This window comes from Micromonospora sp. LZ37 (assembly GCF_059359015.1).
This window is the reverse complement of the sequence record NZ_JCADBL010000007.1, coordinates 1-56863: the sequence shown is the minus strand read 5'-3', so window position 1 is coordinate 56863 and position 56863 is coordinate 1. Positions and strand designations below refer to the sequence as shown.

The following is a 56863-nucleotide window of genomic DNA, read 5'->3' as shown; positions in this document are numbered from 1 at the left end:
AGGTCGAGCACCGCGTCGAGGTCCACGGTGGACTCGACCAGGTCGGCCAGGGCGGCGACGACGGCGAGCGACTCCGGTGCCCGTTCGGCGACCGGCACCAGCCCCAGGTGGCGGGCGGGCGCGGCCACCTCGACGGCCCGGGTGACCGCCCCGAGCACCGGCACGCCCACCTCGGCGAGCGCGTCGCGGAGCAGGGTCTCGTGCCGGGGCGAGCCGACCCGGTTGAGCACCACCCCGCCGATCCGCACGCCCGGGTCGAAGGCGCGCATGCCGAGCACCAGCGCGGCGGCCGAGCGGCCCTGGGCGGTGGTGTCGAGGACCAGCAGCACGGGCGCGTCGATCAGCCGGGCGACGTGCGCCGTGGAGGCGTACGCCCCCCGTCCGACCGCGCCGTCGTGCAACCCCATCACCCCCTCGACGATCGCCACGTCGGCGGGGGTGGGGACGCACGCCCCGTGCCGCAGCAGCGGGGCGATCCGCTCCTCGCCGACCAGCCAGGGGTCGAGGTTGCGGCCGGGTCGGCCGGCGGCGAGGGCGTGGTAGCCGGGGTCGATGTAGTCGGGGCCGACCTTGTGCGGGCTGACGGTCAGGCCGCGTCGGCGCAGCGCGGCGAGCAGGCCGGTGGCCACGGTGGTCTTGCCGTGCCCGCTGGCCGGGGCGGCGACCACCAGCCGGGGCAGCGCCACCGGTTCGTCGGGGCTCACCACTCGATGCCCTTCTGGCCCTTCTGGCCGGCGTCCATCGGGTGCTTGACCTTGGTCAGCTCGGCGACCAGGTCGGCGGCCTCGACGAGCCGGGGGTCGGCGTCCCGGCCGGTGATCACCACGTGCTGGAAGCCGGGGCGGTCGGTGAGGGTCGCGACGACCTCGTCGACGTCCACCCAGCCCCACTTCATGGGGTAGGTGAACTCGTCGAGCACGTACAGGCCGTAGCGTTCGGCGGCCAGGTCGCGCTGGACCTGCCGCCACCCCTCCAGGGCGTCGGCGGCGTGGTCGGCGTCGCCGCCGCGCTGGATCCAGGACCAGCCCTCGCCCATCTTGTGCCAGGCCACCAGGGCGCCCTGCCCGGTGCGCTCGTGCACCTCGCCGAGGGCGCGGAAGGCGTTCTCCTCCCCCACCCGCCACTTGGCGCTCTTGACGAACTGGAACACCCCGATCGGCAGCCCGGCGGTCCAGGCCCGCAGCGCCAGCCCGAACGCGGCGGTGGACTTCCCCTTCATCTGCCCGGTGTGCACGATGGTCAGCGGCCGGTGGCGCCGCTGCCGCGTCGTCAACCCGTCGGCCGGTACGACGGAAGGCTTCCCCTGCGGCATCAGGCAACGCTCCTGTTCGGTCGAACCCCCGCGATCGCACGGATCGGGTCCGCTGCACCCGTGGTGCCGGGGCGGGATCCGCGCGATCGCTGAGGGCTGGTGAGGGTGGTGAGGGTGTCCAGGGGGTGCAGCGGGGCGGCGAGCTGGGTGGCCAGGCGGCCGGCGAGGTGGAGGCGGACGGGGCCGGATTCGCAGTCGACGACGACGCAGGGGGCGCCGGTGGCGCGGAGCACGGCCGCCGCGCGGGCCGCCCGGTCCAGCGGACGCTGCCCGGCGGTGGCGCGGCCGTCGGTGACGACCAGGACCAGGGGCCGTCGGCGCGGGTCGCGCAGCCGCTCCACCCGCAGCAGCTCGGCCGCCGCCAGCAGGCCCTCGGCCAGCGGGGTACGCCCCCCGGTGGGCAGCTCGGCCAGGCGGGTCGAGGCGGCCAGCACCGAGGAGGTCGCCGGCAGCACCGTCCGCGCGCCGGTGCCCCGGAAGGCGATCACGGCGATCTTGTCCCGGCGCTGGTAGGCGTCGGTGAGCAGGGCGAGCACCGCCCCCTTGACCGCGGACATCCGCTGCCGGGCCCCCATCGAGCCGCTGGCGTCGACGACGAAGAGCACCAGGTTGCCCTCGCGCCCCTCCCGCACCGCCTCGCGCAGGTCGTCGCCGCGCAGCCGCAGCGGGCCGTCGGCCCGACCCCGGTCGGCCTGGTGCGGGGCGGCGGCCCGCACCGTCGCCGGCAGGTGCAGCGCGCCCGGGCGGCCGGTCGGCACCCGGGCGCCGGTGGTGCGGCCCCGCCCGGTCCGGGCGCGGGACCGGCGGCCGGGCACGCCCTCGCCGACCCCTGGCGCGGTGAGCAGCCGGGCCTTCAGCCCACCCCGGGGTACGGCCACCGCCTGCGCCCCGGTCCCCGACCGCCCGTCGGTGGGGCCGTTCCCGGCGACGCCCCGGAGGCGGCCGCCTCGATCGTCCGGCGCGGTGTCGTCCGACCCCGTCGGGGGGCCGTCGCCGGCCGACCGGCTGTCGCCGCCGTCCGGCCAGGTGTCGCGGCCGCCGGCCGGCCAGTGGTCCGCCGGGTCGCCGGGCCGCTGCTCGGCGGCGCTCGGCGGTCGGTCCGCCGCGCCGGCGCGCTGGTCGGCGGCGTCCCGGTCGGCGGCGTCGCTCCCGGCGCCGGTGTCGTCGCGACGGTTGTGCTCGCCCCCGCCGTCGCCCGGACCGCCGCCACCGGGTCCACCGGCCGGCCCGTCGGGACCGCCGCCCGGTCCGCCGGGCGGGTCGTCGTCGGGGTCGTCGTCGCCGACCCGGTCCAACGCCTCGTCCAGACGTTTCTCGTCCAGGCCCGGGGTGTCGAACGGGTCGCGGCGCCGCCGGTGTGGCAGGGCGAGCCGGGCGGCGACCCGGACGTCCTCCGCGGTGACCCGGTCCCGGCCCTGCCAGGCGGCGTGCGCGGCGGCGGTCCGGGCGGTGACGATGTCGGCGCGCATCCCGTCCACGTCGAACGCCGCGCACACCTCGGCGATCCGGCGCAGCGCGCTGTCGGGCAGCAGCACCGTCCCGACCCGCCGCCGGGCCTCGGCGACCCGGTGGGCGACCCGCGCGTCCGCCTCGGCCCAGCAGGCGGCGAACCCGGCCGGGTCGGCGTCGGCGGCGAGCCGCCGGCGGACCACCTCCACCCGGACGGCGGGGTCGCGGCTGGCGGCCACCTCGACGGTGAGCCCGAACCGGTCGAGCAGCTGCGGGCGCAGCTCCCCCTCCTCCGGGTTCATCGTGCCGACCAGGAGGAACCGGGCGGCGTGGCTGACCGAGACGCCCTCCCGCTCGACGTGGCAGCGGCCCATCGCGGCGGCGTCCAGCAGCAGGTCGACCAGGTGGTCGTGGAGCAGGTTGACCTCGTCGACGTAGAGCACGCCGCGGTGGGCGGCGGCGAGCAGCCCGGGTTCGTAGGCGCGTACCCCCTCGCCGAGGGCCTTCTCCAGGTCCAGCGAGCCGACCACCCGGTCCTCGGCGGCGCCGACCGGCAGCTCCACCAGGCGGGCGGGGCGCCGCTCGGCGACCGCCCCGGCCGGGTGCGGCCCGTCCGGGCAGGCCGGATCGGGGGCGGTCGGGTCGCAGCCGAACCGGCAGTCGGCGACCCGGTCGACGTCGGGCAGCAGCGCGGCGAGGGCCCGGACGGCGGTGGACTTGGCGGTGCCCTTCTCGCCCCGCACCAGCACCCCGCCGATGGCCGGGCTGACCGCGTTGAGCAGCAGCGCCAGCCGCATGTCGTCCATGCCGAGCACCGCGCTGAACGGATAGCTGCTCACTGCGCCGCCTCCGTACGCGACTGCGGGGCTCGCAAACCCGGCTCACTCCTCGCGCTCACCGAGCCGCCTCCGTACGCGACTGCGGGGCTCGCAAACCCGGCTCACTCCTCGCGCTCACTGCTGGTCCTCCAGGTCACCCTCGGTGGTCAGGTACGTCTCGCGGAGCCGGTCGAGGGTGTCCGGCCGCGGCTCGGCCCACAGCCCCCGGTCGGCGGCTTCGAGCAGTCGTTCGGTGATGCCGCGCAGCGCCCAGGGGTTGGACTCCTCCAGAAAGGCCCGGGTCTCCGGCTCGAAGACGTACGCGGCGGCGAGGTGCTCGTACATCCAGTCGTCGACGACGTTGGCGGTGGCGTCGTAGCCGAAGAGGTAGTCCACGGTGGCGGCGAGCTCGAACGCGCCCTTGTAGCCGTGCCGGCGCATCGCGGCGATCCAGCGCGGGTTGACCACCCGGGCCCGGAACACCCGCCGGGTCTCCTCGCCCAACGTCCGGGTCCGCACGTCGTGCGGCATGGCCGAGTCCCCCACGTACGCGGCCGGGGCGGCGCCGGTGAGGTGGCGGACCATCGCCACCATCCCGCCGTGGTACTGGAAGTAGTCGTCGGAGTCGACGATGTCGTGCTCGCGGGTGTCCTGGTTCTTCACCGCGACGGCGATCCGGGCGAAGGAGCTCTCCATGTCGGCGCGTGCCTCCCGCCCGTCCAGGCCCCGGCCGTAGGCGTAGCCGCCCCAGACGGCGTACACCTCGGCGAGGTCGGCGTCGGTACGCCAGTTCCGGGCGTCGATCAGCGGCAGCAGGCCCGCTCCGTACGCCCCCGGTTTCGAGCCGAAGATGCGGGCGGTGGCTCGGCGCTCGTCGCCGTGCCGCGCCACGTCGGCGGTGACGTGGGCGCGGACGAAGTTCCGCTCATCCGGCTCGTCCAGCGCCGCGACCTGCCGGACCGCGTCGTCGAGGAGGGCGACCACGTGCGGGAAGGCGTCCCGGAAGAAGCCGGAGATGCGGACCGTGACGTCGACCCGGGGTCGGCCCAGCTCGGCGGGGGGCACCACCTCGACGCCGGTGACCCGGCGGGACCGGTCGTCCCAGACCGGGCGGCAGCCGAGCAGCGCCAGGACCTCGGCGATGTCGTCGCCCTGGGTCCGCATGGCGCTGGTGCCCCAGACGGTCAGCCCGACCGAGCGGGGGTACTCGCCGGTGTCGGCGAGGTGCCGGGCCAGTAGCGAGTCCGCCAGCGCCACCCCGACGTCCCAGGCGTTGCGGCTGGGGATGGCCTTCGGGTCCACGGAGTAGAAGTTGCGGCCGGTGGGAAGCACGTTGACCAGGCCCCGGGTGGGTGAGCCGGACGGCCCGGGCGGCACGAACCGTCCGTCGAGCGCGCCCACCACCCGGTCGATCTCGTCGGTGGTCCGGTCCAGCCGGGGCACCACCTCCTCGGCGGCGAAGCGCAGCACCGCCGCCGCGTCGGGGATGTCCCGGCCGGCGACCTCCTCGATGACGGCTCCGGCCTTGTCGGCGTCCCAGCCGAGGGTCTCCATGCCGACCACCGCCCGGCGGGCCAGCGCCTCGATCAGGTCGACGGCGTCGGCGGCGGTCGCGGCCGGCCCGTCCACCGCCTCGGTCAGCGCCGCCGGCACCGCGATCCGCTCGCCCGGCGAGCCGAGGAGCGCCTGCTCGTCCAGCCCGTACGCGGCGGCGATCGCCTGGCGCAGGCCGGGCAGGATACGGGCGCCGCCCCAGACCTGCGGGGCGCGCAGCACGGCGAGCACCAGGTTGACCCGGGCCGGCCCGCTGGGCGCCTCGGCGAGGATGTGCAGCCCGTCGCGGATCTGGACGTCCTTGACCTCGCAGAGGTAGCCATCGAGGTGGAGCACGAAGTCGTCGAACTCGTCGGCGGCGGGCATGTCCTCGGTGTGCAGGTCGTGGTGCAGCTCGGCGGCGCGGACCAGCGCCCAGATCTGCGCCTGCACGGTCGGCACCTTGGCCGGGTCGAGCGCCTGCACGGTGGCGTACTCGTCGAGCAGTTGCTCCAGCCGGGCCAGGTCGCCGTAGGTCTCGGCGCGGGCCATCGGCGGCACGAGGTGGTCGACGACGACGGCGTGGGCGCGGCGCTTGGCCTGGGTACCCTCGCCGGGGTCGTTGACGATGAACGGGTAGACCAGCGGGAGGTCACCGAGGACCGCGTCGGGGGCGCAGTCGGCGGCCAGCCCGAGGCCCTTGCCGGGCAGCCATTCCAGGGTGCCGTGCTTGCCCAGGTGCACCACGGCGTCCGCGCCGAAGCCGCCGTCGGCCACCGGCTCGGCGAGCCACCGGTACGCGGCGAGGTAGTGGTGGCTGGGCGGCAGGTCGGGGTCGTGGTAGATCGCGATCGGGTTCTCCCCGAAACCGCGCGGCGGCTGGATCAGCAGCACCACGTTGCCGAAGCGCAGCCCGGCGAGGACGACGTCCCCGCCGTCGGTGTAGAGCTGGCCGGGCGGCTCCCCCCAGTGCGCCAGCATCCGGTCCCGCAGCGGCGTCGGCACCCGGGCGAACCAGCGTCGGTAGGTCCGGCCGGGCAGGCGCGCCTCGGCGGCGGCGAGCTGTTCGGGGGTGAGCCACTCGACGTCGTGCCCGCCGGCGGCGATCAGCGCGTGGATCAGCGCGTCGCCGTCGGTGGGCACCGGGTCGTCGCCCAGGTCCCATCCGGCGTCGGCGAGGGCGGCGAGCAGGCGCACCGCCGAGGCGGGGGTGTCCAGGCCGACCGCGTTGCCGACCCGGGAGTGCTTCGTCGGGTAGGAGCTGAGCACCACCGCGAGCCGCTTCTCGGCGTTCGGCACGTGCCGCAGCCGGGCCTGCCGGACGGCGATGCCGGCCACCCGGGCGGCCCGCTCCGGGTCGGCGACGTAGCCGGAGAGCCCGTCGGCGTCGATCCGCTTGAACGAGAACGGCACGGTGACGATCCGGCCGTCGAACTCGGGGATGGCCACCTGCATCGCGGCGTCCAACGGGGAGAGGCCGGCGTCGCTGCCCGCCCACTGCTCCCGGGTGCTGGTCAGGCAGAGCGCCTGGATGACGGGCACGTCCAGGGCGGCCAGCGCGCCGACGTCCCAGGCGTCGGCGTCGCCCCCGCCGGAGGCGACGGCGGCGACGGCGCCACCGGCGGCGAGGACGGTCACCACCAGGGCGTCGCAGCGGGCGAAGAGGTCGAGCGGCCCGTCACCGGGGGCGAGCCCGCGCAGCGAGCCGCAGAAGATGGGCAGCGGGTCGCCGCCGGCGGCGGTCACCGCCTCGGCGAGGGTGTCGACGAAGCCGGTGTTCCCGGCCAGCGCGTGCGCCCGGTAGAAGACGATCCCGACGGTGGGGCGGCCGGTCCGCGTCGGGTGGTCGCCGTGGATCCCGTACGCCGGGGTGGGGGCGGGCGGCGCGAAGCCCTCGCCGGTGAGCAGCACCGTGTCGGAGAGGAACCGGGCCAGCTCGGCGAGGTTCTCCGGGCCCCCCTCGACCAGGTAGCGCAGCGCCTCGGTGACCACCCCGGAGGCCACCGTGGAGGCCGCCATCAGCTCCGCGTCGGGCACCGCCTCGCCGCCCAGCACGACCGTGGGCACGCCGGAGGCGAGCACCGCGGCGAGGCCGTCGGGCCACGCCTGGCGGCCTCCGAGCAGGCGTACGACGGCGAGGTCGACGCCGTCGAGCAGCGCCGGCACGGCGTCCACGCCGACCCGGGCGGGGTTGGCCAGCCGGTAGTCGGCGGCGCTGGCGCGGGCGGCGAGGAGGTCGGTGTCGGCGGTGGAGAGCAACAGGATGCGCACGAAAGGCTCCGGAGAGTGACACCCGGGTCGCCGCGAGGGCGGCCGGGCGATGCGGGGTGGGCGCGGTTCAGCGGGTACGACGAGTCGCCGACCGGGTCACCGGCGGGCTGCCGGCGGGCGCGGGCGGCGCGGCGCGGGACTCAGCGGTGAACGGCGAGGCGGGCAGCGCGGCGGCCGGAGGAGGCGGCGCGGCGGCCGGCTCCGGGCGCGGCGGCGCTACCGGGCACCGGCACGGCGGTGCGGCCGGTGGTCGGTGCGGCGGGGTGACCGACCATGGGCGCGCTGCCCTGCTCGGTGGGGATGCGACGGATCTCGTCGACGGTGGAGACGCTGCGCGTCATCGGGTCCTCCTCGGGTGTCCACGCCCTGGGGTAGCTCCGACGGCCGAAGTATCCTGGCTCCCAGATCGACGCTCACCCCCGGCCTTCCAACCGCAGACACACGGCCGTGACTCACGAGGGGGGATCGCTCCCCGGTGACAGTGGCGGGACCGCGCCGGAATCGCACCGGCTTCCTTCACTGCCGTCAGGCCGCGAATGCTGCCACACCCCTCGGCGCGCGGTCAACGCCGGCCCCGGCCCCGCCCAGGGCCGGCATCGATCGGGCGCCACCGATCGCTGACGGCCGTTCGACCAGTTCGGACAATGTCCGTACTCGATGCGCACCCCCCTTTGCTCTGCTGCCGCCGAGGCGACACCGGGAGCGCTCCACCGTTGCCTCCGGGGCGGCAGAGCAAAGGGGCCGACGGAGGCGTCCGGGGGCCGACGCCGCAGGTGGGGCAGCCGTTGGGCGGGTCGAGCGCCTACGATCGGCCGACGAGGAGCCAACGTCGACCGACGATCGGTAGGAATCGGGGGCACCACCGAGATGACCTTCCACCAGCTCGCCGGCCGGGTCTGGATCTTCCCGGGTGACCCGGAGCCCGACAACGTGCAGCCGGCCGTGGCGTTGATCACCGACGAGCGGGGCAGCGTGCTGGTCGACGCGGGCCACAGCCCGGGGCACGCCCGGGAGATCCGGGCCGCCCTCACGATGTCCGGGCTGCCCGAACCGCGCTGGCTGGTCTACACCCACCACCACTGGGACCACGTCTGGGGCGCCTGCGCCTGGCCGGGAGTGGAGATCGTCGGGCACGTCGCCGGGGAGCGGCTGCTGCGGGACGAGGCGGCCCGCCCGTGGAGCCACCGCTACCTGCGCGAGCAGGTCCGCGCGAACCCGCGGCTCGGACCCAGCTTCCGGGCCCGCGCTCTGGCGATGGACTCCTGGGACGACTTCACAGTGCTGCCGCCGACCCGGACCTTCACCGACGAACTGACGCTGCCCACCGGTGTCCGACTGCGGCACGTGGGCGGCGGGCACGCCCCCGACTCCACCGTGGTGCTGGTGCCAGACTCGGCGGTGATGCTGCTCGGCGACTGCTTCTACCCGCCACCGGCGCACCTGCGCGGGCCCGGCGACGGCCCCGACCTGGCGCTGGTCCGCCGGCTGCTCGACCCCGACCACCACTGGTACGTCGCGAGCCACACCGACCCGATGACCCTCGACGAGGCCCGCGCCGCAGTCGAAGCCTGAGCCCAGGTCGGGGTCGGGCCAGTCAGCGCAGCCGGCGTTCCGGGTGGGCCCGGTTCCACTCCCGCATCCGCTGCGGATAGCCGGTCTTCATGGCCTCGTAGAGCGGCACCGCGTGCCGGCGCGCCAGCTTCCCGGCCACCTGCGGCGAGCCGGTCCGGCGGCGGATCCACTCCCCGTCGTGGGCGATCGCCACCACGGTGGTGTCGGTGGCGGTGGTCTCCGGTTCGAGATAGAACTCGACGCCCTGCCTGCTGGTCACGAAGTGCTCCAGCGCGGCCAGGTCGTCGCGGGTCGCCTCCCGGTCGAGTTTGGTCGGGGTCGGGTCGGCGGTCCGGGACCGCCGGCTGAGCCAGCCCATCTGCGCACTCCCTCTCCTCCACGTGACCTCCAGTGCACCACCGGTTCCTGGCAACGGACTGCGAGGAGGGTGAGCGCCACCTGACCGGGTCAGCCGAGCGCGGCCAACTCCCCGGCGGTGAGCCGCAGCCCGCCGGCCGCCACGTTCTGGGCCACGTGCTCCGGGTCGCCGGTGCCGGGGATGGCCAGCACGTGCGGCCCCTGGTGCAGCGTCCAGGCGAGGCGTACCTGGTGCGGGGTGGCGCCGTGCGCGCGGGCGACGGCGTGCACGGCCGCCGGGTGGTCCGTCGCCGCGCCCGCCTCCCGCCGCGCGCCGGCGAGGGCGAAGAAGGGCACGTACGCGATGCCGCGCGCCCCGCACTCGCGCAGCAGGGCGTCCTGGTCGCCCCGGTTGTCCAGGGCGTAGCTGTTCTGCACGCAGACGACCGGGGCGATCGCCTGCGCCTCGTCGAGGTGGTCGAGGCGGACGTTGGAGAGGCCGAGGTGCCGGATCAGCCCGGCCTCTCGCAGCGCGGCGAGGGCGGCGAAGCCCTCCGCCACCGAGTCCCGGCCGGGCCGCTTGACGATCCGCAGGTTAACCAGGTCGAGGTGGTCCCGGCCGAGCCGGCGCAGGTTCTCCTCCACCTGGGCGCGCAGCCCCGCCGGGGTCATCTCCTCGCGCAGGCCGGTGGCCGGGTCGTACGCGAAACCGACCTTGGTGGCGATGAGCAGGTCGTCGGGGTACGGCGCGAGCGCGGCGCGGATCAGCCCCGGCGCGTACCGGGCGGGGCCGCTGCCCACCTTCAGCGTGCCGCCCGGTGAGACGTAGAAGGCGGCGGTGTCGAGGTGGTCCACCCCCAGTTCCACGGCTCGGCGCAGGACGCGGATCGCGCGGTCGGCGTCGGGGTCTGCGGTGATCCGCATGGTGCCGAAGCCCATCCGGCGCACGGTCCGGCCGCCGAGGGTCCAGGTGCCCGCGGCGACCGCGGTGATCTCGTGAGTAGGCATCCGGCGACCCTAGCCACGGCGGTGGGCCGGCGCGGTCGGTCGCGCGCCCGATACCGCGGCCGGCCCGTCGCTGTTAACTTCTATGTGCGGGAGGGGTTCGCCGGTGGGCGGGTGGCCGGCACCAGCGCCAGGGTCGCCAGCAGCAGCACGGGCACCACCAGCAGCGCCTGCAGGGTTCCCACCCGGTCACCGAGCAGGCCGAGCAGCGGCGGTCCGGCCAGGAACGACGTGTAGGCGATCGCCGCCACCACGCTGACCCGGGCCGGGGCCCGGTCCTCCTCGTCGGCGGCGGCGCTCATCCCGACCGGGAAGCCCAGCGAGGTGCCGAAGCCCCAGAGCAGCACCCCGGCGATGGCGACCGGCCCGGAACCGGAGAGCACCGCCACGGTCGCGCCGACCACGGCGAGCAGGATCGTGACGAGCAGGACGGGCACGCGTCCCCACCGGTCGATGGCGACGGTGCCGGCGGTGCGCCCGATGGTCATGCCGGTGACGAAGACACCGAAGACCGCCGCGCCGGCGGCCTCGCTGACGCCGTACCCGTCGACGAAGGCGACCGCGAGCCAGTCGTTGGCGCTGCCCTCGGCGAACGCCATGATCAGCACCAGCACGCCGATGAGCAGGGTGCGCGGCTCGCGCCAGGCGGCGAGCAGGCCGCCGCGCCGGGCGGCCGGGGTGTCGCCGGCGTGCGCGGCGGGCCGCACGGGCAGGAAGGCCCGGGCGCCGAGCAGGGTGCCGCCGAGTACCACCACGGCCACCACCACCAGGTGGGCGTCGACCGACAGGCCGACCCGGGCGGCGCCGGCGCCGAGCGCCGCGCCGGCGACCGAGCCGAGACTCCAGGCCGCGTGGAACCGGGGCATGACGGTACGCCCCAACCGCTTCTCCACGGCGGCGCCCTCGACGTTCATCGCCACGTCACAGGTGCCGGAGCCGTAGCCGAGGGCGAACAGGCACACCGCCACGCCGACCAGCGAGCCGGCCAGTCCGGCGGCCACCCCCGCCCCGGCCAGCCCGCCCGCGACCAGCACCGTGGCCAGCACCACCGTGCGGGCGGCGCCGAGGCGCTGGGCGGCGAGCCCGGCGGTGGTCAGCGCGAGCACCGCGCCGGCGGACATGGCGAGCAGCAGCAGGCCGAGCCGGCCGGCGCTGAGCCCGAGCGCCTCGCGGACCGCGGGGACCCGGCCGAACCAGGAGGCCACGGCGAGGCCGTTGAGGGCGAAGACCACCGCGACGCCGTTGCGGGCGGCGAGCACCGCCCGGGGTACGGCGGCGGCGCTCTGGTCGATGACAGCGGGGCTCACAGTGGCACGGTCCTTCCCGGGGTACGACGTCCTCGGCGACGATCACACACGTCCGTCACGACCACAAGCCGGTGCCAATCCTTACCCCGGTCGCCGCGGTGAGCACCGCCTTCCGCCGGGTCCGCGGGGTCAGTCCGCGCGAGCACCGCGCGCGGGTCCTCGTCGGCTGACCGACCGCCGCCTCGCGGGGCCCTCAGCTGCCGGTAAAGGCGCGCAGCAGGGCGCGGACGGCGGTCCGCAGGTCCTCCCGGCTCTCCGGGGTGCCCGGGGTCGGCGCGCTCAACGCCCCGGCGCCGACCAGGCGGTCGAAGAGCAGCCCGTCGACGAACGCGACGAACTGGTCGCCCTGCCGGCGCGGGTCCGCGGCCCCGGCGCCGGCCAGCAGCGCGCGGGCCTGCTCGCGCAGCACGGTGCCGTGGGCGAGGATCCGCCGCAGCTCGGGGCGGTGCACGGCCTCCAGCAGGCAGGCGTAGCGGGCGAGGCTGCGGTCCCGGCCGGTGGTGAGCCAGCGGTCCAGCACCTCGGCGGTCCCGGCGGCGAGCCGGTCGAGGTCCGGCGCGGTGAGCCGGGGCGGCGGCCCCGGCGGCGGCGCGCCGGTGGGCAGCTCGCGCTCGGTCAGGTCGACCTGGTCCAGGTCGACCAGCCGCCGCACCACCGCCTCGATCAGCGCCTGCCGGGTGCGCAGGTACGCCGAGGTGGTGCCGAGCGGCACGCCAGCGCGGGCGTCCACGGCCCGGTGGGTCAGCGCCCGCATCCCGCCCTCGGCGAGCAGTGCGATCGCCGCGTCGGACAGCGCGGCCACCCGGGCGGCCCGACCACTCATCGACGCCCCCTCGGTTCACCCTCTACGGATGTAGTATGAACTTCTACAGATGTAGAAGGGCGGTCGGGATGGACGGACACGCGGTCGTGGTCGGCGGCGGGATCGGTGGCCTCACCGCGGCGCTGGCCCTGCACCGGGCGGGTTGGCGCACCACCGTGCTGGAACAGGCCGCCGAGCCGCGCGAGCTGGGCACCGGCCTGACCCTGATGGCCAACGCGCTGCGCGGCCTCGACGCGCTCGGCGTCGGGGACGCCGTCCGGTCCCGCTCCGGGGCCGGGACCGCCGGCGGGCTCCGCGACCGCGGTGGACGCTGGCTGTCCCGGATCGACGCCGCCGAGCTGACCCGACAGCTCGGCACCGCCGCCTTCGGCGTGCACCGGGCAACCCTGCACGGCATCCTCCGCGACGCCCTGCCGCCGGCCGCGCTGCGCACCGACGCCCGGGTGGTCGACGTGACGTCCGGCCCGGACGGCACCCGGGTCCACCACCGCTGGCGCGGCGAGCCGGGCGAGCTCACCGCCGACCTGGTGGTCGGCGCCGACGGCCTGCGCTCGGTGCTGCGCTCCCGGCTCTGGCCCGAGGTGCCGCCACCGGTCTACGCCGGGGCGACCGCCTGGCGGGCGGCCATCCGCTGGCCGGACCCGCTGCCGGCCGCGGTGAGCTGGGGACCCGGCGCCGAGTTCGGCGTCGTCCCGCTCGACGAGGAGCGGCTCTACTGGTACGCCGCGGTGAACGCCCCGCCCGGCTGGCACGTCCCCGACGAGCTGGCGGCCGTCCGGGCCCGCTTCGGCGACTGGCACGACCCGATCCCGGCGCTGCTCGCCGCCACCCGACCCGAGGAGCTGCTCCGCCACGACCTCCACCACCTGGGCACACCCCTGCCGTCGTACGTGAGGGGAAGGGTGGCGCTGCTCGGCGACGCGGCGCACGCGATGACCCCGTACCTCGGCCAGGGAGCCGGTCAGGCGATCGAGGACGCGGTGACGCTCGGGGTGGCCTGCGCCGGCGGTCCTGCCCACCTCGACGCCGCGCTCGCCCGGTACGACCGGGAGCGCCGGCCCCGCAGTCAGCAGGTGGCCCGGGCGTCCGACCGCGTCGGCCGGTACGGCCAGCGGCTGCGCAACCCGGTCGCCGTCGCGCTCCGCGACACCCTGGTCCGCCTCACCCCGAGCCGCGCCGCGCTGCGCCAGGCCGCCCGGTACGCCGACTGGCACCCACCCCGCCGCTGAGGCCGGGCGCCGGTCGGCGGCCGGCTACCACCCCCCGATGATCGAGGAGTTGATCAGGAGGGCGGCCGCCGAGGACGACGACGCGATCGAGGAGTTGTCCGTGATCGCGGACAACGACCCGCGGAGGCTGACCCCGCACCTGGACCTCCTGCTCGACCTCGATGTGCTGTGGCCGGCGAAGTTGTACCGGGCGGCGGACGCCGGCGAGGGCGCCTACTACCTGCACCTGCACCAGCCGTGCGGATTCGCCGCGGTGAACTACCAGCAGAGCTGACCCCCGGAAGCGCATGTTGGCCACCCGGGTCGGCAGGCGGTTGACCGAGGCAGGCGACTGAGGCGGCCTCGGCTGTCTCTCCCTGGCCCTTTAGAGCTGATGACGAAAACGAGTCGCCACCGCCGCCACCGCCAGCGGGCCCGGCAGCGGGCCGGGACGGGAACGAAGGCGTGATTCGTTTGTGCTATCAGCTCTAAAGGACCGCATCAGCAGGTGCGCTACCCGGCAGCGGTCAGCGGGCTCCGCCGTAGTCAGGTGGGTGGCGAGCGGGATGGCGCAGCCCACGTCCAGCCGCACCAGCAGGGTGGGGTGCGGCGCTGTCCGTGGCACGCTCTGGGGGACGGCCTATCGCACGACCTCGCCCGGCCGAGGATCAGGTCCGCCCCGCCGTGCCGTACGCCCGGGCGCCCACGTCGGCCAACCACCGCCGGGTCGCCGCGTCGCAGAGCGCCCCGGCCAGCCCGGCCGCGTACGCCGTCGCCGGGTCGACGCCGAGCCGGGACGCCAGCGCGTACTCGTCGGCCAGGGTGATGCCGAAGATGGCCGGGTCGTCGGTGGAGACGGAGCAGCGCACCCCGGCCTGGGCGAGGACGGTCAGCGGGTGCGGCCGGTCCGGCGCGGCGACCCCGAGGCGCAGGTTGGAGGTGGGGGTCACGTCAAGCACGGCGCCCCGCCCGGCCAGCTCGGCGACCAGGCCGGGGTCCTCTACCGCGCGTACCCCGTGCCGGATTCGGACCGCACCCATCGCGAGGACCTCGTGGACGGCCTCCGGCCCGGCCGCCTCCCCGGCGTGCGGCACGAAGGGCAGGCCCCCGTCGGCGGCGATCCGGATCGCCCGGGCGTGCGGCGCGGTCGGGAACCGCCCCTCGGCGCCGGAGAGACCGAAGCCGACCGCGCCCCGACCGGCGAAACGGGTCGCCACCCGGGCCGCCTCCTCGGCGAAGGCGACGTCCTGGCCCCGGAAGATCTGCGGGGTCAGTCCGATCGCGACGCCGTACCGGTCGCGGGCCTCGGCGGCGGCGTCACAGCAGGCGGCGAGGACGTCGGCCCAGCCGGCCGGCCCGCCGAGCCGTTCCTCGGCGTCCACGACGGGCTCCAGGTAGACCGCGCCGTGCCCGGCGGCCTCGGCCGCGTACGCCAGCAGGATCCGCCGGTAGTCCCCGGGCGTGCGCAGGCAGGCGGTGAGCGCGTTCCAGGTGGCGATGAAGTCGTACAGGTCGGTGAAGACGTACGGCTCGTCGGGGGCGACCGGGGCCGGGACACCGTTGTCGCGGGCGATCGCGGCGAGCAGCCCGGGAGAGACGGTGCCCTCCAGGTGCACGTGCAGCTCGATCTTGGGGCTCTGCCTCTGGGCGGGGGTCATCGGGCTCCTCGCGACGACGGCGTGACCGGCACCGTCATCCTGCCGCGACCGGCGCCGCCCGTCCGCCCCGGGACGGCGGAACCGCCCCGCCGATCGCCCCGGGACGGCGGAACCGCCCCGCCGATCGCCCCGCGGGCCAATCCTCCAGAATATCGACCGCCTCCATTTCCGGCGTCAGCCGAACGGAACGACGGCCGGTAAGATCGGTGACAGCGTTGTGACTGATCGCTGACTGCTGATGGTGAAGGCGATCACACACACTGTGCGCATGAATACGAGACTCAACCGCGGCAGGGCATTCCGCGTCGCGGTGTGTCTCGCCCTGGTGGCCATGCTCACCGGCTGCATGCAGCTCAACTTCGGACTGACCGTCAACGCCGACGACACCGTCGACGGGCAACTGCTGCTCACCGCCCAGAAATCCCTGCTCACCTCCCGCAACCAGAACGTGGCGGTGGCCTTCGCCGAGCTCCGGCAGAACATCCCCACCCTGCCGCCGGGCGAGGAGACCGTCTATCAGGACGACCGCTTCTACGGCGCCCAGATCAGTTATCGGCGTACCCCGCTGAAGGATTTCACCAGCGAAAGTCTCAATCTGGTCCGCGACGGCGACCTCTACCGGTTCAGCCTGCCGCTCGACCCGTCGAAATACGGCGGAAAAGTGGCCGAGCAGAATCCGCGGAACCGGGAAGAGTTCATGCGGTTGATGTCGTTCGAGATTTCCGTGACCTTTCCCGGCCGGGTGATCGACAGCAACGGCACGGTCAACGGTCGCTCGGTCAGCTGGCAGGTCGCCGCCAACCGCACCAAGCCCGCCGAGCTGCGGGCGGTCGCCGAGGCGCCGGTGCGGCCCTCGCCCTCCGCGACCGCGGCGACGCCGGACGAGGACGACTCCTTCCCCTGGCTGGTGGTCGGCGCCGTCGTGGGCGTGCTGCTGCTCGCCGGCGTCGTACTCCTGGTCCTGTTGCGACGCCGGCGGGGACGGGCCACCGCCGCCGCGGCCCCGACGGGCCCCCCGACGGTCGCGCCACCGGCGGACCGCGCGGAGCCGGTCTGACCCGCCGGGTCGGGCCACGTCACCACCTCACCCCGGGCGTCCGGGCCGGCGGGAACATCCCCGCCCCGGACGTCGTACCTCACCACCACATCCTCTCCCGCACCACCCGAAGGGGGATCGCCGTGAACGATCTCTTCACCTGGGCCGCCCTCGGCAGCCTGACCGGGGCCAGCGCCGCCACGCTGCTCACCGCCAACGTGATCGGCGGGCTGATCGGCCCCGGCGGCGACAAGGCCCGCAAGTGGATCGCCCTGGGCATCGCCCTCGTGCTGTCCTACCTCACCGCGGCGTTCGCCACCGACGCCGGCGCCGAGAAGTGGGTCATCGCCTTCTTCAACGGGCTGGTCATCTTCTCCGCCGCGTTCGGCATCAACCAGCTGCCGCCCGGCAACCGGCAGGCGACCCAGGCGTCGCCGACCCAGCTCGCGCAGCAGCGCGAGCCCCGCTACATCCGCTCCTGGGTCTGAGAGGTGACCCCATGGTCCTCGCCATCATCAGCACGGTCGTCCACATCGCCTTCGGCGCCCTGCTCGGCGGCTTCCTGGGCGGCACCATCGGCCTGCTCGTCGGTGCCGTCGTCGGGCTGCTCGTCGGTGGGCCCTTCGGCTGGGCGATCGCCTCGGCCCGGGTGTACGGCCCGGACGCCCGCGGCATCCTGCTCTTCGTCGTCGACCACACGTGGAGCCTGCTGAACACGGTCGCCGGCGCGATCTACCTCACCGTGCACCTGGTCTTCGGGCACCACCTCGACCGGCCCACCTCACAGCAGAGCTGCCGGGTCAACGTGGTCGAGGGCGTCTCCCCCCGGTACGCCACCACCATCGGCACGGTCTGCGCCGGCTCCAACAGCGGCATCCAGCGGCACGAGGACGTGCACATCTTCCAGGCCCGGCTCCTCGGCCCGCTCTACATCCCGCTGGTGGCGTTGAACTACGTGCTCTTCACCATCGCCCCGGTCTGGCTGCTCTGGCACGACCACACCAACGCGCCGATCAACCGCTTCACCCGGTACTTCGAGATCGGCGTCTACCCGCACGTCTGGAACGAGGCCATCGCGTACCGGATCCAGGGGACGCCGCCGCGATGACCGGCGACGGGCGAGGAGCGATCGAGGCGGCCACCGCCGAGCTGACGGCGTGGCTGGCCGCGGCGGCGGGCGAGGACGTCCCGGTCGGCCCGCCCGTCGACCCGGAGGCGACCGGGCTGACCCTGTGGCCGCTGGAGCTGCGGCCGGCCCGGCAGACCCGGGGCACCGGCGCCCGCGAGCCGTACCGGTTCACGGTCCGCTACCTGCTCTGTGCCGCCGGTCCGGCCGGGCTGCCCCGGCTGGACCGGGTGCTCGCCACGGCCGCCGCCGAGGGCGAGCCGGAGATGGTGCTGGAGGCCGGCGACCCGGGTCTGTGGCGGGCGTTCGGCGTGGCGCCCCGCCCGGCGCTGCTGATCGACGTGCCGGCCCAGGTGGCCCGCCCGGTGCCGGCGGCGCCGCCGGTGCTGCGCCCGCTGCGGCTGCGCCAACTGGCGATGCTCACCCTGGACGGCCGGGTGGTCGGCCCGGAGGAGCAGCCCCTCGCGGCGATGCGGGTCGAGCTGGTCGGCACGCCGTACGCGACGCACACCGACCCGGCCGGCCGGTTCCGGCTCACCGGCGTCCCGCACGACCCGGAGCAGCCCGGCCGGCAGGTCCGGCTGCGCCTGGTCGGCCGGGGACGCACGCTCACCGCCGACGTCGATCCCGCCGACGCCGACATCGTCATCGTCTGCGAAGCCCCGGCCCGCTGACCCGGACCGGCCCGCGCACCAGGAGGACCGATGCCCAACTACTTCTCCCCCGGCATCTACGTCGAGGAGGTGCCCAGCGGCGCCCGCCCGATCGGGCCGGTCGGCATGAGCACCGCCGGCTTCGTCGGGGTCGCCCCGGACCGCGACGCGCACGTGGACCGGGCCGTACCGGTGAACAGCTGGTCGGAGTTCCTGCGGCTCTACGCCTCGGGCGAGCGCCCGGAGAGCACTCCGCTGGCCCGGGCGGTCTTCGGCTTCCTGGACAACGGTGGCACCCGGTGCTGGGTGGTCAACGTCGGCGAGGGTGGCCAGGTGACGGGGGGCGGTCAGCGCCGCGCCGGCCTGCAACTGCTGGAGGCGGTGGACGAGGTCTCCATCCTCGCCGCGCCCGGCTTCCACGACCCGGTCTCGCACGAGGCGCTGCTCAGCATGGCGGAGCGGATGCGCACCATGGTCGCCATCTGCGACCCGGCACCGGGCATCGAGGACGTGTCGGCGTTGACCCGGGTCGCCACGCCGGCCTCCGCCCGGACGTCCCGCACGAGCGACGGCAAGCCCCCCGAGGGTACGTCGAGACCAGCCGACGCCGACGCCGACACCGGGTCCGGCTCGACGGCGGCGTACCGGCCCCGGCAGTCGGAGTTCGGCACCTGCTACTTCCCCTGGCTGCGGGTGCGGGACCCGCTCAGCGGTGAGCTGGTGCTCACCCCGCCGAGTGGGCACATCGCCGGCATCTGGGCCCGCACCGACGCTCTGCGCGGGGTGCACAAGGCCCCCGCCAACGAGCCGGTACGCGGCGCCGTCGACCTGGAGTACCTGGTCACCCGCCCCGAGCACGACGTGCTGAATCCCAAGGGCGTCAACGTGATCCGGTACTTCGCCGGGGAGGGCATCCGGGTCTGGGGCGCCCGCACGCTCGCCGCGGAGGCCAGCGAGTGGCGTTACCTGAACGTGCGGCGGCTCTCCATCTCCATCGAGCAGGCGATCGCCAACGGCACGCGGTGGATGGTCTTCGAGCCGAACGACTTCTCGCTGTGGCGGTCGATCCGCCGGGACATCGGCGCCTTCCTCACCCGGGTGTGGCGGGACGGGGCGTTGCTGGGGCGGACGCCCGAGGAGGCGTTCTTCGTCAAGTGCGACGAGGAGACCAACCCGGCCGACGTGCGTGACGCCGGGATGGTGGTCGCGCACATCGGCATCGCGGTGGTCAAGCCCGCCGAGTTCGTGGTGTTCAAGCTGAGCCAGTGGGCCGGCGGCACCGAGACCGAGACGATTGGAGGCTGACATGCCGACCACGGCCACGCCGCAGCCGGGCGCCCCGGTCGACCCGTACCGGGCGTACAACTTCAAGCTGCTCATCAACGGCATCACCAACGGCCACTTCACGGAGGTCAGCGGTCTGGAGATGAACATCGCCCGGCTGGCGTACCGGGAGGCGGGCAACGACCGGATCCGGGCCGTGCCGGGCCAGGTCGAGTACGAGCCGGTGACCCTCCACTTCGGCCTGACCCCGTCCCGGGAGATCTGGGACTGGGTGCACGCCATCGCGAAGGGGACGATGAGCCGGCGCAACGTCTCGGTGGTGCTGCTCGACGCCGCCGGCACCACCGAGGTGCTGCGCTGGAACCTGATCAACGCGTGGCCGATGCGGTGGCGGGGCGCGCACCTGCACACCCTGGCGCAGGAGATCGCGATCGTCGCGGTGACCCTCGCGTACGAGGGTCTGGAGCTGGAGTGGGGCAGTGCCGCCGCGCCCACGACCGCGTAGCTGGCTGGCCCGGCGGTTGCGGGCCGTCGCCGACGCGGTCGACGGGCGGATGGTCGGCGGCGCTCCCCCACCGCCGGCCGACCCGGTGGCGGACCGGCCACGCCGTCCGGGCGAGCCACCGGAGCACTGGCTGCGGCTGGTGGCCGCGCACGCCCCCGGCCTGCTGCACGACCTGGACCTCCCGGCCGAGGCGGCGGATCCGGGCGGGCTCCGGCTGGCCGGGGCGGCGGACCCCGGGCACTACCACGGCTGGACGGCCCGCGACGGGTCTCCGGCGGTGCCGCGGCCCGGCGCGAGAACGGGTGGCCGGTTCTTCCCGTTCCGGCGCGGGACCCGGCGGGCGGTCGGTGGTACCGGTGTCGGACGCTTTGGAGCTGATGACGTAAACGACTCACGCGGGGGCGGGGGCGCGGTGGGCCCGTCCCGAAAGGGAAGCCCCGGCCACGGCGTGCCCGACCGCGCCGGGGACGGCATCACCGGCTGGCCGGCGGACGGCGCGAACCAATGGCCGGCCGACGGGTCGGACCGGTGGCCGGCGATGGGCGCCACCGGGGAGCCGGCTGCCCACGCGGGCGACTGGCCTGCGCGCGGCCCCGCCGGAGCACCGACGGGCGACGCGGCCGGCTGGCCGGCGACCGGTGCCACCTGGGCGCCCACGGGCGACGCGGCCGGGTGGGCAGCGACCGGTCACACCGGTACATCCACGGGCCACGCGGCCGGCGGGCCGGCGAACGGCGCCACCGGGGCATCCGCGGGTCACGCGGCCGACTGGGCGGCCGGTGGGTCGGAAGAGGCGAGGCTCGACGAGGCGGGGCGGCCGGTCGCCGGCGGCCCGGCGCCGGGACGGCCGACGAGCGGCGCGGCCGGGATTCCGCCCGGGCAGCCGTTCGCCGGTGCGGTGGGCGCGCCCGGTGACCGGACGCCGGGGCGGTCGACGGCCGGCGCGACGGACCGGCGGTACGACGGGACCGTCGGTTCGGCGGGCGACACGACGGACGGGCCAGCGGGCACGGTGACCGAGCGACGGACGGTCGGCGGAGCCGAGGTTCGCGGAGCCGGGTGGCCGGGAGCGGACGTGCCGGGCGCCCGCGCGGGCCGGGCGGCCGGACCATCGACGACCCACCCGCCCGGTGCGCCGATCGCCGGCGCGGACGAGTGGTCGACGGCGGGCGCGACCAGGCGACCGCCGACCGAGGGGCCGACGACCGGCGCGGCCGGCTGGCCGACGACCGGTACGACCCGGCAGCCCACGGCGACCGGCTGGCCGGCGAGCGACACGACCCGGCCGCCGAGAGCCGGCGCGGCGGGGCGGCCACCGGCCGGTGCGCCCGCAACGCCGCTGACCGGCGCGGCCCGGCAGCCGACGGCGACCGCGACCGGAGCCGGAACGGACCACACGGCCGCAACGGCGGCCCACCCGCCTCCCGGGGTCGGGGACCGGAAGGTCGGACGGCCGGCCACCGGTGCCACCGACGGGCAGCGGAACCACGCCGCCGGGTGGTCGGCCGCCGGTGGGCATCCGGACCTGGCCGCGGAGTGGTCGGCCGCCGGTGGGCATCCAGACCTGGCCGACGGGCGGTCGACGCCCGGTGGGCATCCCGCCCTCGACTCCGGGCGGTCGACGAACCTGCCGGGGTGGGGCGGTCCGACGGGCGGCGGCCCGGCCGGCCGCCGCGTCGTCGGTGACGGGGCCGGCGGGCGTCCAGGCGGCATCGACGGCGCGTCCGCCGCCGCCCGCACCGGCGACACCGCGACGAGCCCGACCATCGGCCCACCCTGGTTCGCCGCCGGCCGCATGCCCGGCACCGCGACCGCGGGCCGCCTGAGCGGCCTGGTGGCCGGGGCTCCCGGCGTACCCCGGACCGGGGCCGACCTCCGCGACCGGCCGGACCCCGGGGCGACACCGCCGGTGGATCCGTGGCCGGCGCTGCCGGTCGAGCCGGGCGGCGCGGGCGGCGTACCTCCGGCGGTGGGGACCACGCGGCCGGCGGCCGGGCGGTGGGCCGCCGATCCCTGGCCGGCGCTGCCCGACGACCCGGTGTGGCGACACCCCGCCGGGGCGGGCGGCGACGACCACCGGCACCGCCTGGACGCCGAACAGCGGGGGGTGTGATGGAACGCGTCGCCTTCCTCGTCGACGAGACCGGCGTCCGGGTCGACTGCCTGCTCAACCCGGAGACCGTGCAGGTCACCCGGCTGGCCGGGGTACGCCCGCGCGGCCTCGCCGACGGGCAGCTCACCGGCGCCGGTCTCGCCGACGACCCGCTCGCCTTCACCGGCGGGGGCCGGACCGAACTGGTGCTGGACCTGCTCTTCGACACCGACCTGGTGGAGGCGCAGACCCGTCCCGGGGACGTGCGTGCGCTGACCCGTCCGCTGTGGATGCTGGCGGAGAACTCGGCCGTCGAGCACGGCTGGCTCCGACCGCCGCTGGTCCGGCTGGTCTGGGGCAAGACCTGGAACGTGCCCGGCGTGGTCGTCGCCATCGCCGAACGGTTCGACGCGTTCACCGGCACCGGCTCGCCCCGGCGGTCCTGGCTGCGGTTGAAGCTGGTGCGGGTGGCGGAGTCCGCCGACCAGGCGCAGGAGGGCTTCGCCGACGAGCTGGCCGCCGCCACCACCCCCAGCGCGGCGCCCGGTACGGCCGTGGTGGCCGCCGGCGACGGCTCGGCCGTGCCCGGGTATTCGGGGGTCCGCTTCGACCTGCTCGCCCACGACGCGCTCGGCTCGCCGCTGCGTTGGCGGCTGCTCGCCGAGCACAACCGGATCGCCGACCCGCTGACCGTGCCGGCCGGCACCGCCCTGGCCGTGCCGCCGGTCACCGCCGCCGCGAGCACCCCGGTGGGCGGTGGCACGCCGTGACCGCCTGGCCGACCGTGCTGCTCGACGGCGCACCGCTGGACGGGGCGACGGCCCGCCGGCTGCGGTCCGTGCGGGTCGCCGCCCGGCTGGACCAGCCGACCCAGTGCGAGGTGGTCCACGCCACCGGCGCCGGCCCGGCCGCGCTGGAGCTCGGCCCCGGCCCGGCGGTGCCGACCGGCGCCACGCTGGACGTCCGGCTCGGCGACGAGCCGCTCTTCACCGGCGAGGTCACCTGCGTCGAGGTGGAGTACGCCGCCGACGGCACCGCCCTGCTCCGGCTGCGCGGGTACGACCTGCTGCACCGGCTGCGCAAGCGGCAACAGCTGCGGGTCTTCGAGGCGGTCACCGTCGCCGACCTGGCCCGGGACCTCTGCGCCGAGGTGGGCCTCGACGTCGACGCCGAAACCGACGGCCCGCGCCTGGACCGGCTGCTCCAGCACCGGCACAGCGACCTGGAGCTGCTGGTGGAGGTGGCCGGCCGGGCCGGGCTGCACCTGACCGCCGACGGCGACCGGGTGCGGCTGCTCACCCTCGACGGGCACGGCGAGCCGGTCCCGCTGACCCTCGGCCGGACGCTGCACCGGCTGCGCCTCGCCGCCAACCTCGACCGGGCCGCCGGGGAGAGCGCGGCGCTGGGCTGGCACCCGCAGCGGGCCGAGCCGATCAGCCAGCGGGCCGACTCGCCGCGCACCGGCCGGCGGATCGCGCTCACCCCCGACCCGGCCACGGTCGGCGCGGACGGCACCCGGACCGCGGTCGACCAGCCGGGCCGCAGCGCCGACGAGCTGGCCGCCATCGCCCAGGCCGGCCTGGACGCCCGGACGGCGGCGCTGGTCACCGCCGAGGGCGTCGCCGCCGGGAACCCGGGCCTGCGCCCCGGCGGCCGGATCGACCTCGCCGGCGTCGCCGACGAACTGGCCGGGGTGTACGTGCTCACCGAGGTGACGCACACCATCGACGGCGACGGGCACCTCACCCGGTTCTCCACCGTCCCGCCGTCCGCCTCGCCGCCCCCGCCGGTGGCCGCGGCGGTGGTCACCCTCGGCACGGTCACCGACGTGGACGACCCCGACCGGCTCGGCCGGGTCCGCCTCACCCTGCCCGCGTACGGAGACCTGGACGCCGGCTGGCTCGCCCTGCTCTGCCCCGGCGCCGGGCCGGGCAAGGGGATCGTCGCGCTGCCCGACCCGGACGACACCGTGCTGGTGGCGCTGCCCGGGGGTGAGCCGACCGCCGGGATCGTGCTCGGTTCGCTCTTCGGCGCCGTCGAGCCGTACGACGCGGGCATCGCCGACGGGCGGACCGGGCGCTGGTCGCTGCGGACCGGCAGCGGCCAGACCATCGTGGTGGACGACACCGGTCGCAGCCTGCGACTGGCCACCGACGCCGGCAGCCACCTGGAGATGACCCCCGGGCTGACCACCCTGCACGCCGCCGGCGACCTGGTGCTCTCCGCACCGGGGCGGGCGATGGTGGTGCGGGCCCGCAGCGTCGACTTCCTGCACGCCGACGCGACCGAGGACGCGACGACCGCCCGGGACCGGGCCGGGACGCTCGCCCGCGAACGTTCAGGAGGCGGCTGATGCGCTGGATCCACCTGCAGTCCGTGGTCACCTGCGACCACGACGGCCGGGTCACCAACCGGGCGTCGCAGACCTGGGTGACCCTCACCGGCGTACCGGTGCTGGTCGACGACGACCCGGAGGGGCGCGAGATCGTGGCCTGCCCCAACTACGGGCCGACCATCAAACCGTGCGCGAGGACGCTGCCGGTGCGGGTCGGCTACAGCGACTGGCTGCGGGTCGACGGCCACCGGATCGTGCTGTCCCACCTGGACGGCCTCACCGACGGCACGCCGCCCGGACTCGTCCACCACCGGGTCCGCGACCCGCGGCAGCGGCTGGTGGAGGCGGACCGATGAGGGCGTTCCGCTTCGTCGGCGCCGGCTTCGACGCCGGCCGCACCGGCGGCCTGGGGTTGACCGCGGCCGGCGGGCTCGCCATGACCGACGGCGACGAGACGGTACGCCAGGCGCTGTACCTGCTGCTCTCCACCACGCCGGGCGAGCGGCTGATGCGCCCCGGGTACGGCTCCCGGCTGCACCGGCTGGTCTTCGCACCCAACGACGACACCACCGCCGGCCTGGCCATCCACTACGTGCGGCAGGCGATCCGGCGCTGGGAGCCGCGCGTCGAGGTGATCGACGTGGACGCCGGGCCCGACCCGGACGACCCGTGGCGGCTGGTGATCCGGCTCGACTACCGGGTCCGGGCCAGCCTGTCCCCCGGCCAACTGGTCTTCTCCGTGGACCTGCTGCCGGACGACGAACCGGACGCCGGCGAGGCCGACGGCGGGCCGGCGGAACGCGACCACGCCGAGGGGGACCCGTCATGACGCTGCCCGTGCCGCACCTCGACGACCGCGGCTTCCTCGACCTCGTCACCGAGGCCCGGGAGCGGATCGCGCAGTCCTGCCCGGCCTGGACCGACCTGTCCGCGCACGACCCCGGCATCGCCCTGGTCGAGGCGTTCGCCCACCTCACCGAGGTGATGATCTACCGGCTGAACCAGTTGCCGGAGAAGGCGTACGTGCAGTTCCTGAACCTGCTCGGGGTGAGCCGGCACGCGCCCTCGGCGGCCTGGACGGACGTGCGGTTCATTCGGACCGGCGGGGACCGGCAGCCGGTGCGGATCCCCGCCGGCACCCGGGTGGCCGCCGCCCGGGGCGCCGACCCGAAGCCGGTCGTCTTCGTCACCACCGAACCGGCGCTGCTACCGGCCGGGGAGGACGCGGTGACCGTCCGGATGCACCACTGCGAGCCGGTGGAGGCGGAGCTGCTGGGCACCGGCACCGGTCAGCCCGGGCAGGTGCTGCGCGCCGCGCGGGCCCCGCTGGCGCGTACCGCCGAGCCGCTGGACCTGCTGCTCGGGGTGGAGGTGCCGCCCGGCTCGGTGGAGCTGGGCGCCGCGGCCCGGGAGCACGAGGGACGCACCTACGAGATCTGGCGGCCGGTGGACAGCTTCGCCGGCCTGGGCCCGCAGGCCAAGGTCTTCCTGGTCGACCGCTGCTCCGGCGTGGTCACCTTCGCCCCCGCGCTGGACCTGCGCGGACCCGGCGGTGGGCCGGACGCCGACGGCGGGCCGGTGACGGTGGCGGCGGTGCCGTCGGCGGGCGCCCGGATCCGGCTCTGGTACCGGGCCGGCGGCGGGCGCACCGGCAACGTCGCCGCCGGCACGCTGACCGCCCTGCGCGACCCGCTACCGGGGGTACGCGCCGACAACCCGGAGCCGGCGACCGGCGGGCGGGACATGGAGACGCTGGACTCGGCGCTGGTCCGCGGGCCGTACGAGTTCTTCGCCCAGCAGCGGGCGGTCACCGCGCGGGACTTCGAGATCCTGGCGGCCGGTTCGGGGGCGGTGGCCCGGGCCCGGGCCTTCACCCGGTCCGCGGTCTACAGCTTCGCCCGGCCCGGCGAGGTCGAGGTGGTGCTGGTGCCGTACGTGCCGGAGGAGGCCCGGCCCGGCGGGCGGTTGCCGGTGACGGTGCTGCGCGAGCACGAGGTGGCGGAGGCCCGCCGCCGGGTGGAGGTGGACCTGGCGCAGCGGCGGGTGCTCGGCACCGGTTGCCGGGCCGGCTGGGCCCGGTACAAGGCGGTCTCCATCCGGGCCCGGGTGGTGGTACGCCGGGAGGAGGACGCCGAGGCGGTCCGGCGGCGCATCCACGACCGGTTGCACCAGACGCTCAGCCCGCTGCCGACCCCGCTGAACCCGGCCGGGTGGGCGTTCGGCGAGCCGCTGCGCGCCTCCAACGTCTACCGGATGCTGGAGCACGCCGAGCCGGGTGTGCGCTACGTCGAGTCGGTCCGGTTCGTCGTCGACGAGGCCCCCGACGCGGAGGTGCGCACCCTCGCCGTCGACCAGTACCAGGCCCGCACCTGGTACGCCGGCCGCGGCCCGGTGCTGTTCCGCTCCACGAACGCGGGGGCGGGCTGGGAGCCGGCCGGCCGGTTCGACGCCGAGACCGTCGTCCGGGTGGCCCCCGCCCCCGCCCCGGTACGCCCCGGGGTGGTCGCCCGCCCCGGCTCGGTGGCGGTGGTGACCACCCGGGCCGCCGGTGGATCCCGGGTGCACCTGAGCACCGACCTCGGCGAGACCTGGGCCCTGCTCACCGACCTGGACTCGCGGATCTCCGACGTCGCCTGGATCGACCGGGACGGCGCGGGCGCGCTGCTGCTGGCCACCGACGCCGGCCTGTACGAGGTGTCCCTGCTGCCCGGCTCGGTGCCGTTGCAGATCCTGGTCGACCCGGCCGACGCCGACCGGGGATTCTACGCGGTGCGGGCGTTCGTCTCCGAGCGGGGCGCGCCGGGCGTGGCGGTGGCCGCGCAAGCCGGGTTCGGGGTCTACCTCTCCACCGCCGCGGGCCGGCCGGGCAGCTTCGCCCACGTCGGGCTGGCCAATGTCGACAACCGGGTGCTGGCCGTGCAGTACGACGGGCCGGCCACCCTGCTCTGGGCCGGCGCCGGCGAGCCGGACCCGAAGAAGCCGGGGCAGGGCTGCCACCGGACCCGGCTGTTCGAGTCGGACGTGAAGTGGCAGCAGGTGCAGGCCGGCTGGGTCGGTGGCACCTGCCGCGACCTGGCCTTCGTCGGCACCCTCGCGGTGGCCGCCACGCAGAGCGGCGGGGTGGTGCGGCTGGACACCCTGGCCGCCCAGCCGCAGTGGCAGCCGGTGATGGTGAACTGCGGGCTGCCGCTGCGCGACCGGTCCCGGTTCGTGCCGGTCGACGCGATCGCCGCGGCCGGCGGGGCGGACCGGCTGATCCTCGCCGCCGGCGACCGCGGCGTGTACCGCAGCGGCGACGCCGTCGACTGGACGGCCAGCGCCAACCAGGCCACCGCCGACGTGGTGACCGTCCCCGACACCTGGCTGCTCTGCTCCGGCGAGCACGACATCGAGGTGGTGCGGCAGGATGCGCCGAGCGGCGATTGAGCGGCTGCTGCCCGCCGCCTACCAACGGGCCAGCGTCCCCGGCAGCGTGCTGTTCGCACTGCTGGAGGTGATGGAGGCGCTGCACGCGCCGGACGAGGCGGTGCTCGCCGACGTCGACGCGCTGTTCGCCCCGTACCGGACGCCGGACGGGCTGGTGGCGTACCTGACCCGGTGGGTGGCGATGGACCACGTGCTCGCCCCGCCCCGGCCGGACGCCCCGCTGCCGCTGCCGGTGGGCCGGCTGCGGGACCTGGTCGCGCACGGCGCGGAGCTGGCCCGGTGGCGGGGCACCCCGTACGGCATGCGGACCGCGCTGGAGCTGGCCACCGGGGTCACCGGGTTCGTGCTGAACGAGCCGGCCGACCGCCCGTTCCACCTGGTGGTCCGGGTCCCGCCGGCCGCCGCCGACCGGCTCGCCGTGATCATCCGGATCGTCGAGGCGGAGAAGCCGGCGGCGGTGACCGCCGAGGTGGTCGTCGCCGACGCGCCCGACGCCGATCCCCCGCCGCCGCACCACCCCGGGCCGGCGATCGGCCGGGCCAGCGTCCCGACCTCACGAACCCCTCCCGCACCCGCACCGTCCGCAGAGGAGCCGTCATGACCACCGAATGGGCCGTCGTCGCCGCCGCCGAGCAGTTCACCCTGGACGCCGGTAACCGCGGGGAGCTCACCTTCACCGTCTCCAATCCGGGTCTGGCGCCGGACACCGTGGTCTTCGACGTCGCGCCCGGGGAGGGCAGCCAGCGCTCCTGGTTCACCGTCGCCGAGCCGCAGCGGGTGGTGCCCGGCCAGGGTTCGGTCTCGTTCCTGGTGCGCCTCGCCGTGCCGCCCGGCACCGCGCCCCGCCGCTACGACATGACGGGCTTCGCGTACTCGGCGAACACCGCGCCGGAGGAGAGTTCCCGCGCGAGCGGCCGGGTGACCTACGAGGTCCGCGCCCTCGCCCCGGCGAAGCGCACCCCGTGGCCCTGGATCGCGGCCGCGCTGGCGCTGGTGGTGCTGGTCGGCGCGGTGGTGGGGTGGCTGGTCACCCGGCCGGAGGAGGTGGCCGCGCCCGGCGAGGCGCGGGTGCTGACCATCGAGGCGGAGAGCCTGGTGGCCGGCGCGACGGTGCAGTCGCCGGCCGGCAGCAAGGCCAGCGTGGTGGTGCAGGAGAACTGCTGCGGGGTGACCTGGTCGCAGGACCGGCAGCTCTTCTTCCAGGGCCTGGCGATCGGCGACCAGGTGACCATGACCGTGCAGATCCCGGCCGAGGCCACCTGGCGGTTCTCCGCCGCGCGCACCACCTCGTTCGACTACGCCAACACCATCTTCGCCATCGACGGCGTGCAGGTCGGTGGGACCTTCCTCGGCTTCACCCCGAAGGTGGTGCGCACCGACTTCACCGACGTCGGCACGGTGAAGCTGGGGCCGGGCCCGCACAAGCTGACCCTGGTCGCGGTGAGCAAGACGCAGGGCTTCGACCGGTACTTCGCCGGCATCGACCAGATCCGGTTCACCGAGGTGCGCGAGGCGGCGGCCCGGCGATGACCGGTCGGCAGAAGCTGCTGCTGGGCGCGGTGGGCGTACTCCTGGTGGTGCTCTTCGTGGTCGCGGTCGGCGCGGGCCGCGACGACCGGGGCCGGCCGGGCGACGCCGACGCCGTCGGCTGGCTGGGCCGGCTGGCCGGCGGCGCCACCGTGGACCCGACGACGGTACGGGCGGAGTGCGACCGCACCGGGGACGTGCTCACCGTGGTCGGCGACTGCGTGCTGCGGGTCGCCGATCCGGGCGGGCTGAAGACGCTGGTGCTGCGCGGACCGGGCGCCTTCACGGTCACCGCCCCGGCGCCCGGGGACGCCGACCTCACCGTCCGCGACGACGTCGAACCCGCCGACGACGGCACCGGGGCGGTCGCGAAGATCGCCGTCGACCGGGCCGCCGCGGTCCTGCTGAGCTGTCCGGGAGGTGCCGGGTGCACGGTCGCCATCACCACGTCCTGACCCGCCGATGCCCCGCGGCGCCGACGCGGGTACCCGGACCGACCGCGCCGCCGACCCGCGAGGAGGCCCGTCATGGGTGAGCTGCGCAAACCGTTCCTGCTGCTGGCGCTGCTGGCGATCGGGCTGGTGGTCTGCGTGGAGCTGGGCGCGTCGCTGCTCGTCGGCGGCGGCGACGCGGGCGGGGCGCTGGCCACCAGCGCCCGCGACCTCGACGTGGACCTCGGCGAGGTCGGCCGGGTCAGCGAACCCTCCGGGCGCGGCACCGGCCAGCTCGCCCTGATCGACGTGGTGGCGCTCTGGACCACCGGCCTGTTCTGCCTGAGCCTGGTCGTCCCGGACCGGATCCAGGGTCGGGTGCAGGGCGTGGCGACGCTGGTCTTCGCGATCCTGCTGATCCTGGCGTCGCTGGTGCTGCTGGTGATCACCTTCGTCGAGCTGACCGTGATGGTGTCGCTCTTCCTGGCGGTGCCCTTCGGCACGCTGGCGTACCTGGCGCTGTGGGGGTTCTTCCCGGTCGGCGAGGCGAGCCTGCTGCTCGGCCTGGTGCTGCTGCTCAAGCTGGTCTGGGCGGGGCTGCTGCTGCTCGCCCAGCCCCGGTTCCTGCAGAACAAGGGCCTGGTGCTGCTGGCGCTCACCACGCTGCTCTGCACGGTGCTGCTGGAGTTCCTGCACCGGCTGGCGCCGGTGGTCGTGGTCAGCATCCTCGACGACGTCGGCGCGTTGATCTTCGCGGTGGTCGCCGTCGTCTGGGGCCTGGTCCTGCTGATCGGCTCCATCCCCGCCATCGTCAAGGCCGTCCGGGTCACCGCCGCCCTCCCCACCCGCTGACCCCACCCCACCCCCACCCCACGCCGCAGCAAGCGTCGATCATGAAGTTGGCGGCACAGATGGAGGTCAATCTCGCCGCCAACTTCATGATCGACGGGGCAGGGCGGGGTGGGGTGGGGTCAGAGGACGTGGGTGCGGTAGCCGGTGACGGCGGCGGCGAGGATGTCGGGGCCGGGGCGGGACCAGAGGTCGGCCTGGAAGACCTCCACCTCGATCGGGCCGGGGTAGCCGGCGGCGTCGACCGCCTCCCGCAGCCGGCGCAGCTCGACGCAGCCCTCGCCGGGCAGGGCCCGGCCGAGCAGCACGCCCTCGGGCAACGGGGTGACCCAGTCGGCGACCTGGAACGCGGCGATCCGCTGCCCGGCCCGGGCGATCTGCGCGTACACCGTGTCGTCCCACCACACGTGGTACGTGTCGACCACCACCCCGACCACGGCCGGGTCGAACCGCTCGGCGATGTCCAGGGCCTGCCCGAGGGTGGCGATCACGCAACGGTCGGCGCAGAACATCGGGTGCAACGGTTCGATGGCGAGCCGCACCCCGGCGGCGGCGGCGTCCGGGGCGAGTTCGCCGATCGCGTCGGCGACCCGCTGCCGGGCGCCGTCGACGTCCCGGCTGCCCGCCGGGAGCCCGCCGGAGACCAGCACCAGCTCCGCCGCGCCGAGGGCGGCGGCCTCCTCGACGGCCCGCCGGTTCTCGCCCCGCCAGTCGCCGTCGGTGAAGAAGCCGCCCCGGCAGAGCGAGGTGACGGCCAGTCCGGCGTCGCGGACCAGCCGGGCGGCCCGGGCCAGCCCGTACTCCTGGACCGGCTCCCGCCACAGCCCGATCCCGGGCACGCCGGCCGCCGCGCACCCGGCCACCACCTCGTCGAGGGGCCAGTGCTTGGCGGTGGCCTGGTTGAACGAGAACCGGGCCAGCCCGGCAGCCGGCACCACCCGCTGCGGTGCGGCGGCGCCGGACGTCGGGGCGGTCACTGCGCCACCCCCGCCACCGTGAAGTACGCCCGCGCCCGCGCGGCGGCCAGCTCCGCGTCGGGCAGGAGGCCGGCGGTGTCGGCCAGCACGAGCAGCCGGGCCAGGTGCGCCGGTGACCGGCCGGACTGCTGGCCGGCCAGCATGGTGAAGTGCTCCTGGTGCCCGGCGAGCCAGGCCAGGAAGACGATGCCGGTCTTGTAGAACCAGGTCGGCGTGGCGAAGAGGTGCCGGGCCAGCGGCAGGGTCGGGGCGAGGATCGCGTCGTAGGCGTCGAGGTCGGCGCGGTCGAGGGCGGCCAGCGCGGCGGCGGCGGCCGGGGCGATGGCGGCGAAGACGCCGAGCAGCGCGTCGGAGTGCCCCTGGTCGTCGCCGCGGATCAGCTCCGGGTAGTGGAAGTCGTCGCCGGTGTAGAGGCGCACCCCGGCCGGCAACCGCCGGCGCAGCGCCACCTCGCGGTCGGCGTCGAGCAGCGACACCTTGATGCCGTCGATGCGGTGCTGGTGGTCCTTGACCAGGTGCAGCACGGTGTCGGTGGCCTCGTCGAGGTCGGTCGAGCCCCAGTAGCCGGCCAGGGCGGGGTCGAACATGTCGCCGAGCCAGTGCAGCACCACCGGCTGGTCGACGGCGCCGAGCAGCCGGTCGTACACCCGCTGGTAGTCCTCGGCGCCGGTGGCGGCGGCGGCCAGGTGGCGGCTGCACATCAGCACCGGGCGGGCGCCGGCGGCGATCACGTCGGCGAGCTGCGCGGCGTAGGCGTCGGCGACCTCGGCGAGGGTGGCCGGCCCGGGGGGCAGCTGGTCGGTGGCGACCCCGGCGACGATCCGCCCGCCGACCGCGCGCGCCTCGGCGGCGCTGCGCCGGATGAGTTCCCGGGTGGCGGCGTGGTCGAGCCCCGCGCCGCGCTGGGCGGTGTCCATCGCCTCGGCCACCCCCAGCCCGTACGACCAGAGGTGGCGCCGGAAGGCGAGGGTGCGGTCCCAGTCCACGGCGGAGGGTGCGCCCGGCACGTTCTCCGCCGTCGGGTCGGCGACCACGTGCGCCGCCGCGTACGCCACCCGGCTGGCGGCGGGGCCGGTGGGCCGGTCGAAGCCGGCGCCCCCGCGCAGCCGGTACCTACGCCCGTCGGGCAGCGCGACGGGCGCGGTCACCGGGTCAGCTCCGGCACCTCGACCCGGCACCCCTCGCGGGACGAGCGCAGCCCCAGCTCGGCGAGCTGCACACCGCGCGCCCCGGCCAGGAAGTCCCAGGCGAACGGCTCCCCCGCGACCACGTGCCGCAGGAACGCCTCCCACTGCACCTTGAAGCCGTTGTCGAACTCCTCGTTGTCGGGCACCTCGGTCCACTGGGCCCGGAAGTCCTCGGTGGCGGGCAGGTCCGGGTTCCAGACCGGTTTCGGGGTGACCGCGCGGTGCTGGACCCGGCAGCGGCGCAGGCCGGCGACGGCGCTGCCCGCGGTGCCGTCGACGTGGAACTCGACCAGTTCGTCGCGGTGCACCCGGGTGCACCAGGAGGAGTTGAGCGCGGCGACGATCCCGCCGTCGAGCTCGAAGATCCCGTACGCGGCGTCGTCGGCGGTGGCCGGGTAGCTTCGGCCGCCCTCGTCGACCCGCTGCGGGATGTGCGTGCTGGCGACGCAGGTGACGGCCCGGACCGGGGCGAAGAGCTCCTCCAGCACGTACTGCCAGTGCGGGAACATGTCCATCACGATGCCGCCGCCGTCCTCGGCCCGGTAGTTCCAGGAGGGGCGCTGGGCGGGCTGCCAGTCGCCCTCGAAGACCCAGTAGCCGAACTCGCCGCGGACGGAGAGGATGCGGCCGAAGAAGCCGCCGTCGATCAGCCGCTTGAGCTTGCGCAGGCCGGGCAGGAAGAGCTTGTCCTGTACGACGCCGGTACGGATCCCGGCGGCGTCGGCGGCGCGGACCAGCTCGAGGGCGGCGGCGCTGGACTCGGCGAGCGGCTTCTCCGTGTAGATGTGCTTGCCGGCGTCGATGGCCTGCCGGATCGCCTTCTCCCGCTGCTGGGTCACCTGGGCGTCGAAGTAGATCTCGGCGTCGTCGCGGGCCAGCGCGGCGGCGAGGTCGGTGGTCCAGTCGGTGAGGCCGTGCCGCTCGGCCACCGCGCGCAGCCGGCCCTCGTCGCGGCCGACCAGGATGGGTTCGGGCCAGATCCGGGTGCCGTCGGGCAGCGCCAGGCCGCCCTGCTCCCGGAGGGCCAGCAGGGACCGGACGAGGTGTTGGCGATACCCCATCCGACCGGTGACGCCGTTGACGATGATGCCGATCGACCTTCGGGACATGGTCGTCCTTCCGTCCAGACAGCCCAGGCAAGCGCTTTCCTGAGGAGCGTAGGGTGCGCGCCGACCTCCGGGCAAGGGCTTTCCCGGCACCGTTGCGGTAACCTGTCGGCGACCACGGCCCGACGCCCGGGCCCGACACACACCGGGGGTGGCATTGGCGACGCTGGCCGACGTCGCCCGGCGCGCCGGAGTCTCCCCCGCCACCGCGTCCCGGGTCATCAACGGCAGCAGCAAGCCCGTCGCCGACGAACTGCGCGAACGGGTGCTCCGCGCCGTCGCCGACCTGCGGTACGTGCCCAACGCGCACGCCCAGCTGCTGGCCCGGCCGCAGCGCAGCGTGGTCGGTGTGGTGGTGCACGACGTCTCCGACCCGTACTTCGCCGAGGTGACCCGGGGGCTGCAACGGGTCGCGACCGACCGGGGCCGGCTGGTCATCATCTGCAACAGCTACCGCAACCCGGAACGCGAGCTGGAGTACGTGGAGATGCTCCGCGGCCAGCAGGTCGCCGCGATCGTGCTGGCCGGCTCCGGCTACCACGACGCCGACTTCACCGCGCTGCTCGCCGAGAAGCTCGCCGCGTACGAGGCGACCGGCGGCCGGGTGGCGGTGATCGGCCGGCACGAGCACCCCGGCGACGCGGTGATGCCGGCCAACGAGCCCGGTGGTCGGCTGCTCGGCGCGGAGCTGTGCCGGCTGGGCCATCGGCGGATCGGGGTGATCGCCGGGCCACGCGTGCTGACCACCATCACCGACCGCCTCGGCGGGCTGCGCGCCGCGCTGGCCGACGGTGGCGTCCCCCTGCCCGACGAGCGGATCCGCTACGCCGACTTCGACCGCGACGGCGGCGCCCGGGCCGCCGCCGAGCTGCTCGACGCCGTGCCGGGGCTGACCGCGCTGGTGGCGCTCAACGACTCGATGGCCGTCGGCGCGCTGACGCTGCTGCGTTCGCGCGGCATCCGGGTCCCCGAGGAGATCTCGGTGGCCGGTTTCGACGACATGCCGGTGGCCGCCGACGTCACCCCGGCGCTGACCACCGTCCGGCTGCCCCTGGTCGAGCTGGGCGCGCGGGCGATGACCCTCGCGCTCGACCCGGCCACCGACCGGCGCCGGGTCGAGGTGCTCCCCGCCGCACTGGTCCGCCGGGCGAGCCTCGGCCCCGCTGCCGGCTGACCGCCCGCCCGAGCCCACGGCGGCGCCGGATGCACGTCTACAACAACCACCGCCCGGGCCGGCGCCGGCCACCTCCAACCGTGAGCCGGGGGGCCCGGCGCGACCACGCGCCGGGGCCCCGCACGCCCGTCCGCCCGACGGACCGCGCCACCCGGCCGTGCTCATGCACCCGGACGGCCCGTCCCAGCTGCTGGACGGGGCCGGTTCGGTGCCGTTGGCGAGCGTCGCGGTGCACGTCCGGCCGGAGGCGGGGGCGCAGCTGCGGGACGGGTCGACGCTGCTGCTCTACACCGACGGGCTGGTGGAGCGGCGACGGGAGCTGATCGACGCGGGCATCGCCCGGGCGGTGGACAGCCTCGCCGACGGTCGGGAGCTGCCGGAGGGCGAGCTGGTCGACAACCTGGTCCGGGACCTGGTGCCCGGGGTCCGCGCCGACGACGTCGCGGTGCTCGTCTACCGGCACCGGGAGCCGGTGGTGTTCCACGCGGAGCTGGCGCAGCTCTCCCCCGCCCGGGAGGCGCTGCGGACCTGGCTGATCGGGCTCGGGGCCGGCGAGGCGGACGTCGAGACGGTGCTGATCGCCGCCGGCGAGGCGTGCGCCAACGCCATCGAGCACGGCTGCCAATTCGCCCCGGGAACGACCGCCGCGGTCCGCGGCCGGTTGCGCGCCGACCGGCTGGAGATCGAGGTGACGGACGCCGGCGGCTGGCGGGAGGACGGCTCGGAGGGGCTGGAGCGGGGCCGAGGGCGGTTGATCATGGCCCGGCTGATGGACGAGGCGACGATCGACGGCACCCCGCAGGGGACCACCGTCCGGTTGGTCAAGCGACTCTCGGGCACCGCGTGACGCGTCGGGTGCCCGACGGCCGGGGCTCGTGGGTAGTGAAGATCGGCTATAAGTGACCCATGGACTTCCCGTCGTACCTGGCCACCATGCCGATGCACGCGATCACCGAGATCCACGGCGAACCCGGCCTGCTGGAACGGTTCCGGCTGGAGATCGCGGCCTTCGACGAGGCCGCGCGGGACCGGCTCACCGCCGCCCTCGACCTCGCGGCCGAGCTGCACGGCGACGACCGGCGGGTCCGCGAGCCGTACCTCAACCACCTGCTCCGGGTGGCGATCCGGATGATGCACCACTACCAGGTGCGCGACGTGGACGTCATCGTCGCCGGCCTGCTGCACGACGCGGTGGAGGACCACCCCGACGAGCTGGCCGGCGTCGGGGCCGCCGACCCGACGGCGGCGGCGCTGACCACCCTCGCCGTCCGGTTCGGCCCGCGGGTGGCCCGCCTGGTCAGCGCGGTCACCAACCCGGAGTACGACCCGGCGCGCGACCGCAACGCCCAGTACCGCGAGCACGTGGCGGCCAGCCTGGACCGGGAGCCGTGGGCGCGGGTCATCAAGGTCTCCGACTTCACCGACAACGGGGTCGGCGTCGTCTACACCATCGGGCCGAAGGTGGCCCGGTCGGCGGCGAAGTACCGGCCGCTGGTGCCGGTGTTCCGCGACCTGATCGCCCGGCCGGACACGCCGCTCTCGGCGCCGGTGAAGCGGCACATCTTCGCCCAGCTCGACCTGGCTGAGGAGCGGTTCAGCGCGATCCTCGACCGGCCCAACTGACTACCGAGCCGGCGTCTTCGCCACGGCTGGTCACGCCGTCGGCGTGCGGCGGCTGCCCGCCACGGTCCGCCGCCGCTCCGAGTAGCGGACACCGGGTGACCGGGGCGCTCCAGCCCGGATGGCACGATGTCCACCATGGATTGGATGCCGCTGCTGAGCACCGGGGCCGGCGCGCTCATCGCGCTGTCGGGCACTTTCCTGGTCGACCTGCGGCGGGAGCGGGACACCCGCTCCCGTGACCGGGAGCTCGAGCGGTGGCGCACCTGCGTGGACTTCACGCTCGCCCTGGCCACCGCGCACGGCATGCTGCGGTCCGCCGATGACCGGGAGGCGTCCGCCCGCGCCATGACGGAATCCGACGCCTACCAGGCCCGCGAGCGGCTGCTCATGTCCGGCACGCCGGAGCTGGTGACGGCGGGCGAGGACGTCTTCCACCGGCTCGTCCGGATGCGGCGGCTCGTCCGCGACGGCGAGGACCTGCGCTCCGCCGAGGGACACGAGGCGTACCACGAGTTCGCCGAAGGGATGTGGACCTTCCGGATGGCGGTGCGCCGGCAGTTCGGCCACCTGGCGATCGACCCGGCGACGCTGGACCGGGTGGACTGGTCCGAGCGGAACGAGTGCGCGTACTGCGCCGCCGGGTCCTAGCCGGTAGGCCCGGCGGTTCCCACCTGCCCGTACGTGAGCCGCTGTCCGATTGCCGTCATTGACGTCGGCCCGGATCGTGCTGAGACTTCCGGTACCCCGAGAAGCTCCCACCGGCGCTGCCGGCTGCGGGTTCTCGGCCGACGGGAGGTCCGCCGTGCTGCGGATAATGCTCTGTGGCGCGCACGACACCGAGCGCTACCGCGAGGACTTCGTCGAGGTCGCGTCGGGCTTCGACGCGGAGGTGTGGCACTACCTGTCGGGCGACATCCTGCACATCAACCACGCGCAGGCGAGCTGGGTGACCAACTCCCGGGACACCGTACGCAACGCCCATGTCTGCGTCTTCGTGATCGTGGAATCGTTCGGGTCGATCACGTGGCAGACGGAGCTGCGCGAGGCCCTCGCCGCCGGGAAGCCGATCCTGGTGTTCTGCCTAGACAAGACGTACCAGGCGTACAAGACGCTGACGCGGGACGTGGCACTCACCGCGGTGACCGACCCCGACCGGCGGAAGCTGATCGAGATCATCCACGAGGTGGAGTCGGAACGGCAGCTGACTATCGTCCCGTTCTCCTACGGAAAGTTCACCGAGAAGCTCAAGAGCCAGCTGTCCCGACTGTTCGAGCAGGCGCTGGGTCAGATGGAGGTCCGCAACAGGCGGGCGGCGATGGCGCGGATCTTCGGTGAGTCGTCCCGGCTGAGTCGCTCCGAGCTCCTGCTCAGCGCGGAGATCGCGGCCGACGAGTTCGAGAACAAGATCTCCCGCAAGCAGGCCATCCGCGCGCTCGCGGCGCACCGCGCCGCCGACGAGGAGACCATCCTGACCCTGCTCTCCAGCATGGAGCAGGGCGTGCAACGGCTCACCGTCGAACTGCTCCCCCAGTTGTACGCCGAGCGCCCGGCCGATCCGGAGTTCTTCGCGCACTGCATCGCCGTGGCCAACCGGTCGGCCGACGTCGGTGTGGCGCGCCGCCTCATCCCGGCCCTGCTCGACATCGACCTGCCCACCGCCGTCCGAGCGATGGCCACGTTGCAGCTCGTGGAGTCCGGCGCCCGCCGGCGGCTGGCCGAGACGCTGGAGACGTACGAGCCGCACCTCGTCGACCCCGAGGTGGTGCAGTGGGTGTGCGCCCTGCTCGACCGCTGTCTGACCAGCGAGTCCGAGGCGGACTGGAAGGCGCGCTGCCGGGCGTTCCACGAGCGGCTGACCGGGGACCAGCGGCGGGACGGCGCCGAGCCGATGTAGGTCGTCCGTCCGGGGCTACGGCTCGCGCATCCAGGTCTTCGGTTCGGTGATCAGCTTTGCCGTCGCCGCGGTTGAGATGCCGGCGCCGGCCCCGATGATCAGCAGTTCGCGCGAGCGATTTCTAATCGCGTATACACATTTGTTGGCAGGCACCGCGAGCAGCCGGCGTCATCAACACCCACGGCATACATCGGCCCGCCCAGGCAGGGCTCATTGAGCGGATCCCAGCCCTGCCTGAGGCATCGCGCCCCAACTGCGACCGGCCCCGACGCGGTCTCCGAACTGGGCCGGAAAGGGCCCAGTTCGGAGCACCTGTCGTAACGTCGAGCGAAGTCAGCGGCTGGTGTAGCCCGCATCCACGGGGATGGTCACGCCGGTGACATAAGAGGACGCGTCGGAGGCCAGCCACAGGCTCGCCTGTGCGATTTCGCGGCCGTGCCCCAGCCGGTTGAAGACGCTCATCGTGGGAGCGAACTCCTCGATCGTCATACCCCTTGCTTCGAGGGACGACCGGAGCATCGCGGTGTCGATGGCGCCCGGCGCAACCGCGTTGACCCGGATCCCGTGCTGCCCGTTCTCGACCGCCGCGACCTTCGTCATGCCCACGACGGCGGCCTTGGCCGACACGTAGGCAACGTCACCGCCCTGCGGCCGGAATGCGCTGACCGACGCGATGTTGACGATCGACCCGCCCCCACCCTGCTTGACCATCTGCTGCAGTTCATACTTGAGGGTGAGCGCCGTGCCCTTCAGGTCGATCGACATGAGCCGGTCCCAGTAGTTCTCGTCGAAATCTTCAACCGGCGCGTTGTCCGGGGAGATCGCGGCGTTGTTGACCGCCACGTCCAGGCGACCATAATGCGCGACGGTCTGGTCGATCAGCGCCTGCACCTGCCGTGAGTCCGAGATATCGACCTTGATGTAGATGGCCTCGCCCCCGGACTGCTCGATCGCGGCGGCCACAGCACGGCCCTTCTCCTCATTGAAGTCGGCAACCACGACCCGAGCGCTGGCTTCGGCGAAGAGCTTGGCGGTCTCCTCCCCCATCCCCATGGCCGCGCCCGTCACGATAGCGACCTTGTCGGCCAGTACCGGAAATGTCATCGCTTGCTCCTTGGATGCTTGACCGTCGCCATGGACGGAGTTGTTCGGCACGCCGGTCGCAGGCGGCGTCGGTCTGCGACCGGCTCGCAAATCGATCATTACTTGCTTGACAAAGCAACCGATTTGCGGGCGCCCGTCGTCATAGGCCATCGCGGAGTGCGCGGCGGTTTCTGTTCGCAAGCCGCGACGTGCGGACCTTGGTTACTGCGTAGCGTCGGGAAACTGGTGCGGCGTCGAACCGGATGGCCCGGACATCACCGTCCAGCGATCACGTGGCGCCCTGGTCGGGACGTCGTGAGCTCAGCGACAGGTGGTCCACCCCGCGTCGACCACGACCGCCTGCCCGTTGATGTAGCGACCCGCGTCTGAACCCGATGATGTCGGCACGCCCTTCGGCGAACCGCACCGCATCCGACCTGCCGTGACCCCGGGCGATGCCGGAGATGAGTGCCACGTTGTTTTCAAGCCGACCCATTGCCAGCTCCTCCCTTGCCGCCCCTCAGCGCACCTGCCGTACGCGCTGACGCGACAGCCGATCCTCCGCAAAGCTACCACCCACTTGCTTTGTCAAGCAAGTACTTGCCTCCGAAGTCGGATGGCGGCAACCGCGCCTCGGGTGGGAGCGGACGCAAGGAACCTCGCCGGGCCCGCTCGGCGACTCCCTGGTCGCGGCCGTACGGCAACACCTGTGCGGACCGTCGGCGTCTTCACCGTCGATTGTCGGAGAACATGAACGGCATGCCCTCGTACCCGCGCGGCTGCCGGCAGATCCCCCGCAACCTTGTTAGCTTTGGATCATCAGCGGGTCACCGACGACACGTTGAGGCTGGTGAGCGCCGCCGCGCGACACCCCTCGACCAGCCGCCCTTGTGCGAACCAACGCACTGATGCGCCCGGCTCCGCCCGGAACACCGGAGCGGAGCGGTTCGGCGATGAGGGAGGGGTGACGTGACCGACGCTTCGAGCGGGAACCCGAGGTCAGAGGGGCCCGAGCGACGGCGGGTCGACCGCGGACGGAGTCGCGCGCAGGAGGTCGGCAGGAATGTCCTGACCGGGCTGAACACCCTCTGGAAGGGCGCCTTTCCCGCGCTGGAGGACCTGAAGCCCGCAGCCGCGACAGAACCGTCCTCTCCGCCGCCCGATGAACCCGTCGAGCGACGGGAAGTGGTCGGGCCGATCGTGCTTCCCGCGCAGGGCTACGTGTTCGGCTTCACGGTTCGCGTCTCCCTCACCTGGTCGTGCAAGGGCGTAGGCCCGGACGCGCTCCACTGGTACGCGCACCACTTCAGGCAAGATGTGATCCAGCGGGTGAAGCGAATCGCCGCCGGGCAGGCGAGCAGGTTGCCCCCGCACCGTGCTGGGGATCTGGAGATCGCGCTGCAGCGGGCACTCACCGAGGAGGACCCGCCCCCGTGGACCTACCAGCGCGGGAACGTGGTGTTCGAGTGCCTCCCGGAAATGTCGGTACGGCTCGAAGAGCGGGTCAGGCAGGTCCTTCAGCCGCACTGGGAACGTCTGATCGAGTTGGAGTTGCAGAATGAGCTCTACACGCGACGGGCGCGGTACGCCGAGCGGCTGAACCGGCGCTGGGTGGCGATGATGAACGAATTCGTCGGTCATCCCACTGCCGGCGAGGCGGCGGAGACGTTCAAGGAGGAGCTCGACCGCGCCAGGCGACACATGATGGCGGAGCAGAAAGCCGCCGCTCAGTGGAGCAAGGACCTGTTACGCGACCGGCAGCGCCACGAAGGCATCTTCGAGCCCTTCACCTCGATCGAGGTCATCCAGCGACGCCCGCAGGGCCAGGCGCACGAGACGTCCTGGCCGTCGGACGAGACGACGTCAACTGCGGAAGCCCCGCCGGACTCCGGTTGACGCATCCACGTCCCGCCGTCACGCTGCCCGGCGGTCCGGCCGGCCACCCCGCTGCTCCCAATCTGCCCGCAGCCGCTCTGCCAACTCGCGAACCGCCGCGGCGTATCTTTCGTCCGACTCATTCGGCATGTGTCCCATCACCTGTGGCGGGGCGCTCTCCCCTGGCTGAGGCAGCAGGTTCTCGGGGTCGCGTAGGCGGCGGTCCACCAACGCGGCGGGCGGAGGGCGCACGGGCGGGTCCCCGGGCCGATGCCCGGAGAAGATCCAACCGCCGATGGGGTCGGTGTAACTCCACAGGTTCAGCCAGCGCCACCCGATCCGGTCGCCGACCTCGTGCAGCACGGGCTCGCCGAAGTACGCGGGGTGGAGCTGGCCGTAGAGTCGCGTGAGGGGGGAGGCGTAGGTGAGCAGCGCGACTCGTCGCCGCACCTCTGCGGGCAGTCGCAGCACGGTTGCGGCCAGGATGACCGACCCGTGGCTGTGCCCGCTGAGCACCACCCCGTCGTAGCGCCCCGCCAGCCGGCAGATCCGATCCGTCAGCTCGGGCACCGCGCGGTCGGTGTAGCAGGGCGGCGCGAACGGGTGGGCCGCGCGGGGCCAGAAGGTGCCGACGTCCCACAGCACTCCGACGTAACGGCGAAACCCGGCCGCCTCGTGTGCGAACAGCCCGCCCACCAGGAGCCCCCCGACGACCGCGAGGATCATGTAGCTGCCGATGGCCATCACCACGCTCAACGCCCCGGTCGGCACGCCGAGGTGGTCCTGCGCCAGCGGGCCGGGCTCCAAGCCCACCAGAGCCAGCACGCCGGCCGCGAGCCCGATCACGGTCAGGCACGCGTAGGCGATGCCGAGTGAGCCCAGCTGCTCGGTGAAGAAAGCCCGGATCACCGCCTTCCGCACTCGTCGCACCTGGGAGATCGCTTCCGGAGGAGGAGCTGGGTAGTCCCGGGCCACGATGGCGGCGGCGGTCCGCCGACGGTCCGCGCGAGCCGACAGGGTGATGACGGCCCACGCCGCCGCAGCGGCGAGCGTGGTCACGAAGAAGGCCAGGATCGCCCACCGGTACGCCGGCGCCGGCACCGCCGGGTCGCTGGGCCGCAGCACGAACGTCGGCCCGCTGAGCAGGGACGCCGTACGGTAGACCAATTCGCCGGAGAGGGCCCCGGCCAGGCCCACCGCGACCGTGGCGACGACGACGGCGCCCAACCCGTGCAGCAGCGCCGGCCGGCGGTCCCGGCCGCCGGGACGCCACAGCACCAGGACGGCGAGCGCGAAGAGCAGCGCCATCTGAGCGACGAAGACGATGGCGACGATCTCGTCGAAGTTGGGCAGCCCGTTCGACCTCGGCCAGCGGACACGCTCGGTGGCGACGGCCCCGAGCGTCGCGACCGTCAGGCCGCCGGCTACGACGTGCAGCACCACCGGCAGCCGATCCGTGGCGCCGGCGGTCGAAGTCGGCTCCAGTAGGCTCGGGACGCAGAGCAGCACGACACACGCGGCCAGCAGCGCTCCGGTGAGCGCGGACAACCCGACCACCGCCAAGGACCGCCCGGCGGCGGCGCGTGCGGCGAGCAGCACGAGGTCCAGCGCGACGAAGGCAGCGGCGACGTGGATCGCGCGAAGCCGCTTCGCCGTCGGCCCGACGTCCCACCGGTCCAACGCCGTGAGGCGGTCATCCTGCGGATCCGCCGTCGACGACCGGAAGGCTCCGTACGAGCGAGCCTGTCGTGCGCTGAGCAACCACACCAGCGCCACCGCGGCGACCGGCACCAGGGCCAGCAACGCCAGGCGCAGACCGACCGGTCGGTCGGCCAGCCAGGACAGCCAGCCCCGCCCGGCGGGACAGCGGGGCGAGCCCAGGCACGTCCATCCGACGAGGTCGAGGGCGACCCCGGCCGCCGTCAGCGCGTACAGCAGCGTCAGGGTGAGCGCGAGGAGCCGGCACAGCGCCGTGACGCCGGACTGCAGGCCCCCGCCCGCTGGACGCATCCAGAAGGTCATGTTGCTCAACATGAACGGCAGGAGGAAGACCAGGGACAGCATCCGCCCCGCGGTGCCCGAGGGCAGCTTGCTCCACTGGTACGCCTCCAGCACGGTCCCGCCCGGCCCGGAGGTGTGCCGGGGCTGCGCTCGGGGGCGGTAGAAACCGGCGCGGAGGTCACCGGCCACCTGATCGACGTCCTGGCAACCGAGCATCTGACCGGCCCCGGTGCCCGCCACCCCGTGGACCCTCAGCTCCACGATCTCCCCGTGCATCAGTCAGCGACCCCCAAGCGCGGCGGCCAGCAGACAGTGATCGGCCGCGACCACGATCGCGGTGGTCGCTGCCGGGGCTGGCGCTGATGTCTACCCGGGTCGGCGCCCGACAACCCCCGACGGCCGTGCAACGCATGTCGCCACGATGCCAGCGGGCAGTCGAGTCCGGGCGGCTTGCCGGGAACGGGGCGCCGCCCGACGTACGACCGTCAGGACGGGGATCAGGCCGGCCAACTCGACCGTGGTGAGAACCGCTCGGACGTGGGGATCCGCCGGGTGTGACGCTTCTGGAGCTGGTCGTTACTCCTCGTCCTGTTTTTCCATCCCGCCGGTCGCCTCGTAATGCCATCCGTCATCGGCGTGGCGGACCCTGCGGTACTCCACGTACCAGGTGCCCTCACGGGTTTCATGGATGAACTCCACGAGTTCGTCGGTGGCGCCAGCCAGTTGCCGGTCCACCCCGTCAAGTGGTCCGCCGTGCAGATGCGCAACCAGTCCGTTCATGCCTGCCGCCTACCCGCGCCCCTGCCGGGCATGCCGCCGACGGCACCGCTTGCTGCAGGCCCCGAGGCCACGCCTTGAGCGGTAGCTGGCGGGCTTTCTAGAGGTAGGCGAATCGGACGGGTTCCCGTAGTACCGCGACCGCCCCGGCCACATCGGCGAGTCTGGTGGCGAGCGTCGCGGCCGCCAGGCGGGGCGGGAGGGCCGCGCTGAACTTGAGCCCGGCGAGCGCCTTCTCGGTGACGTCCGGCAGGCAGATCCGCTGCTCGGCGTCCGCCGTCGCCACCCGCCACATCTCCCGGTCGAGGTCGGGGCGCAGGCGGATGCTGGCGTCGTCGTACCGCTGGGTCGGGTCGGCCAGATCACTCAGGGTGGCGATCAGGGTGGCGTTGGCCCGGTAACCGGCCCAGGTCCACCAGCGCACCTCGCCTTCCCGGTCCCGCACCACGACGGAGCCGCCGGGGTGCACCGTGGCGGTCGCGTCGTCGCGGAGTGCCGCCAACCTCGTCATCGCACGGGCGGTGAGAGCGACCTTCGGGTCCGCGCCCACCAGCACGTCGCGCATCGCCCGGACCATCCGGTACGACAGGCCCTGCGGCGTGGCCCCGGTCATCCACAACGCCTTGCCACCGCCGTCCGCCGGCTCGACGAAGCAACGGCGCCGTTTCCAGTCGACGTGGGTGACCCGCCAACTGCGCCCACCCAGCAGCAGCAGGCGCGGTCCCTGCACCTTCGCCGTCAGCAGGGCCGGGTCCGTCCGACCGATCTCGGCACGCCCCGACAGCACGGTGAACTCCGGGGGCGCGGTGAAGACCGCGAGCATGTCCATGAAGTGGCGCCGCCCGAACCGCAGCTCGGCTTCCGGGCCGATGAAGAGCATCCCGGAGTCGGAGTCGAGGTATCCGTGCTCGATCAGGTGCCGCACGATGACCTCGGCGCTCCGGTCGAACGGTGGAAGTCCGTTCCACTCCTCCGGCCACAACTGGTCACCCACCCGGTGCCGCTGGAGCGAGAGGGCGAGCATCTGCTGGGCCACGATGTGCCGCGGCTCCGGCGGCGGCACGACGGCTTCGACCCAGCCCTCCTGCCACAGGTTGAGCAACCCGGCCGCGTGCAGCAGTCCGTCGCCGTCGAGGGCGAGGAAGAGACAGTTGCGGGTGCTGCCGGGCCGCCGGCCGGTCCGACCGATGCGCTGCAGGAAGGCGGCAACGCTGCGTGGCGCGCCGATCTGGATGACGCGATCGAGGTCACCGACGTCGATGCCCAGTTCCAACGTGCTCGTCGCCACGATGACGCAGTCACGCTCCTGGGCGAACGCCTCCTCGGCGCGGCGCCGCTCCTCGACGGAGAGCGACGCGTGCGACAGGAAGGTCTTGACCTGCAGTTCGCGTAGTTTTTGACCGAGCTCCTCGACCAGCGCCCGCGAGTCGCAGAACACCAGACGCTTCTCGCCCCGGTGCAGGGCGGCGATCACCTTGGCGGCGTTGTGCACCGAACCGACGTAGTCCAGTTCCACCTCACCGGGTGGTGCCGTCGCGGTGGCCACGGGACTCGGCGACACCACCCGGGCGGTCCGAGCCCCCCGCCCGGAGCCCTGCAGCCAGCTCAACAGCTCTTCCGGATTTCCTACGGTCGCGGAGAGCCCGACCCGCTGGACCGGCCGGCCGGCCACCCGACTGAGCCGTTCGAGTACGGCCAGCAGGTGCCAGCCGCGGTCGTCGCCGGCGAAGGCGTGCACCTCGTCCACGACGACCGCCCGGAGGTGGCGGAAGAACTCGCGCTCGTCGACGGCGGCGCTGACCAGCATCGACTCCAGCGACTCGGGTGTCGTCAACAGCACGTCGGGCCGCTCGCGCAGGATCGTCCGACGTCGCCCCATCGTGGTGTCTCCGTGCCAGAGGGCGGCTCGCCGCCCCAGCCAGCCGGTGTACGTCTCCAGCCGCGGCAGGAGGTTGTTGAGCAACGCCTTCAGCGGGCAGACGTACAGCACGGAGGTGCCCTGCCAGTTCTCCTGCGCCATGCGGGACAACAGCGGGAACACCGCCGCCTCGGTCTTACCGCCGGCCGTGGGCGCGAGCAGCAGCGCGTCGTCGCCGTCGAGCAGCGGCTGGACGGCGGCCTCCTGCAGGGGTCGCAGCCCGGGCCACTGCAGCGAGTTCACCACGTGGTGCAGCACCACCGGGTGCAGCAGGTCCGCGCCGGCCATCAGCTGTCCGCGGAGAGATCGAGCGAAATCTCGTCCGCCCTGGTCGCGTTGCGCTCGACGTCGGTCAGCTCAGCGGCGGCAAGGGTGAGCGTGTAGTGCTGGCGGGGGTCGAAGTCATCGAACTGGTCGACCCGGTCGAGCACCTCACCTACCAGCTTCTTGAGGAAGAGCCGCGGCGCCACCCCCACCTTGCCGCCGAGCTCACCGGCGACGGCCTGTGCCAGTTGGCCGAGGTACGCGTCGTCGACCAGGGTGCGCACCCGCTCCGGCGCGGTGGCGCCGTCGGCGTAGAGGTCCCGCACCCGACCACCGAGTTCCACCAGCGAGGCTACGCTGAAGCCGGCGAGCCGGATCTGCACCGCCCGCGGGTTGTCGAACCGGGCGTCGGTGGTGAAGTCGACCGCCAGTCGTTGGGCCAGCGGGGCGAGCCGCTGCACGCCCTGCGGCCCCTCGTAGAACGCCGGGGTTCCGGTGATGACGAGGTAGAGCCCGGGGAAGCGGCCGGAGTGCACCTCGTCGATGAGCTGACGCAGAGCGTTGAGCGCCTTGTCCCGCGCGTCCGAGCGAACCCGTTGCAGCGTCTCCACCTCGTCGAGGACCAGCAACAGCCCGGGGTGGCCGCTGTCGCGAAGCACCGCCAGCAGGCCCTGCAGGAAGCTGAGCGCCGCGAAGTGGTCGAGGTCGCCCCGTACCCCGGCAACCCGCCGGGCGGACGCGGCGACGTGCGGTTGTCCACCCAACCAGGCCAGCACCGCGTCGGCGGTCGCCTGGTCGCCGGCGAGGGCGGCGGTCCGGTACCCGCGCAGCGCGGCGGCGAAGGCGGGCGCGGTGCGGCTGACCACCGCGAGCCGCTGGTCGAGCAGGACGCCGACCGCGCGGTCGAGGGCGTCGGTGTCGTCGGCCGCCACCTCCCCCGCTGCGAGGACGTCCTCCTCCAACGCGTAGAACCAACCGTCCACCACCGGGCGCAGCGCGCTGGGCGGGAACGTCGAGGTGGTGAGCCGCTCGGTCAACCTGCGGTACACGGTCTCCAGCTTGTGCAGGGGGGTCTCGTTCTCGGAGACCTGCACCTCGGCGGTGGCGAAGTTGGCCCGCTTGGCCCGCTCGGCGATCCAGCGGGTGAAGAAGGTCTTGCCGGAGCCGTACTCACCGCGTACCGCCTTGAAGACGGCGCCACCGGCGGCAACGGCGTCCAGGTCCTCCCCCACGGCGACGACGAACCGGTCCAGTCCCACCGCGAGGAGGTCCAGTCCGGCCGCAGGCACCGCGCCGCGACGCAGCGCGTCCACCACCTCGCGCCGCCGAGCCGGGCTTACGCCGCTCATGAGGTGGCCCTCGGCAGGCCGAACTGGGTCCGCAGCAACGGAAGGTCCAACCGGACGGTGCGCCCGTCGTCGATCAGCGACAGCACGGGGTAGTTGTCGACGTTGAAGATCCGCTGCAGCGTGGTGGCGAAGCCGCCCGCTCTGGCCGGCAGTTCCCCGGCGCGCTGCGCCAGCACAGCGGCGGACAACACGCCCTTGGCTTCCACGAGCGCCCGCAGCGCCGCCTCGATCTTCCGGCGGTCGACCTTCCGCGGGGTGAGGCCGTGCTGGGCGTCGAAGAGCTCGGTGGCCAGCACCGCGGTCACCAGATCGTCGTCGCCGGCCGCCGGCTTCGCGGCGGGCGCCGGCGTCGCCTCGGGTACGTCGAACAGCGCCTCCTCCCCCGCGACGACCGCGGCCTTGCGGCGCTGCTTCGGTGCGGGCACCTTGGCAGGGGCGGCGGCCACGACCGGTACGGGCGTCTTCGCCTGCCACCATTCGGGCTGTTGTCCCTCGATCGGGGTCCAGCCGTCCGGTACGGCTGCGGCGTTGGGCAGCAGGTAGGCCAGCACGGGAATGGTCACCTCGGCCAACGAGGCCCCGCCGTGGTAGCCGGCCTTGGTGGGGCGGTAGCGCCGCAGCGGGTCCCACAGGGCGATGATCCGCTTCCCCTCGGCCACCACGCGCGGTCCACTCAACTCCACCTCGCCGGGACCTGCGGGTCCCGGTCCGGTGCGATGACGGGCCGAGGCGGCGTCAGCAGCCCTGACGTACTCGCCGCCGCGTTCGAGGACGTGACCGTGGTCGCTGGTGACGATCACGGCCCGGCCGGTGGAGCTGGCGAGGTCGAGCAGGCTACGCAGGATACCGAGGCCGCTGATCTGCCAGCCGGCCTCATCGCCCTCCCGGCCGTGGGCCAGCGACTCGTCCACGGTATTGATCACAACCGCGACCAGCCGTGCCGGACCGGCCATGGCCGCCCGCAGATCCTGAGCGAAGACCTCACCGGCCCCACCCCTCGCGGGCCCCTTGTGGAAGATCCGGGCGCCCGGGCCCCACCGGCCCTCGGCGAACATGCGCTTCTCGGTGTCCTGGGTGCCGTTGAGCAGCGCGCCGGCGAAGAGCGAGGTGCGCGACACGGCGGTCAGGGTGGGCAGGGCGGCAACGACGCCCCGGCGGCGGCCGGGCCCGCGTCCGCCGAGCGGGTCGTACTCGACCCACTGCTGGGACAGTTCGTCGGAGAGCTGGACGGCGACGGCCGCGCTCATTCCGTCGAGGACCACCAGCAGCACGGGTCGTTCGGCACGGATCAGGGGCTCGACGATCCTGGACAGCAGATTCTCGACGGTCAGCAGATCGCCGTCATTGCCGGGTCCGGCCGTGGCCCACGCCGCGAGCCGGTTGGCGAAGGCCCGGTCCAGCTCCCGACGCCGCTGCTGCGCCTGGTCATGGATGTCGCGGAACGCGTGCTGCAGTTCGGGGTGCACATCCTCGCCCGCCCACACGTGGTTGAGCGCCAGGTCGACCCAACCCCAGTCGGCGATCTGCCGCTGCACGCCGTCGGCGACGCTCGCGGGAGGCGTGACCTCGTCGCCGAGCCACCGCACGAGCCGCTGCGCCATGCGGATCCGCTTGATCCGCTCGGTCTCCGAGTCGGCGAGCCGGTGCCCTTCCAGACTTTCGACCGCATCGTCGAGCGCCGGGCTCGTCGGGTCGGTCAGCCCCGCGCGCAGCGCTTGAGCTGCGGCGTCGATACGTCGGTTGAAACCGGTACGCAGGATCGGGCTGTGGCCGGCGCTGTCGACCGCACCGAACTGGATGAGCAGTTCCTCCGCCCGGTGCAGGACGGCCAGGCCCTCCCGATGGGAGGCGGGCTGCCGGGCGGTCAGCATTCCGCTCACCACGTCCACGGCGGCGTCCGCGAAGGCGCGCACGGTGGCGTCGTCGTCGAGGTAGCCGAAGTACTGGTCGATGCGGCCCTGCACGCGTACCGCGTCGGGCGTGTGGGTGGTCCAGACCGCGTCGCAGACCAGGCCGAGCGGCAGGGCGTCGGCCCCGTGCCCGGCGGCGACCAGCCCGAAGAGCGCCCGTGCGGGCCGACCGAACTGCTCGACGAGCCACCGGGTCAGGCCGTCCCGTTCGGCCTGCCGGAGCAGGGCGAACGCCTCCACCGCGCCGGGCTCGCCGCTCCACCGGAGCAACGCCGCCACGTCGAGGTCGTCGGGGTGTTCCCCGCGCCGCTCCAGGCCTAGGCGGACGGCGGCGAGGTGCCGCAGCGCCACGTCCCGGGTCAGCACCCTGGTGCTGAGCCTCGGCCAGCCCAGCGGCGGCATGGCGTCAAGCAGCGCCTCCCCGGCCCACGACTCCCGCTCCAGGGCACTGTCCGGCAGGTGGGCGCCGAAGGCGTCGACGACCAGGTCCCACGGCTCAACGGTGATCACCTGCTGCCGGAAGATCCGGCTGCGTACCCCGTGGCCGAGGCGGGACTCTGGGATGTCGGTGAGCAGCACCAGCACTTCCTCGCCGTGGTCGGCGACGAGGTGCTCCCAGACGGCGAGCGGCGAGACGCACTCCACCACCCGGGCCTTCCGCCCGTCGGGCAACAGGATCGCCGGGTCGTGCGGCCAGACCGGTTCGGCCCGCAACACGATCGTCGGGTACGTGCCACCGTTGCGATGCCGATCGAGCTGCTGCGCCACCTTCTGCCGCAGGGCCACCGGGTTGATCCGCAGCGCCTGGGACGGCGCGGGTGCCTGGGTCACGGCACGATTCTCCAGCTCACCTCGATGGTGGCGCCCTCGTGGTCGCGAGCGAAGGTGCGCAGCTGCTCCAACGCGCGATCGAGGTCAACAGCGCGGACCGATACTCGACCGCTCAGCTGTCCGCCGTCCTCCGTGGGCACGTCGGGGGTGTTCTCGATGCGCGGAGGAACGAGGATCTCGGGTCTGTCGTGCTCCCGCTCGGGCGGGTGGACGACCAGGGGTTTGCGTGTGGCGCGACGGAGCAGCTCGGTGGCATCGGTCTGAGCGCGGCGCAGGGCTGGCGCCAGTGGGGCGGTCAGCTCATCAGCCTGCGCAACTCGCCGAAGGTCGCCGAGGATCGTCGCCGCCTCGGCCGCGTACGGCTCGGGCAGACCGGCGACGATCTCGAAGGTGTCCCAAGCGGTAGCGGCCAGCGCGGACGACACCTGCCCCGCGCTGCTGATGCTCTTGCCGGCCCGGTCGGCCGGTCCGGCAAGTTCGGCCTGGGCGAGCCGTTCCACGGTCTCCTTCGCCGAGCGACCGGTGGTCAGGGCCTCGAGCAGGTCGGCTGCCGCCCGCGCGGTGGCGAGTCGCCCGCTGTCCCGGTCGAGCCGCAGCCGGTCCTCATGCTGCTCAAGCCGGTTCACCAGCGTGTGGGCCGCTTCTCGGTACCGGCTCGCCGCATTGGCCAGGTCTCGGCTGAACATCACCACCAGCCGCCCACGGCGCAGCGCGAGCGAGTGGAATCCGAAGATCGCTGCGGCTCGCGTCCGGGCCTTCTCCCAGTCCTCCTCGCTGGGCAGGCTCTCCTCGCGCAGGACAAGATCGCTGGTGATCTTACCGAGTTCGGGAGCTACCTGACTGCCGTGCAGGTAGAACCCCCGGTCGGTCTGCTCGGCGAAGGTCGCCACCACCAGCTGGGCCACGATCGGGTCCAGGCCCCGCGCCTTCGGCTCGTCGATCCAGCGGAACAGATCGGCCACCCGCAGCTCGTCGGTGATGCCCTCACTCGCGGCCTTCTGGTGGAAGTGCTGCGCCCACTCCCCCTCGATGACGAACGCGGCCTCGTGCATCGTGCCGAGCCGCAGCGGGTTGGCGATCCGCCGCATGGTCTGCCGGTGCGTCCGCTCCACCTCGACGCGCCCCTCGGGAGACTCGACGGCACGGCGGACGTGGTCCAGCACGACCTTGACGTCCTGGAGGCGGACCGGGTCGCCCTTGCGGTCGGGGTCGAAGTCGGGGTGAGCCGGGTACTGCTGGCTGAGCATCTGGTCGCCGATGCTGCGCAGCGCGTCGTTGAAGGTGGCGCCCATCGGCAGCTTCGGCTCCAGTGCCCGGGTCAGCGACTGGAGGTGGTCGTCGAAGCCGAGCTGCACGTCGGTGGGCTGCTTGCCTGCCAGCCCGTACGCCTGACGCAGCACCCCCTGCATCTTGGCGAGCAGCGCGCTGCGCTGATTGGTGAGGGCGCCGTGGGCCCGACGCCGGTCGTCCGGGTTGAGGTGCTCGGCGTGGCTGTCGAAGCGCTGCCCCTCGAGCAGCTTGTCGATGATGACGAGCTTGCCCAGCTCGTTGCGGCGCTCGACGGTCAGCGCGGCCGGGATCCAGCAGACGGTGCGGGCGGTGGTCCGACCGATCAGCTCCTGCACCCGCTGCCGGTCGTCGGCGGGGCCGTGGCTGCCGTCGTCGAACGGGTAGTCGATGATCACGCGCCATGCGGCCGGGTCGTTCGGGTGGAACGCCTCGTCGCGGATGTCGTTGGCGTCTCGGACGTTGCCGTAGACCAGCTCGATCACGCGGCGGCTACCCCGCCAGGTCAGCCCGGCCTCGGCGAAGAACGAGTCGCTCCACGGCACGCCGAGCTGCTGCCAGAGCAGCCGCTGCACGATGTGCTTGCGGGCGCCCTCGTTGTCGTAGTGCTTGGCGGTGGCGAGGACGCTGTCGACGTCCACGCCGACCAACTCCAGCGACACCACGGGGTCGTCGCCCTCGCCGATGCGGATCTCGGGGAACTGGCCGGCCCAGTCGGCCAGCTTGCGGTTGACCTGCGCCACCTCGCCACCCGGAATGGGGCTGGTGATGCTGCCGTGGTTGAGTGCCGACAGGCGCCGCCCGGTGAGGTTCCGCAGGGCGGGCACGCTGGGTGCCAGGGCCGCCAGCAGCAGGGTCTTGATCAGCCGATCGTCGCCGGTGAAGGCGCGAATTCGGCCGGCCGCCTCTGCGGTCAACGGGTCGCCGCGCCGGGCGGCGTCCAGGTCGTCCTCGGTGAGGCCGTGCTGCCCCAGCAGGTGGGGGCGGAGCTTCAGGTCGTAGAGCTTCTGGGCCATCTCGAACTCGGCCTTCAGCTTCTCCGTGAAGGGCTGGTCGCCGCCGCTGCTGATGACGTCGTACAGGTCACCGAGCGGTACGAGCTGCCCCAGGCGCAGGGTTTCGCGCCGGTCGACCAGGAGCTGACGCATGAGCTTCAACGCCGTCCGCGAGCGCTGCAACGCGCTGGAGACGTGTACCAGGGTCGAGATGAAGGCGGGGCTGAACGGGTACGTCGAGCGGAAGGCGTCGACGTCCGCGCCGGCCCCGGAGTCCGTGCCGAGCAGGGTGTCGAAGACCTCCCGGCGTACCTTGGTGGTGGCGTCGAACGCCCGGCGGATCGCGTCGGCGGCCGTGGTGTCGCGGGGTTTCAGCAGACGGCGGCGGGCGATCTCCGGAAGGTTGCGGTCCTCCAGCTTGATCACGTCGAACCGGCCGCTGGCCAGGTTGAGGGTGTCCTGGTAGCTCAGCTCGTTGGCCCCGACGACCTCCTCGCCGACGAGCTCCCGCAGGTCGCGCTGACGGGCGATGAAGCTGATCACCGGGATGGGCCGGCGGCTGTCGCCACCCTCGACGAAGTTGGTGATCTTCTGGATCTCCCGGGAGACGAACTGCTGGTCGCCGATCGAGTTGGCCAGCCAGAGGATCAGCTCGTCGAGGAAGAGGATCAGGCCGTCGTAGCCGAGCTCCTTGGCGTGCCGGCTGATCTCGGTGAGACCCGGGTCGAGCGAGATGAACGCCTCGGCGTCCTCCCGGGCGTTGCTGAAGAAGCCGACGTTCCAGCTGGTCAGCAGGTCGTTGACGAGCTTGCGGCGCAGTTCGTCGCCGTACGCTCCACCGAACGCCTGATCGAGCCGCTCCGACGTCCAGAACGCCTCGGTCTCACCCCATTCGTCTTCGACATCCCCGCCCGGCAGGCCGGCGATGAACTGCGCGTCGCCGATCTTCTCCCGCAGCGAGGCGGCCTGCGTCAGCAGCGCGTCGGTGCGGTGCACCGCCGGGATGGGAGCCTCCGGGTGCAGCGCACGCACCCGGTCCACGTAGCCGCCGAGCACCCGCTGCTCCAACGAGCGTGCGTCCAGCAGGTGGTACGGGATGAGCAGGAACTTCCGTCCGTCCAGCCAGACGCTGTGCTTGGCGACCAGCGGCGCCAGCTCGTCCCGGCCGCGGGCGGCCTGCTCGCCGCGCAGCAGCGCGTGCAGCACCGCCATGAAGTGCGACTTACCGGAGCCGAAGGAGCCGTGCAGGTAGGCGGCCTTGGAGGCGTGCCCCTCGACCGCGGAGCGGATCAGCCCGAGCGCCTCGTCGAAGTTCGCCAGCAGTCGATCCGTGACGACATAGTCGCGGAGGGTGGTGTCGGCGTCGGCAACACTGTCGGCGAGCCTGAGCACGAAATCGCTCACGCTCGTGCGCTCCGGGATGTCGATGAATTCCCGGAGCAGCGGCGCGGGGCTGGGCGAAGACATGCTGCATACCGTACCGATCGCCCTTGCCCCTGCGTCGCCCGCTGGTGGTGGGTCGCGGCAGCATTACCGTGGTCAGTCCTCGACGTCGGGGCGGCGCCGTGGCCGGATCGCGCGTTCGTGTCGCCAGATCTCGTGATCGAGGGCGGTCGGCGACACGTCGAGGAGTTCGGCAGCCTTCTCCACCAGGCAGACGGCGGCGTCCGGAGCGATGGTCTCCTGCTGCAGCGCGCGGGCGACGAATCGGCGGATCATCCGGTCCGGCTTCACACCGGGCAGGCCGACCAGCATGAGCAGGTAGCGCCAGGAGATGCCCGAGCGCTGCCCCGGCACAGCCAGCCATCCGGCCTTTACCCGGGCTTCGTCCGCGCCGATGGCCGCGATACGAAGGTCCTCGCAGGTCTCGATCCCGGCCTCGTGCAGCGCGAGGGCCGCCTGGTGCACAACCTCGGCCTTCGGCACGCCGCCGGGATGCGTGGACACCCGCTGACGGTTGTTCACCCGGGTCGCGAACTGCTCGGGCCCACCGATCTGCGCGTAATGCCGCAGCAGATCGGAGACGCCGTCGCGGTTCGCGTCCCCGCCCTCCGCGCGTCGTGACGTCCGGTAGCGGTCGACGACGTTCTCCACGGCGCGGTACCGGACGCCCATGGACCAGATGGCGTCCATGACGCACAGCGCCAGGCTGCCGGGGTAGCCGGCCGGCGCCGGTCGCCAGGTGGCGGGCGGACCCAGGATCTCCCGCGCACAGGTCGCGAGTCGCTCGGCGTCGTCCACCGCGCATTCCACCGTGGTCATGTCTTCTCCTCCGAAACGCTGATCGTCGTTACCGGTCGCCGCCCGCTGACGAGCACAGGTGGTGAAGCGCGTTCAAGAGAACATCAGAGGTACGACAACAGTGGATGCGTCGGCCGGGCCAGGTTGCAGTGCTGTCGCGCCCGCACGGCTGCCCAGAACGCCCGTAGCCTTGTATGTCAATCAAACCCGAGGGTGCGCGTCCTCGATCCGCTCGGCCTTGACGTAGGCGAGGAAATCCGCCTGGTCCGCGGCGGGCAGAGCCTGAAAAGCGGCGTAGGCGACCCGCCGTGAGTGCGCGGTCTCCGCGGCGAGGAGTCCAATGATCGCGGCCCAGGCGAGCGAGACCAGGTGGAACACGCGATCGTCGCGCAGCGCCGGCAGCCGGCTCAGGTCGCCCAGCCGCGTTGCCGCGTCGTCGTCGGTGGCGGCGCGATCGACCAGTTCGAAAACTGCCTTGCCCCGGTACGCCCGGCCCCGCTGGACCAGCTCTGCCAACTCCTCGTTGGACATCTGCCGCACCGGCGGCGCCAGTGCTCGGCATGAAGTACCGGGGGAGGAACTAGACCGAGACCGATTTCCCACTCTTGTAGACGATTCGGAACCCGAGGTGTCGTGCCAGCGGTGCCCATCGTGGTGATTTTACCAACTTCTCAACGCTGTTCACCCTGCCACCATTGTTGACCATAGCGTTCAGCACGACCGTTTCGAAGGCAGCGGACTCGATCCAGTCGATGTCCTTGGTGAAGCCGCACAGCATCTCAACCTTGGATTCGCGGAGGAACTCCCCGAGCGTGATATCGGACGCCTTCAAGGCGGAGCAACTTCCGAAGTACAGCCGCTTACCTTCACATCTGCCCGACATCCAGCTGGCGATCTCAGCCAGGCCGACGGTATGAGAGTCCGAGAGGCTCAGCTGGGTCGGTGCGCCATGCAGCGCGAAGAAGCCGACCTCGTAGGCCGTGTACTTCCGGGACAGCCATCGCTCGAGGAAGTAGCGCAGTTCCTGGGGCGTGGCGGTGTCTCGGTGGATGTACCGGATGCTGCCCAGCCGCTCAAGCAGATCGAGAGTCGGCAGCACGGACCCTCGTTCGGCAAGGTCGTCGTGCCACTGGCCCTCTACGCAGAAGACACCCCCAGGCTTCGTCACGTCCGCTCCCCTCAATCGTTTGGAGCCTCGACCCTAGCCAATCCGATCAGGTCTCGTGTATCGATGAACAGTGCGTCTCAACGTGGGACGCCTCTGCCGGATTGCTGGTCGGCCCGATCGGACAAGGCTCGCCCACGCCGATGCCAATTCGCTCCAATCCCGAACGCGGCAGGCAGCGGAGCCCCCGCTGGCGAACATCGGAGGCCGATATGTCCAAGTACGACGCGTTACGTGATCACCTTCGGCGACGGGCAGGCGAGGTGCGGTACACCCTCGACGAGATCTCGGCGCTGGTGCCGGGCGGGCTACCTCCATCGGCCTATCAGTACGAGGCGTGGTGGACCAATGGCGACCGGACGCACCGGCACAGCCGATCCTGGGGAGACGCTGGCTACACGGCTCATCCTGACCTCGGTCGGGAAGCAGTCCGATTCGTGCCGCAGCAGAGGGCATTTCGGTGAAATGCGGTCCAGCGGGTGACCCGTCCGGCGGCGAGCCTCCGCAGCGTGAGGCATACATGACTACGTGAGCAGACATCCTCGCGCCCCGGTGGGCCGACGACCGGTAGAGCTAGGTGTTCTGCCCGGAGAGGTTGGGGACGCGGCTGGCGGGTGGTTGGCCGCCGAGTGCGGTGTGAGCGCGGTGGT

The 56863-nt window shown here is 73.7% G+C and carries 48 protein-coding genes, 1 pseudogene and 1 riboswitch (1 of these 50 cut by a window edge); of the genes and pseudogenes, 26 read left to right on the top strand and 23 right to left on the bottom strand.

Annotated elements, in window-relative coordinates:
• The 5 genes and pseudogenes from AC5L3Z_RS16105 to AC5L3Z_RS16085 all read right to left on the bottom strand — a co-directional run.
• Positions 1–704 carry the 5' portion of a cobyrinic acid a,c-diamide synthase CobB gene (locus AC5L3Z_RS16105; RefSeq protein ID WP_494842825.1) on the bottom strand. The gene continues 658 nt to the left of window position 1, outside the view, so 704 of the gene's 1362 nt are visible here — the first part of the coding sequence; it begins with the start codon at positions 702–704; its stop codon lies beyond the left edge, outside the window.
• Positions 701–1312 (bottom strand): cob(I)yrinic acid a,c-diamide adenosyltransferase, encoded by a 612-nt coding sequence (gene cobO / locus AC5L3Z_RS16100; protein ID WP_494842823.1) that lies wholly within the window; start codon positions 1310–1312, stop codon positions 701–703. Before cobO ends, AC5L3Z_RS16105 begins: the two co-directional genes overlap by 4 nt.
• Positions 1312–3659 (bottom strand): annotated as a pseudogene (locus tag AC5L3Z_RS16095) (VWA domain-containing protein). The gene cobO and the pseudogene AC5L3Z_RS16095 overlap by 1 nt, the downstream one beginning before the upstream one ends.
• A 55-nt stretch (positions 3660–3714) precedes the next feature.
• The gene (gene cobN / locus AC5L3Z_RS16090) at positions 3715–7383 is read right to left on the bottom strand and encodes a cobaltochelatase subunit CobN (protein ID WP_494842822.1); all 3669 of its coding nucleotides are present in this window, start codon (positions 7381–7383) and stop codon (positions 3715–3717) included.
• Positions 7384–7523: 140 nt separating this feature from the next.
• Entirely contained in the window at positions 7524–7724 is a 201-nt protein-coding gene (locus AC5L3Z_RS16085) for a hypothetical protein (RefSeq protein ID WP_494842821.1), read from the bottom strand.
• Positions 7725–7770: 46 nt separating this feature from the next.
• Positions 7771–7900: riboswitch (cobalamin riboswitch) on the bottom strand.
• Positions 7901–8250: 350 nt separating this feature from the next.
• Between AC5L3Z_RS16085 and AC5L3Z_RS16080 the strand changes: the two genes are divergently transcribed.
• Positions 8251–8955 (top strand): MBL fold metallo-hydrolase, encoded by a 705-nt coding sequence (locus AC5L3Z_RS16080; RefSeq protein WP_494842820.1) that lies wholly within the window; start codon positions 8251–8253, stop codon positions 8953–8955.
• A gap of 22 nt (positions 8956–8977) precedes the next feature.
• On the opposite strand, the gene AC5L3Z_RS16075 is transcribed toward AC5L3Z_RS16080, so the two are convergent.
• The 4 genes from AC5L3Z_RS16075 to AC5L3Z_RS16060 form a co-directional block, all read right to left on the bottom strand.
• The gene (locus tag AC5L3Z_RS16075) at positions 8978–9313 is read right to left on the bottom strand and encodes a hypothetical protein (RefSeq protein ID WP_494842819.1); all 336 of its coding nucleotides are present in this window, start codon (positions 9311–9313) and stop codon (positions 8978–8980) included.
• Positions 9314–9402: 89 nt separating this feature from the next.
• Positions 9403–10299 (bottom strand): aldo/keto reductase, encoded by an 897-nt coding sequence (locus AC5L3Z_RS16070; protein ID WP_494842817.1) that lies wholly within the window; start codon positions 10297–10299, stop codon positions 9403–9405.
• Positions 10300–10379: 80 nt separating this feature from the next.
• Entirely contained in the window at positions 10380–11603 is a 1224-nt protein-coding gene (locus tag AC5L3Z_RS16065; protein ID WP_494842815.1) for an MFS transporter, read from the bottom strand.
• Positions 11604–11796: 193 nt separating this feature from the next.
• A complete protein-coding gene (locus AC5L3Z_RS16060; protein ID WP_494842813.1) occupies positions 11797–12426 on the bottom strand; it encodes a TetR/AcrR family transcriptional regulator in 630 nt (209 codons plus the stop codon).
• Positions 12427–12494: 68 nt separating this feature from the next.
• On the opposite strand from AC5L3Z_RS16060, the gene AC5L3Z_RS16055 reads away from it, so the two are divergent.
• Entirely contained in the window at positions 12495–13655 is a 1161-nt protein-coding gene (locus tag AC5L3Z_RS16055) for an FAD-dependent monooxygenase (protein ID WP_494842811.1), read from the top strand.
• 37 nt (positions 13656–13692) lie between these two features.
• A complete protein-coding gene (locus AC5L3Z_RS16050) occupies positions 13693–13929 on the top strand; it encodes a hypothetical protein (RefSeq protein WP_494842809.1) in 237 nt (78 codons plus the stop codon).
• Positions 13930–14302: 373 nt separating this feature from the next.
• Here the strand turns inward: AC5L3Z_RS16050 and AC5L3Z_RS16045 are convergent, their stop codons facing one another.
• Positions 14303–15292, bottom strand: coding sequence for an adenosine deaminase family protein (locus AC5L3Z_RS16045; protein WP_494842808.1), 990 nt, complete (start codon positions 15290–15292; stop codon positions 14303–14305).
• A gap of 268 nt (positions 15293–15560) precedes the next feature.
• Here AC5L3Z_RS16045 and AC5L3Z_RS16040 point away from each other — a divergent pair, with 268 nt between their 5' ends.
• The 16 genes from AC5L3Z_RS16040 (at position 15561) to AC5L3Z_RS15965 (ending at position 30559) form a co-directional block, all read left to right on the top strand.
• The gene (locus tag AC5L3Z_RS16040) at positions 15561–16349 is read left to right on the top strand and encodes an LppM family (lipo)protein (protein WP_494842807.1); all 789 of its coding nucleotides are present in this window, start codon (positions 15561–15563) and stop codon (positions 16347–16349) included.
• Between the two features lie 122 nt (positions 16350–16471).
• Complete coding sequence (locus AC5L3Z_RS16035; protein WP_334614353.1) at positions 16472–16816, top strand: hypothetical protein; 345 nt, start codon at positions 16472–16474, stop codon at positions 16814–16816.
• Positions 16817–16827: 11 nt separating this feature from the next.
• Positions 16828–17436, top strand: coding sequence for a glycine zipper family protein (locus tag AC5L3Z_RS16030; RefSeq protein ID WP_494842805.1), 609 nt, complete (start codon positions 16828–16830; stop codon positions 17434–17436).
• Positions 17433–18128 (top strand): carboxypeptidase-like regulatory domain-containing protein, encoded by a 696-nt coding sequence (locus tag AC5L3Z_RS16025; RefSeq protein WP_494842804.1) that lies wholly within the window; start codon positions 17433–17435, stop codon positions 18126–18128. The genes AC5L3Z_RS16030 and AC5L3Z_RS16025 overlap by 4 nt, the downstream gene beginning before the upstream one ends.
• Positions 18129–18158: 30 nt before the next feature.
• Positions 18159–19412 carry a phage tail sheath family protein gene (locus tag AC5L3Z_RS16020; protein ID WP_494842802.1) on the top strand — a complete coding sequence of 418 codons (1254 nt, stop codon included), beginning with the start codon at positions 18159–18161 and terminating at the stop codon, positions 19410–19412.
• 1 nt (position 19413) lies between these two features.
• Positions 19414–19896, top strand: a complete 483-nt coding sequence (locus tag AC5L3Z_RS16015; protein ID WP_494842801.1) for a phage tail protein — start codon at positions 19414–19416, stop codon at positions 19894–19896.
• Between the two features lie 1075 nt (positions 19897–20971).
• The gene (locus AC5L3Z_RS16010) at positions 20972–22009 is read left to right on the top strand and encodes a hypothetical protein (protein WP_494842800.1); all 1038 of its coding nucleotides are present in this window, start codon (positions 20972–20974) and stop codon (positions 22007–22009) included.
• On the top strand, positions 22009–22758 hold the full coding sequence (locus AC5L3Z_RS16005) for a CIS tube protein (protein WP_494842798.1): 750 nt from the start codon (positions 22009–22011) through the stop codon (positions 22756–22758). The genes AC5L3Z_RS16010 and AC5L3Z_RS16005 overlap by 1 nt, the downstream gene beginning before the upstream one ends.
• Positions 22755–24341 (top strand): phage baseplate assembly protein V, encoded by a 1587-nt coding sequence (locus tag AC5L3Z_RS16000; protein WP_494842796.1) that lies wholly within the window; start codon positions 22755–22757, stop codon positions 24339–24341. The genes AC5L3Z_RS16005 and AC5L3Z_RS16000 overlap by 4 nt, the downstream gene beginning before the upstream one ends.
• Positions 24341–24679, top strand: a complete 339-nt coding sequence (locus AC5L3Z_RS15995; RefSeq protein WP_494842794.1) for a hypothetical protein — start codon at positions 24341–24343, stop codon at positions 24677–24679. Before AC5L3Z_RS16000 ends, AC5L3Z_RS15995 begins: the two co-directional genes overlap by 1 nt.
• Positions 24676–25152 carry a GPW/gp25 family protein gene (locus AC5L3Z_RS15990; RefSeq protein WP_494842792.1) on the top strand — a complete coding sequence of 159 codons (477 nt, stop codon included), beginning with the start codon at positions 24676–24678 and terminating at the stop codon, positions 25150–25152. The genes AC5L3Z_RS15995 and AC5L3Z_RS15990 overlap by 4 nt, the downstream gene beginning before the upstream one ends.
• Complete coding sequence (locus AC5L3Z_RS15985) at positions 25149–27749, top strand: putative baseplate assembly protein (RefSeq protein WP_494842790.1); 2601 nt, start codon at positions 25149–25151, stop codon at positions 27747–27749. Before AC5L3Z_RS15990 ends, AC5L3Z_RS15985 begins: the two co-directional genes overlap by 4 nt.
• Positions 27730–28350, top strand: coding sequence for a phage tail protein (locus AC5L3Z_RS15980; protein WP_494842788.1), 621 nt, complete (start codon positions 27730–27732; stop codon positions 28348–28350). The genes AC5L3Z_RS15985 and AC5L3Z_RS15980 overlap by 20 nt, the downstream gene beginning before the upstream one ends.
• Entirely contained in the window at positions 28347–29279 is a 933-nt protein-coding gene (locus AC5L3Z_RS15975; RefSeq protein WP_494842786.1) for a carbohydrate-binding protein, read from the top strand. The genes AC5L3Z_RS15980 and AC5L3Z_RS15975 overlap by 4 nt, the downstream gene beginning before the upstream one ends.
• Positions 29276–29731 carry a hypothetical protein gene (locus AC5L3Z_RS15970; protein ID WP_494842784.1) on the top strand — a complete coding sequence of 152 codons (456 nt, stop codon included), beginning with the start codon at positions 29276–29278 and terminating at the stop codon, positions 29729–29731. Before AC5L3Z_RS15975 ends, AC5L3Z_RS15970 begins: the two co-directional genes overlap by 4 nt.
• 72 nt (positions 29732–29803) lie before the next feature.
• Positions 29804–30559 carry a hypothetical protein gene (locus AC5L3Z_RS15965; RefSeq protein WP_494842782.1) on the top strand — a complete coding sequence of 252 codons (756 nt, stop codon included), beginning with the start codon at positions 29804–29806 and terminating at the stop codon, positions 30557–30559.
• A gap of 119 nt (positions 30560–30678) precedes the next feature.
• On the opposite strand, the gene AC5L3Z_RS15960 is transcribed toward AC5L3Z_RS15965, so the two are convergent.
• From AC5L3Z_RS15960 to AC5L3Z_RS15950, 3 genes are read right to left on the bottom strand one after another with little or no spacing between them, the layout of a single operon-like run.
• On the bottom strand, positions 30679–31533 hold the full coding sequence (locus tag AC5L3Z_RS15960; protein ID WP_494842780.1) for a sugar phosphate isomerase/epimerase family protein: 855 nt from the start codon (positions 31531–31533) through the stop codon (positions 30679–30681).
• Positions 31530–32681, bottom strand: coding sequence for a DUF993 family protein (locus tag AC5L3Z_RS15955; protein ID WP_494842778.1), 1152 nt, complete (start codon positions 32679–32681; stop codon positions 31530–31532). The genes AC5L3Z_RS15960 and AC5L3Z_RS15955 overlap by 4 nt, the downstream gene beginning before the upstream one ends.
• Positions 32678–33829 carry a Gfo/Idh/MocA family protein gene (locus tag AC5L3Z_RS15950; RefSeq protein WP_494842776.1) on the bottom strand — a complete coding sequence of 384 codons (1152 nt, stop codon included), beginning with the start codon at positions 33827–33829 and terminating at the stop codon, positions 32678–32680. The genes AC5L3Z_RS15955 and AC5L3Z_RS15950 overlap by 4 nt, the downstream gene beginning before the upstream one ends.
• Positions 33830–33983: 154 nt before the next feature.
• Between AC5L3Z_RS15950 and AC5L3Z_RS15945 the strand changes: the two genes are divergently transcribed.
• The 5 genes from AC5L3Z_RS15945 (at position 33984) to AC5L3Z_RS15925 (ending at position 38517) form a co-directional block, all read left to right on the top strand.
• Complete coding sequence (locus tag AC5L3Z_RS15945) at positions 33984–35000, top strand: LacI family DNA-binding transcriptional regulator (RefSeq protein ID WP_494843236.1); 1017 nt, start codon at positions 33984–33986, stop codon at positions 34998–35000.
• Positions 35001–35157: 157 nt separating this feature from the next.
• Complete coding sequence (locus tag AC5L3Z_RS15940; protein ID WP_494842774.1) at positions 35158–35847, top strand: ATP-binding protein; 690 nt, start codon at positions 35158–35160, stop codon at positions 35845–35847.
• A 59-nt stretch (positions 35848–35906) separates the two neighbouring features.
• The gene (locus AC5L3Z_RS15935; RefSeq protein ID WP_494842772.1) at positions 35907–36623 is read left to right on the top strand and encodes an HD domain-containing protein; all 717 of its coding nucleotides are present in this window, start codon (positions 35907–35909) and stop codon (positions 36621–36623) included.
• Between the two features lie 126 nt (positions 36624–36749).
• Complete coding sequence (locus AC5L3Z_RS15930) at positions 36750–37271, top strand: hypothetical protein (RefSeq protein WP_494842770.1); 522 nt, start codon at positions 36750–36752, stop codon at positions 37269–37271.
• Between the two features lie 154 nt (positions 37272–37425).
• On the top strand, positions 37426–38517 hold the full coding sequence (locus AC5L3Z_RS15925; RefSeq protein WP_494842768.1) for a hypothetical protein: 1092 nt from the start codon (positions 37426–37428) through the stop codon (positions 38515–38517).
• A gap of 333 nt (positions 38518–38850) precedes the next feature.
• Here AC5L3Z_RS15925 and AC5L3Z_RS15920 read toward each other — a convergent pair whose 3' ends face one another.
• The gene (locus AC5L3Z_RS15920; RefSeq protein ID WP_494842766.1) at positions 38851–39771 is read right to left on the bottom strand and encodes an SDR family NAD(P)-dependent oxidoreductase; all 921 of its coding nucleotides are present in this window, start codon (positions 39769–39771) and stop codon (positions 38851–38853) included.
• Positions 39772–40569: 798 nt separating this feature from the next.
• On the opposite strand from AC5L3Z_RS15920, the gene AC5L3Z_RS15915 reads away from it, so the two are divergent.
• Positions 40570–41496, top strand: a complete 927-nt coding sequence (locus AC5L3Z_RS15915) for a hypothetical protein (protein WP_494842764.1) — start codon at positions 40570–40572, stop codon at positions 41494–41496.
• 18 nt (positions 41497–41514) lie between these two features.
• Here the strand turns inward: AC5L3Z_RS15915 and AC5L3Z_RS15910 are convergent, their stop codons facing one another.
• The 9 genes from AC5L3Z_RS15910 to AC5L3Z_RS15870 form a co-directional block, all read right to left on the bottom strand.
• A complete protein-coding gene (locus tag AC5L3Z_RS15910; RefSeq protein WP_494842762.1) occupies positions 41515–43737 on the bottom strand; it encodes a hypothetical protein in 2223 nt (740 codons plus the stop codon).
• A gap of 315 nt (positions 43738–44052) precedes the next feature.
• The gene (locus tag AC5L3Z_RS15905; RefSeq protein WP_494842760.1) at positions 44053–44256 is read right to left on the bottom strand and encodes a hypothetical protein; all 204 of its coding nucleotides are present in this window, start codon (positions 44254–44256) and stop codon (positions 44053–44055) included.
• Between the two features lie 97 nt (positions 44257–44353).
• On the bottom strand, positions 44354–46459 hold the full coding sequence (locus AC5L3Z_RS15900) for a DEAD/DEAH box helicase (protein ID WP_494842758.1): 2106 nt from the start codon (positions 46457–46459) through the stop codon (positions 44354–44356).
• Positions 46459–47784 (bottom strand): BREX system ATP-binding protein BrxD, encoded by a 1326-nt coding sequence (brxD, locus tag AC5L3Z_RS15895; RefSeq protein WP_494842756.1) that lies wholly within the window; start codon positions 47782–47784, stop codon positions 46459–46461. Before brxD ends, AC5L3Z_RS15900 begins: the two co-directional genes overlap by 1 nt.
• On the bottom strand, positions 47781–50525 hold the full coding sequence (pglZ, locus tag AC5L3Z_RS15890) for a BREX-2 system phosphatase PglZ (RefSeq protein WP_494842754.1): 2745 nt from the start codon (positions 50523–50525) through the stop codon (positions 47781–47783). The genes brxD and pglZ overlap by 4 nt, the downstream gene beginning before the upstream one ends.
• Positions 50522–54274, bottom strand: coding sequence for a BREX-2 system ATPase PglY (gene pglY / locus AC5L3Z_RS15885; RefSeq protein WP_494842752.1), 3753 nt, complete (start codon positions 54272–54274; stop codon positions 50522–50524). The genes pglZ and pglY overlap by 4 nt, the downstream gene beginning before the upstream one ends.
• A 72-nt stretch (positions 54275–54346) precedes the next feature.
• Positions 54347–55048 (bottom strand): DUF8548 family protein, encoded by a 702-nt coding sequence (locus AC5L3Z_RS15880; protein ID WP_494842750.1) that lies wholly within the window; start codon positions 55046–55048, stop codon positions 54347–54349.
• Between the two features lie 201 nt (positions 55049–55249).
• Positions 55250–55579 carry a hypothetical protein gene (locus AC5L3Z_RS15875; protein WP_494842748.1) on the bottom strand — a complete coding sequence of 110 codons (330 nt, stop codon included), beginning with the start codon at positions 55577–55579 and terminating at the stop codon, positions 55250–55252.
• A gap of 49 nt (positions 55580–55628) precedes the next feature.
• The gene (locus AC5L3Z_RS15870; protein ID WP_494842746.1) at positions 55629–56216 is read right to left on the bottom strand and encodes a DUF6642 family protein; all 588 of its coding nucleotides are present in this window, start codon (positions 56214–56216) and stop codon (positions 55629–55631) included.
• A gap of 140 nt (positions 56217–56356) precedes the next feature.
• On the opposite strand from AC5L3Z_RS15870, the gene AC5L3Z_RS15865 reads away from it, so the two are divergent.
• Positions 56357–56677 carry a DUF7662 domain-containing protein gene (locus AC5L3Z_RS15865; protein ID WP_494842744.1) on the top strand — a complete coding sequence of 107 codons (321 nt, stop codon included), beginning with the start codon at positions 56357–56359 and terminating at the stop codon, positions 56675–56677.
• The last annotated feature ends 186 nt before the right edge of the window (positions 56678–56863 follow it).

Excerpts from the sequence above, each read along its gene's own strand:
- cobO (WP_494842823.1), bottom strand. The coding sequence starts at position 1,312 with ATGCCGCAGGGGAAGCCTTCCGTCGTACCGGCCGACGGGTTGACGACG.
- AC5L3Z_RS16085 (WP_494842821.1), bottom strand. The coding sequence starts at position 7,724 with ATGACGCGCAGCGTCTCCACCGTCGACGAGATCCGTCGCATCCCCACC.
- AC5L3Z_RS16080 (WP_494842820.1), top strand. The coding sequence starts at position 8,251 with ATGACCTTCCACCAGCTCGCCGGCCGGGTCTGGATCTTCCCGGGTGAC.
- AC5L3Z_RS16075 (WP_494842819.1), bottom strand. The coding sequence starts at position 9,313 with ATGGGCTGGCTCAGCCGGCGGTCCCGGACCGCCGACCCGACCCCGACC.
- AC5L3Z_RS16070 (WP_494842817.1), bottom strand. The coding sequence starts at position 10,299 with ATGCCTACTCACGAGATCACCGCGGTCGCCGCGGGCACCTGGACCCTC.
- AC5L3Z_RS16060 (WP_494842813.1), bottom strand. The coding sequence starts at position 12,426 with ATGAGTGGTCGGGCCGCCCGGGTGGCCGCGCTGTCCGACGCGGCGATC.
- AC5L3Z_RS16055 (WP_494842811.1), top strand. The coding sequence starts at position 12,495 with ATGGACGGACACGCGGTCGTGGTCGGCGGCGGGATCGGTGGCCTCACC.
- AC5L3Z_RS16050 (WP_494842809.1), top strand. The coding sequence starts at position 13,693 with ATGATCGAGGAGTTGATCAGGAGGGCGGCCGCCGAGGACGACGACGCG.
- AC5L3Z_RS16045 (WP_494842808.1), bottom strand. The coding sequence starts at position 15,292 with ATGACCCCCGCCCAGAGGCAGAGCCCCAAGATCGAGCTGCACGTGCAC.
- AC5L3Z_RS16040 (WP_494842807.1), top strand. The coding sequence starts at position 15,561 with ATGAATACGAGACTCAACCGCGGCAGGGCATTCCGCGTCGCGGTGTGT.
- AC5L3Z_RS16030 (WP_494842805.1), top strand. The coding sequence starts at position 16,828 with ATGGTCCTCGCCATCATCAGCACGGTCGTCCACATCGCCTTCGGCGCC.
- AC5L3Z_RS16025 (WP_494842804.1), top strand. The coding sequence starts at position 17,433 with ATGACCGGCGACGGGCGAGGAGCGATCGAGGCGGCCACCGCCGAGCTG.
- AC5L3Z_RS16020 (WP_494842802.1), top strand. The coding sequence starts at position 18,159 with ATGCCCAACTACTTCTCCCCCGGCATCTACGTCGAGGAGGTGCCCAGC.
- AC5L3Z_RS16015 (WP_494842801.1), top strand. The coding sequence starts at position 19,414 with ATGCCGACCACGGCCACGCCGCAGCCGGGCGCCCCGGTCGACCCGTAC.
- AC5L3Z_RS16005 (WP_494842798.1), top strand. The coding sequence starts at position 22,009 with ATGGAACGCGTCGCCTTCCTCGTCGACGAGACCGGCGTCCGGGTCGAC.
- AC5L3Z_RS15995 (WP_494842794.1), top strand. The coding sequence starts at position 24,341 with ATGCGCTGGATCCACCTGCAGTCCGTGGTCACCTGCGACCACGACGGC.
- AC5L3Z_RS15990 (WP_494842792.1), top strand. The coding sequence starts at position 24,676 with ATGAGGGCGTTCCGCTTCGTCGGCGCCGGCTTCGACGCCGGCCGCACC.
- AC5L3Z_RS15985 (WP_494842790.1), top strand. The coding sequence starts at position 25,149 with ATGACGCTGCCCGTGCCGCACCTCGACGACCGCGGCTTCCTCGACCTC.
- AC5L3Z_RS15980 (WP_494842788.1), top strand. The coding sequence starts at position 27,730 with ATGCGCCGAGCGGCGATTGAGCGGCTGCTGCCCGCCGCCTACCAACGG.
- AC5L3Z_RS15975 (WP_494842786.1), top strand. The coding sequence starts at position 28,347 with ATGACCACCGAATGGGCCGTCGTCGCCGCCGCCGAGCAGTTCACCCTG.
- AC5L3Z_RS15970 (WP_494842784.1), top strand. The coding sequence starts at position 29,276 with ATGACCGGTCGGCAGAAGCTGCTGCTGGGCGCGGTGGGCGTACTCCTG.
- AC5L3Z_RS15965 (WP_494842782.1), top strand. The coding sequence starts at position 29,804 with ATGGGTGAGCTGCGCAAACCGTTCCTGCTGCTGGCGCTGCTGGCGATC.
- AC5L3Z_RS15950 (WP_494842776.1), bottom strand. The coding sequence starts at position 33,829 with ATGTCCCGAAGGTCGATCGGCATCATCGTCAACGGCGTCACCGGTCGG.
- AC5L3Z_RS15935 (WP_494842772.1), top strand. The coding sequence starts at position 35,907 with ATGGACTTCCCGTCGTACCTGGCCACCATGCCGATGCACGCGATCACC.
- AC5L3Z_RS15930 (WP_494842770.1), top strand. The coding sequence starts at position 36,750 with ATGTCCACCATGGATTGGATGCCGCTGCTGAGCACCGGGGCCGGCGCG.
- AC5L3Z_RS15920 (WP_494842766.1), bottom strand. The coding sequence starts at position 39,771 with ATGGCCTATGACGACGGGCGCCCGCAAATCGGTTGCTTTGTCAAGCAA.
- AC5L3Z_RS15905 (WP_494842760.1), bottom strand. The coding sequence starts at position 44,256 with ATGAACGGACTGGTTGCGCATCTGCACGGCGGACCACTTGACGGGGTG.
- AC5L3Z_RS15900 (WP_494842758.1), bottom strand. The coding sequence starts at position 46,459 with ATGGCCGGCGCGGACCTGCTGCACCCGGTGGTGCTGCACCACGTGGTG.
- brxD (WP_494842756.1), bottom strand. The coding sequence starts at position 47,784 with ATGAGCGGCGTAAGCCCGGCTCGGCGGCGCGAGGTGGTGGACGCGCTG.
- pglY (WP_494842752.1), bottom strand. The coding sequence starts at position 54,274 with ATGTCTTCGCCCAGCCCCGCGCCGCTGCTCCGGGAATTCATCGACATC.
- AC5L3Z_RS15875 (WP_494842748.1), bottom strand. The coding sequence starts at position 55,579 with ATGTCCAACGAGGAGTTGGCAGAGCTGGTCCAGCGGGGCCGGGCGTAC.
- AC5L3Z_RS15865 (WP_494842744.1), top strand. The coding sequence starts at position 56,357 with ATGCCAATTCGCTCCAATCCCGAACGCGGCAGGCAGCGGAGCCCCCGC.